The sequence below is a fragment of the Chryseobacterium sp. HNCC26DJ238 genome (assembly GCF_057180465.1).
The window spans coordinates 115343-173013 of sequence record NZ_JBXUGI010000003.1 but is presented as its reverse complement, the minus strand read 5'-3'; the positions used below and the strand labels follow the sequence as shown (position 1 = coordinate 173013).

50 protein-coding genes (2 of these 50 running past the window's edge) are annotated in these 57671 nt (G+C 36.7%); 37 read left to right on the top strand and 13 right to left on the bottom strand.

The window, feature by feature from the left end; translation table 11 throughout:
* The 20 genes from AC2A07_RS03850 to AC2A07_RS03755 all read left to right on the top strand — a co-directional run.
* A protein-coding gene (locus AC2A07_RS03850; RefSeq protein WP_484049294.1) for a glycoside hydrolase family 97 protein crosses the window boundary here: on the top strand, positions 1 to 796 show its end. It extends 1364 nt beyond the left edge of the window; the window shows 796 of its 2160 coding nt (coding positions 1365-2160); the start codon falls outside the window, past its left edge; its stop codon occupies positions 794 to 796.
* A gap of 69 nt (positions 797 to 865) precedes the next feature.
* On the top strand, positions 866 to 1858 hold the full coding sequence (locus AC2A07_RS03845; protein ID WP_484049293.1) for a bile acid:sodium symporter family protein: 993 nt from the start codon (positions 866 to 868) through the stop codon (positions 1856 to 1858).
* Positions 1859 to 1871: 13 nt separating this feature from the next.
* Positions 1872 to 2918 (top strand): succinylglutamate desuccinylase/aspartoacylase family protein, encoded by a 1047-nt coding sequence (locus AC2A07_RS03840; protein WP_484049292.1) that lies wholly within the window; start codon positions 1872 to 1874, stop codon positions 2916 to 2918.
* A 10-nt stretch (positions 2919 to 2928) separates the two neighbouring features.
* Complete coding sequence (locus tag AC2A07_RS03835) at positions 2929 to 4779, top strand: glycoside hydrolase family 13 protein (RefSeq protein WP_484049291.1); 1851 nt, start codon at positions 2929 to 2931, stop codon at positions 4777 to 4779.
* Between the two features lie 7 nt (positions 4780 to 4786).
* Positions 4787 to 5302, top strand: coding sequence for a nuclear transport factor 2 family protein (locus tag AC2A07_RS03830; RefSeq protein ID WP_484049290.1), 516 nt, complete (start codon positions 4787 to 4789; stop codon positions 5300 to 5302).
* Positions 5302 to 6711 (top strand): MFS transporter, encoded by a 1410-nt coding sequence (locus AC2A07_RS03825; protein WP_484049289.1) that lies wholly within the window; start codon positions 5302 to 5304, stop codon positions 6709 to 6711. Before AC2A07_RS03830 ends, AC2A07_RS03825 begins: the two co-directional genes overlap by 1 nt.
* 254 nt (positions 6712 to 6965) lie before the next feature.
* Positions 6966 to 7694 (top strand): pirin family protein, encoded by a 729-nt coding sequence (locus AC2A07_RS03820; RefSeq protein ID WP_484049288.1) that lies wholly within the window; start codon positions 6966 to 6968, stop codon positions 7692 to 7694.
* 197 nt (positions 7695 to 7891) lie between these two features.
* Complete coding sequence (locus AC2A07_RS03815) at positions 7892 to 8443, top strand: NADPH-dependent FMN reductase (RefSeq protein ID WP_484049287.1); 552 nt, start codon at positions 7892 to 7894, stop codon at positions 8441 to 8443.
* Between the two features lie 252 nt (positions 8444 to 8695).
* Positions 8696 to 9688 carry a phosphoribosylformylglycinamidine cyclo-ligase gene (purM, locus tag AC2A07_RS03810; protein WP_484049286.1) on the top strand — a complete coding sequence of 331 codons (993 nt, stop codon included), beginning with the start codon at positions 8696 to 8698 and terminating at the stop codon, positions 9686 to 9688.
* A gap of 268 nt (positions 9689 to 9956) precedes the next feature.
* Positions 9957 to 10529, top strand: a complete 573-nt coding sequence (purN, locus tag AC2A07_RS03805; RefSeq protein ID WP_484049285.1) for a phosphoribosylglycinamide formyltransferase — start codon at positions 9957 to 9959, stop codon at positions 10527 to 10529.
* 540 nt (positions 10530 to 11069) lie between these two features.
* On the top strand, positions 11070 to 12584 hold the full coding sequence (purH, locus tag AC2A07_RS03800) for a bifunctional phosphoribosylaminoimidazolecarboxamide formyltransferase/IMP cyclohydrolase (protein ID WP_484049284.1): 1515 nt from the start codon (positions 11070 to 11072) through the stop codon (positions 12582 to 12584).
* 85 nt (positions 12585 to 12669) lie between these two features.
* On the top strand, positions 12670 to 13908 hold the full coding sequence (purD, locus tag AC2A07_RS03795) for a phosphoribosylamine--glycine ligase (RefSeq protein WP_484049283.1): 1239 nt from the start codon (positions 12670 to 12672) through the stop codon (positions 13906 to 13908).
* Positions 13909 to 14185: 277 nt separating this feature from the next.
* On the top strand, positions 14186 to 15715 hold the full coding sequence (gene guaA / locus AC2A07_RS03790; RefSeq protein WP_484049282.1) for a glutamine-hydrolyzing GMP synthase: 1530 nt from the start codon (positions 14186 to 14188) through the stop codon (positions 15713 to 15715).
* 643 nt (positions 15716 to 16358) lie between these two features.
* Entirely contained in the window at positions 16359 to 17036 is a 678-nt protein-coding gene (locus AC2A07_RS03785) for a hypothetical protein (RefSeq protein WP_484049281.1), read from the top strand.
* The gene (locus AC2A07_RS03780) at positions 17023 to 17658 is read left to right on the top strand and encodes an ABC transporter ATP-binding protein (protein WP_484049280.1); all 636 of its coding nucleotides are present in this window, start codon (positions 17023 to 17025) and stop codon (positions 17656 to 17658) included. Before AC2A07_RS03785 ends, AC2A07_RS03780 begins: the two co-directional genes overlap by 14 nt.
* Positions 17659 to 17727: 69 nt before the next feature.
* The gene (gene pheA / locus AC2A07_RS03775; RefSeq protein ID WP_484049279.1) at positions 17728 to 18564 is read left to right on the top strand and encodes a prephenate dehydratase; all 837 of its coding nucleotides are present in this window, start codon (positions 17728 to 17730) and stop codon (positions 18562 to 18564) included.
* A 38-nt stretch (positions 18565 to 18602) separates the two neighbouring features.
* The gene (locus AC2A07_RS03770) at positions 18603 to 19646 is read left to right on the top strand and encodes a RelA/SpoT domain-containing protein (protein ID WP_484049278.1); all 1044 of its coding nucleotides are present in this window, start codon (positions 18603 to 18605) and stop codon (positions 19644 to 19646) included.
* Between the two features lie 55 nt (positions 19647 to 19701).
* On the top strand, positions 19702 to 21345 hold the full coding sequence (locus AC2A07_RS03765; protein WP_484049277.1) for an ABC1 kinase family protein: 1644 nt from the start codon (positions 19702 to 19704) through the stop codon (positions 21343 to 21345).
* Positions 21346 to 21356: 11 nt separating this feature from the next.
* Positions 21357 to 21872, top strand: a complete 516-nt coding sequence (locus tag AC2A07_RS03760; protein ID WP_484049276.1) for a hypothetical protein — start codon at positions 21357 to 21359, stop codon at positions 21870 to 21872.
* A gap of 128 nt (positions 21873 to 22000) precedes the next feature.
* Positions 22001 to 23353, top strand: coding sequence for a DEAD/DEAH box helicase (locus tag AC2A07_RS03755; RefSeq protein WP_484049275.1), 1353 nt, complete (start codon positions 22001 to 22003; stop codon positions 23351 to 23353).
* Between the two features lie 68 nt (positions 23354 to 23421).
* Here the strand turns inward: AC2A07_RS03755 and AC2A07_RS03750 are convergent, their stop codons facing one another.
* The 4 genes from AC2A07_RS03750 to AC2A07_RS03735 form a co-directional block, all read right to left on the bottom strand.
* On the bottom strand, positions 23422 to 24078 hold the full coding sequence (locus AC2A07_RS03750; RefSeq protein ID WP_484049274.1) for a GDSL-type esterase/lipase family protein: 657 nt from the start codon (positions 24076 to 24078) through the stop codon (positions 23422 to 23424).
* A gap of 67 nt (positions 24079 to 24145) precedes the next feature.
* Entirely contained in the window at positions 24146 to 24604 is a 459-nt protein-coding gene (locus tag AC2A07_RS03745; protein WP_484049273.1) for a lipocalin-like domain-containing protein, read from the bottom strand.
* Between the two features lie 173 nt (positions 24605 to 24777).
* The gene (locus AC2A07_RS03740) at positions 24778 to 25941 is read right to left on the bottom strand and encodes an iron-containing alcohol dehydrogenase (protein ID WP_484049272.1); all 1164 of its coding nucleotides are present in this window, start codon (positions 25939 to 25941) and stop codon (positions 24778 to 24780) included.
* Between the two features lie 122 nt (positions 25942 to 26063).
* Positions 26064 to 26348, bottom strand: a complete 285-nt coding sequence (locus tag AC2A07_RS03735; protein WP_484049271.1) for a hypothetical protein — start codon at positions 26346 to 26348, stop codon at positions 26064 to 26066.
* An 862-nt stretch (positions 26349 to 27210) separates the two neighbouring features.
* On the opposite strand from AC2A07_RS03735, the gene AC2A07_RS03730 reads away from it, so the two are divergent.
* Complete coding sequence (locus tag AC2A07_RS03730) at positions 27211 to 29745, top strand: phosphoenolpyruvate carboxylase (RefSeq protein WP_484049270.1); 2535 nt, start codon at positions 27211 to 27213, stop codon at positions 29743 to 29745.
* Between the two features lie 124 nt (positions 29746 to 29869).
* Here AC2A07_RS03730 and AC2A07_RS03725 read toward each other — a convergent pair whose 3' ends face one another.
* Positions 29870 to 31474 carry a S8 family serine peptidase gene (locus tag AC2A07_RS03725; RefSeq protein WP_484049269.1) on the bottom strand — a complete coding sequence of 535 codons (1605 nt, stop codon included), beginning with the start codon at positions 31472 to 31474 and terminating at the stop codon, positions 29870 to 29872.
* 156 nt (positions 31475 to 31630) lie between these two features.
* Here AC2A07_RS03725 and AC2A07_RS03720 point away from each other — a divergent pair, with 156 nt between their 5' ends.
* From AC2A07_RS03720 to AC2A07_RS03705, 4 genes are read left to right on the top strand one after another with little or no spacing between them, the layout of a single operon-like run.
* Positions 31631 to 32755, top strand: coding sequence for a DegT/DnrJ/EryC1/StrS family aminotransferase (locus tag AC2A07_RS03720; RefSeq protein WP_484049268.1), 1125 nt, complete (start codon positions 31631 to 31633; stop codon positions 32753 to 32755).
* Between the two features lie 51 nt (positions 32756 to 32806).
* Positions 32807 to 33406: a transposase gene (locus AC2A07_RS03715; protein ID WP_484049267.1), complete on the top strand. Its 600-nt coding sequence runs from the start codon at positions 32807 to 32809 to the stop codon at positions 33404 to 33406.
* A gap of 33 nt (positions 33407 to 33439) precedes the next feature.
* Positions 33440 to 34462 (top strand): UDP-glucose 4-epimerase GalE, encoded by a 1023-nt coding sequence (gene galE / locus AC2A07_RS03710; RefSeq protein ID WP_484049266.1) that lies wholly within the window; start codon positions 33440 to 33442, stop codon positions 34460 to 34462.
* A 27-nt stretch (positions 34463 to 34489) separates the two neighbouring features.
* Positions 34490 to 34924 (top strand): adenylyltransferase/cytidyltransferase family protein, encoded by a 435-nt coding sequence (locus AC2A07_RS03705; protein ID WP_264749466.1) that lies wholly within the window; start codon positions 34490 to 34492, stop codon positions 34922 to 34924.
* A 91-nt stretch (positions 34925 to 35015) separates the two neighbouring features.
* Here the strand turns inward: AC2A07_RS03705 and AC2A07_RS03700 are convergent, their stop codons facing one another.
* The 5 genes from AC2A07_RS03700 to pnuC all read right to left on the bottom strand — a co-directional run bounded on the left by AC2A07_RS03700 (position 35016) and on the right by pnuC (position 40919).
* Entirely contained in the window at positions 35016 to 37523 is a 2508-nt protein-coding gene (locus AC2A07_RS03700) for a TonB-dependent receptor domain-containing protein (RefSeq protein WP_484049398.1), read from the bottom strand.
* 166 nt (positions 37524 to 37689) lie between these two features.
* Positions 37690 to 38715 (bottom strand): endolytic transglycosylase MltG, encoded by a 1026-nt coding sequence (gene mltG, locus AC2A07_RS03695; protein WP_484049265.1) that lies wholly within the window; start codon positions 38713 to 38715, stop codon positions 37690 to 37692.
* A gap of 33 nt (positions 38716 to 38748) precedes the next feature.
* Positions 38749 to 39519, bottom strand: coding sequence for a diaminopimelate epimerase (dapF, locus tag AC2A07_RS03690; protein ID WP_484049264.1), 771 nt, complete (start codon positions 39517 to 39519; stop codon positions 38749 to 38751).
* Between the two features lie 105 nt (positions 39520 to 39624).
* The gene (locus AC2A07_RS03685) at positions 39625 to 40245 is read right to left on the bottom strand and encodes a hypothetical protein (protein WP_484049263.1); all 621 of its coding nucleotides are present in this window, start codon (positions 40243 to 40245) and stop codon (positions 39625 to 39627) included.
* A 5-nt stretch (positions 40246 to 40250) separates the two neighbouring features.
* Positions 40251 to 40919, bottom strand: coding sequence for a nicotinamide riboside transporter PnuC (gene pnuC, locus AC2A07_RS03680; protein WP_484049262.1), 669 nt, complete (start codon positions 40917 to 40919; stop codon positions 40251 to 40253).
* A gap of 165 nt (positions 40920 to 41084) precedes the next feature.
* On the opposite strand from pnuC, the gene AC2A07_RS03675 reads away from it, so the two are divergent.
* The 3 genes from AC2A07_RS03675 to hemN all read left to right on the top strand — a co-directional run bounded on the left by AC2A07_RS03675 (position 41085) and on the right by hemN (position 45594).
* Positions 41085 to 42728: an APC family permease gene (locus tag AC2A07_RS03675; RefSeq protein WP_484049261.1), complete on the top strand. Its 1644-nt coding sequence runs from the start codon at positions 41085 to 41087 to the stop codon at positions 42726 to 42728.
* A gap of 49 nt (positions 42729 to 42777) precedes the next feature.
* A complete protein-coding gene (locus AC2A07_RS03670; RefSeq protein ID WP_484049260.1) occupies positions 42778 to 43806 on the top strand; it encodes a WD40/YVTN/BNR-like repeat-containing protein in 1029 nt (342 codons plus the stop codon).
* Positions 43807 to 44235: 429 nt separating this feature from the next.
* Positions 44236 to 45594, top strand: coding sequence for an oxygen-independent coproporphyrinogen III oxidase (gene hemN, locus AC2A07_RS03665; protein WP_484049259.1), 1359 nt, complete (start codon positions 44236 to 44238; stop codon positions 45592 to 45594).
* 72 nt (positions 45595 to 45666) lie between these two features.
* Here hemN and AC2A07_RS03660 read toward each other — a convergent pair whose 3' ends face one another.
* Positions 45667 to 47034 (bottom strand): PQQ-dependent sugar dehydrogenase, encoded by a 1368-nt coding sequence (locus AC2A07_RS03660; RefSeq protein WP_484049258.1) that lies wholly within the window; start codon positions 47032 to 47034, stop codon positions 45667 to 45669.
* Between the two features lie 214 nt (positions 47035 to 47248).
* Here AC2A07_RS03660 and secD point away from each other — a divergent pair, with 214 nt between their 5' ends.
* The 6 genes from secD (at position 47249) to AC2A07_RS03630 (ending at position 53807) form a co-directional block, all read left to right on the top strand.
* Entirely contained in the window at positions 47249 to 50158 is a 2910-nt protein-coding gene (gene secD / locus AC2A07_RS03655) for a protein translocase subunit SecD (RefSeq protein WP_484049257.1), read from the top strand.
* A 170-nt stretch (positions 50159 to 50328) separates the two neighbouring features.
* A complete protein-coding gene (locus tag AC2A07_RS03650) occupies positions 50329 to 51546 on the top strand; it encodes a TCR/Tet family MFS transporter (protein WP_484049256.1) in 1218 nt (405 codons plus the stop codon).
* 61 nt (positions 51547 to 51607) lie between these two features.
* Complete coding sequence (locus AC2A07_RS03645) at positions 51608 to 51940, top strand: twin-arginine translocase TatA/TatE family subunit (protein ID WP_314496166.1); 333 nt, start codon at positions 51608 to 51610, stop codon at positions 51938 to 51940.
* A gap of 2 nt (positions 51941 to 51942) precedes the next feature.
* Positions 51943 to 52503, top strand: a complete 561-nt coding sequence (locus AC2A07_RS03640; protein WP_484049255.1) for a phosphatase PAP2 family protein — start codon at positions 51943 to 51945, stop codon at positions 52501 to 52503.
* A 2-nt stretch (positions 52504 to 52505) separates the two neighbouring features.
* Positions 52506 to 53321 (top strand): tetratricopeptide repeat protein, encoded by an 816-nt coding sequence (locus AC2A07_RS03635; protein WP_314496160.1) that lies wholly within the window; start codon positions 52506 to 52508, stop codon positions 53319 to 53321.
* A gap of 30 nt (positions 53322 to 53351) precedes the next feature.
* Positions 53352 to 53807, top strand: coding sequence for a tRNA (cytidine(34)-2'-O)-methyltransferase (locus tag AC2A07_RS03630; RefSeq protein ID WP_484049254.1), 456 nt, complete (start codon positions 53352 to 53354; stop codon positions 53805 to 53807).
* Between the two features lie 14 nt (positions 53808 to 53821).
* Here the strand turns inward: AC2A07_RS03630 and AC2A07_RS03625 are convergent, their stop codons facing one another.
* Positions 53822 to 54295 (bottom strand): 23S rRNA (pseudouridine(1915)-N(3))-methyltransferase RlmH, encoded by a 474-nt coding sequence (locus AC2A07_RS03625; RefSeq protein ID WP_484049253.1) that lies wholly within the window; start codon positions 54293 to 54295, stop codon positions 53822 to 53824.
* A gap of 91 nt (positions 54296 to 54386) precedes the next feature.
* On the opposite strand from AC2A07_RS03625, the gene AC2A07_RS03620 reads away from it, so the two are divergent.
* The 3 genes from AC2A07_RS03620 to AC2A07_RS03610 all read left to right on the top strand — a co-directional run bounded on the left by AC2A07_RS03620 (position 54387) and on the right by AC2A07_RS03610 (position 57094).
* Positions 54387 to 55421, top strand: a complete 1035-nt coding sequence (locus tag AC2A07_RS03620; protein ID WP_484049252.1) for a DUF4421 family protein — start codon at positions 54387 to 54389, stop codon at positions 55419 to 55421.
* A 289-nt stretch (positions 55422 to 55710) separates the two neighbouring features.
* Positions 55711 to 56748, top strand: coding sequence for a YihY/virulence factor BrkB family protein (locus AC2A07_RS03615; protein ID WP_484049251.1), 1038 nt, complete (start codon positions 55711 to 55713; stop codon positions 56746 to 56748).
* Entirely contained in the window at positions 56726 to 57094 is a 369-nt protein-coding gene (locus AC2A07_RS03610) for a hypothetical protein (RefSeq protein WP_484049250.1), read from the top strand. Before AC2A07_RS03615 ends, AC2A07_RS03610 begins: the two co-directional genes overlap by 23 nt.
* Here the strand turns inward: AC2A07_RS03610 and nhaA are convergent.
* Positions 57091 to 57671, bottom strand: the final stretch of a protein-coding gene (gene nhaA, locus AC2A07_RS03605) for a Na+/H+ antiporter NhaA (protein WP_484049249.1). 598 nt of this gene lie beyond the right edge of the window; 581 of the gene's 1179 nt are visible here — the last part of the coding sequence; the start codon falls outside the window, past its right edge — the gene reads right to left on this strand; the stop codon is at positions 57091 to 57093. The genes AC2A07_RS03610 and nhaA overlap by 4 nt on opposite strands.

The following is a 57671-nucleotide window of genomic DNA, read 5'->3' as shown; positions in this document are numbered from 1 at the left end:
CAAATCCGTAAAAACAGGTTATGTAGGGGATGTTATCCCGAGAGGAGAACATCACTATTCACAGTGGATGATCAACCATTACTACAGAATCGTTGAAAAAGCAAACGAATATAAAATAATGGTTAACTCTCACGAGTCTGTAAGACCGACCGGAGAAAGCCGCACCTATCCTAATTATATCTCTGCAGAAGCTGCACGTGGAACGGAATACGAGGCTTTCGGAGGAAATAATCCCGATCACCAGACGATTCTTCCGTTCACCAGATGGATGGGAGGTTCTATGGATTATACACCGGGAATTTTCCAGACAAAATTAGATTACTATTTTCCTGGTGATACGCGTTTTGTGAAAACCACCCTTGCCAAGCAGCTCGCCTTATATGTAACCATGTATATGCCGCTACAGATGGCTGCTGACTTACCTGAAAACTATAAAAAGCATATGGATGCTTTCCAGTTTATCAAGGATGTTGCTGCAGATTGGGATGATACGAAGATTTTATCTGCTGAGCCGGGTGATTATGTAATTACTGCAAGAAAAGCAAAAGGAACACAAAACTGGTTTGTTGGCGGAATTACTGATGAGAATAAACGGGAGTACACTGTAGATTTTTCTTTCCTGGATAAAGGCCAGAAGTATGAAGCAACGATCTATGAAGACGGTAAAGATGCTGATTATATAAATAATCCTCAGAGTTACAACATTTATAAAAAGCAGATTACAAGCAAATCGAAGATCAATTTCAAAATGGTCAGAAGTGGAGGTTTTGCGGTTTCCATTAAGCCGGTAAAATAAATATTTCGTAAATTTATAATCCTTAAAATTTAAATTTTAAGGATTATTCTTTTTAGTATCGAAAATCCAATGAAGTTGATCACAAAAATTTTTACCAGGCAGAATACTTTTTTGTTTTTACTTGTTGCCATGGTTGTATTAGCGAAAATTCTGCCATTTCATGAATCTTACAATCAATATTTTAATCTTCCCGGATTTATAGATTGGGGGATAGCCGGAATATTTCTTCTGTACGGATTAAAACTGAATTTAAAAGAGGTTATCAAAGATATTTCCAACTGGAAACTACATCTTTTGATACAGTCCGGAACGTTTATTATTTTTCCTTTACTCGCACTGTTGTTTTATCCTTTTTTAAAAGATACACCGTATTACAATATCTGGCTTTCGGTATTTTTTCTTGCAAGTCTTCCCTCTACAGTTTCATCTTCAGTCGTGATGGTATCGATTGCTAAAGGAAATGTTACTTCTGCTATTTTTAATGCCTCTATTTCAGGGATTATCGGCATTGTGATGACACCGCTTCTGATGAGCTTTTTTTTGAATGCCGGCGGGGAAGGTGGAAACCAAACAGAAATTATTGAACAGCTGTTACTGAAAGTGCTTCTTCCCATTATTTTAGGAGTCTTACTGAATCCGTTTTTTAAAAAATGGGTGACGAAATATTCCCATATTATTTCAGAATTTGACCGGTTGATTATATTACTGATTGTTTATGAAAGTTTTTCAACTGCATTTATTCAGAATATTTTTGTCTCTGTGCCTTCGTTTGTTTTTATTGCACTGGCGTTAAGTGTTGTGTTTTTATTTTTTGCTACCTATCATATACTGAAATTTATTGCAGAGAAAATGAATTTCAAACCTAAAGATATTATTACGGCCACATTCTGTGGTTCAAAAAAATCATTGGTTCACGGTAGCCTTTTTCTGCTGGTTCTGGGCATTGCAGATGATCAGAAAGTGTTATTTCTGCTTCCTGTCATGATTTATCACAGTTTCCAGTTGTTCTATGTCAGCTGGCTGGCCAACAGGATAGCCAGAAGAACAGCAGTCCAAAATTAAATCATCTTTCCGCATGACATCTATTTTTAAAACCGTTTTACTGCCTGTTGTTTCTGCTACCTCATTGATGAGTGCACAGTCCGTCAGTAAAATAATGAAACAGAAAGGATCATTCAGAAAAGACACTTTATTTTCTGTTACAAGTAGTTCAAAACAAACCCGTCTGCCTGTTACCATTATTAAAGGTGAGGAAAAAGGTCCTGTTTTTAGTATCGTTGCAGGGATTCACGGTTATGAATACCCACCGATTATTGCCGTTCAGGAATTATTAAATGAAATAAAACCTGAATTTCTGAAAGGCACCCTGATCATCATTCCGATTGCGAATGTAGAGGCTTTCCAGAAAAGAACTCCATTCCTGAACCCTTTGGATCAAAAAAATTTAAACAACGCTTTTCCTGGATCACCAAACGGAACTCCGACCAGTCAGATTGCCCATCTGATCACTCAGGAGGTGATATCCAATTCAGATATTTTTTTAGATATTCACGGCGGCGATGCCAATGAAGATCTGCTACCTTTCATCTGTTATTACGAAAGAACCGATACGACTGAAAAAACCGATCTGGCGAAGACTTTAGCAAATTACTCAGGGATGGAATACATCGTTTCTTATCCATATACAATAAGCCAGACTGAGCCGGCTAAATATGCTTTCAAACAGGCAACACAACAAGGAATTACCGCATTAAGCATTGAAGCAGGAAAACTCGGAACTGTGCAGGATGAAAGTGTCCGTGAGATCAAAACAGCAGTCTACCGTATGCTTGACTATTCCGGGATGTACAGTTCCAAATCTGAAAATAAGAGGAAAATTCCGGCTTTTCAGATCAACCGTCAGGAATACATCTATGTTCCTGAAAACGGAATTTTCTACAGCAGTTTAAAAAGTGGAGATCAGGTTCGGAAAAATCAGATTTTAGGATATATCACTGACGAATTTGGAAAAAAGAAACATCAGATCATTTCGCAAACTGACGGAATTATTCTTTACAAAATCGGTACACCGCCTGTCAGTAAAGACGAGACACTTTTCTGTATCGGTTATACTCAATCTTAATTTAATTATCATGAAAAAAATATATACCATAATAGCCCTGTCCGCAGCAGCATTAGCTTTTGCACAGATTCAGAAAGTAGAACCCGGGTTTTGGTGGAAAGGCATGAAAAACCCTGACCTGCAGATTCTCGTGTACGGAAAAGATATCGCCAATAATGAAATTGAACTTTCAGATGGCGTTCAGATTAAAGATATACAGAAAGTCGAAAACCCGAATTATGTTTTTCTGACCGTCAATACCAACGAAATCAATGTTTCAGAATTTAAGATCAACCTTAAAAAAGGAAAGAAGAATATCAGTTCTTATACCTACGAGCTGAAACAGAGAAATCCCAATTCTGCCAACAGGGAATCTTTTACTTCAAAAGACGTTATGTACCTGATCATGCCTGACCGCTTTGCCAATGGAGACGAAAAAAATGATTCAACTCCCGATCTGACCGAAAAGGCCAACCGGACTTTACCAAATGGCAGACATGGAGGAGATCTGAAAGGGATTATCAATAATCTTGATTATATACAAAAACTCGGTGCAACGGCAGTTTGGCTGACTCCCGTGAATCAGGATAACGAAAAGGTATATTCCTATCACGGTTATGCCCAGACTGATCTCTATAAAATCGATAGCCGGTACGGAAACAACGAAGATTACCGTGACCTTTCAAGAAAGCTGAACAGCAGAAATATGATGCTGGTCATGGATTATGTCACCAATCACTGGGGGATTTCGCACTGGATGATTAAAGACCTTCCTACAAAAGACTGGATCCACTTATTTTCAGATGAAAAAAACGGTTTTAAACGGTCCAATTATAAAACAACGACGCAATTTGATACCAATGCTTCTGAATCCGACAGAAGAGTAGCTCTGGATGGATGGTTTGATACAACCATGCCTGATATCAATCAGAAAAATCCTTTGGTTTTAAAATACTTAACACAAAATGCAATATGGTGGATTGAATATGCCGAATTAGGCGGTTTCCGGGTTGACACTTATCCGTATAACAATAAAGAAGCGATGGCAAAGTGGGCAAAGGCAATTACTGATGAATATCCAAAATTCAATATCGTCGGCGAAACCTGGCTGAATACAGTAGGTCACATTTCAGCATGGCAGAAAGATTCAAAAACAGGAGAAGCAGCTCAGTATAATTCATATCTGCCTTCGGTGATGGATTTTATGCTGTATGGCGATCTGCCAAAAGCGATTAAAGAAAATGATGGCTGGGACAGCGGAATGAACAGGATTTACAACAGTTTATCCAGTGATTTTCTTTATCCGGATATTAATAATGTCATGGTTTTCTTTGAAAATCACGACACTGAAAGATGGAATGAGATTTTTAACAACGATCCTAAAGCTTACAAATTAGGACTGACTTTAATTTCAACTGTCCGTGGAATTCCGCAAATTTACTACGGCTCTGAAGTAGGAATGAGAGGTGATAAAAATAAAGGTGGCGATGCAGATATCCGTAGAGACTTTCCCGGTGGCTGGAAATCAGATAAACAAAATGCTTTTGATTATTCTTCCCAAACCCCCGAGCAGAAAGAGTTTTACAGTTTCACACAGAAATTGCTGAACTGGAGAAAAGGGAAAGAAGTTATTCACACAGGAAAAACTAAAAATTTCGTTCCCCAGAATAATGTTTTTGTGTATTTTAGATACAACGAAAATGAAACCGTGATGGTTGTCGTTAATAATAATGAAAAGGAAGAAATGATAGATCTGAAACGTTTTTCGGAAGCGATCAAATCTTCAACTAAAGGGAAAGAAGTGATTTCAGAAAAAGAAATTTCTCTGAAAGAGAATCTGACAATTCCTGCTAAAACGTCCATGATTATTGAATTGAAATAAATTAAACATGAGAAAAATAACAAAATTTACGGCAGTCATTCTGCTGATTTTCGCTTTTACGACGATATCCGGACAGTCAAAATCTGAGAAGGCAAGAGGTGAAATAGGCGCGATGCTCGATGCATTCAATATTGCTGCTGCAAATGCAGATTACACAACTTATTTCGGTTTCTTCGCCGATGAATCGACCTTTATCGGTACTGATGCCACGGAAATCTGGGATAAAAAAGAATTCATGGTTTGGGCAAAACCATATTTCGATAAAAAGAAGACCTGGAATTTCACTTCATTAAAAAGAAATATTCATTTCAGCAAAGATGAAAAGCTTGCATGGTTTGATGAACTGCTTGATACCCAAATGAAGATATGCCGTGGTTCTGGAGTTTTGGAAAAAGTAAATGGAAAATGGAAGGTAAAGCAGTATGTGCTTTCAATGACGGTTCCTAATGAAGTGGTAGATCAGGTCGTTGTTCAGAAATCTCCGCTTGAAGATCTTTTAATCCAGCAATTAAAATCAAAATAATGAATAAAAGCGCAGCACCTTCATTTACAGGAAGGAAAAAGCCTAATCTTTCAATGCTTCAGATTATCAACATGAGCATGGGATTTTTGGGAATTCAGATGGCTTTCGGTCTTCAGAACGGTAATGCCAGCCGTATTCTTGGAAATTTCGGTGCAGATGTTCACGAACTTTCATGGTTCTGGCTGGTTGCTCCGGTAACAGGACTGATTGTCCAGCCCATCATCGGTCACATGGGCGACAATACCTGGAGTCCTTTAGGAAGAAGAAAACCTTATTTTTTAATAGGCGCTGTTCTTTGTGCTATCGGTCTGGTCTTACTTCCTAATGCAGCTTCTGCAACGCAGATGATGGCTGCAAATGTTCTGCTTCTGGCAGTGATTTTCCTCGCCATGATGGATGCTTCCATCAATGTTGCAATGGAACCTTTCCGTGCTTTGGTGGGAGATATGCTTCCGAAGCATCAGGGAACTCTGGGGTTTTCTGTACAGACTATTTTAATCGGGATTGGTGCTGTGATCGGATCATATTTACCGGATTGGCTTACTAAATTAGGGGTTTCAAATGTTGCGAAGGAAGGTTTTGTTGCAGATAACGTGATTTATGCATTTTATTGTGGCGCTGGAATTCTTTTGCTGACTATCATTTATACGATCGTTACCACAAAAGAATATTCGCCGAAAGAATTTGCTGAGTTTGAAGGAGGAAAAGAAGTTGTGGAGCAGCCTTCAAAATTGTCAGATATTTTCACTGATTTTGCTAAAATCCCGACATTGATGAAAAAACTGGGCATCGTTCAGTTCTTTTCCTGGTTTGCCCTGTTTACCATGTGGGTTTTCACAACGAGTGCTTTGGCTACCCATCATTTCGGACTTTCTCCTGAAGATACGCATTCCGCTGAATTCAATAAAGCAGGTGATCTTACAGGGAAATTGTTTGGAATGTATAATCTCTGGGCGATTCCTTTTGCATTTCTGTTAACACCGATTGCCAAATGGATCGGAAAGAAACAGACCCATGCTTTGGCACTCCTTTGTGGAGGAGTAGGTTTGATTTCAATGTATTTTATCAAAGATACCTCGTTGTTATGGATTTCCATGATCGGGCTTGGCTTTGCCTGGGCAAGTATACTCGCAATGCCTTATGCCATGCTGATTGATGCCATCCCACAGCGTAAAATGGGTGTCTTTATGGGAATTTTTAATTTCTTTATTGTGATTCCACAGATCATCAACGGTCTTTTTGGAGGTCCTATTGTAAAAGGTGCATTCGGAAATCATGCGATGGGCTATGTAGTTGTAGGAGGAATATGTATGCTTTTAGGAGCGGTGTTGACGATGATCTTCATTAAAACTGATGATGATTCAGATCCAAAGGAAATTCAGGAAGAAATTCAGCAGGTTCACTTTTAAATTTGATATGCAACAGTTGAAATACAATGTAAGAATATAATTTAATAGGGAAATTTAATATACCTGTCAACATAAGCGGACTTCAGTCCGCTTTTTCAGTCTATAAAGATAGAGAGCTTCAGTCAAAAACCTATTTCTCTTTCCGGAACTTCTTATCTTACATCAACATTCTTCCATCAAATTTTGACGAATTTTGCTTTAATAAATTTAAACATCACAATTAATCATTAATCATTAATCATTACTTATAAATTATGAAAACAGTATATCACAAAGCAGATTCAAGAGGCCATGCAGATCACGGCTGGTTAAATTCTTACCATACTTTCAGTTTTGCCAATTATCAGAACAGGGAAAGATCGAATTTTGGAGTATTGAGAGTTTTAAACGACGACACCGTTTCTCAGGGAATGGGTTTCGGAACACATCCTCACAAAAACATGGAAATTATTTCAATTCCGTTGGAGGGAAACTTAGAGCATAAAGATTCCATGGGGACTACAGCAGTAATCAGGAAAGGTGAAATTCAGGTGATGAGTGCGGGGACAGGAGTTATGCACAGTGAATATAATCAGAATAAAGATGAAGCTGTAAAATTCCTGCAGATATGGGTTTTTCCGAGAGAAGAAAATGTTGAACCGAGATATGATCAGAAAAGCATCAGAGAAGGACAGAAAACCAACGGATTCCAGCAGATCTTATCACCCGATAAAAATGATGAGGGTGTATGGATTCATCAGGATGCATGGTTTAACTTAGCTAACTTTACGCAAGGAAACGGAAAAAATTATACAGTCCATAAAAAAGGAAATGGTGTTTACGCATTTGTATTAAAAGGAAGTGCAAAGGTGGGAGACAGGATTTTAAATGAAAAAGACGGCTTAGGAATCTGGGATACCCAAAGTTTCAATATCGAAGCGGTAGAAGATACCGAAATCCTGCTTATGGAAGTTCCAATGGATTTACCGTCTTATCTAAAATAAACAGCTAATTTTGTACCGCGAAAAAAACGTTCTGTAATTCTCCTCCATTGAAGGAATGACCAGAATTCAGAATAAATTTTTGAAGGGATTGTTGAACAGCAGTCACTAAAAAAGAATAACAAGCCCTAAATTGGTTATAAGTAGGGCATCAAGTAAAATCATCTGGTAAAATAAAAAACAAGACAACAATTATAAAAATGAAAATATTAGCCATCGCCGGAAGTAATTCTGACACCTCCATCAACAGACAGTTGGTAACTTATGCCACAACATTATTTGAAAATGCAGAAGTTGAAATCGTGGACATGAACGATTTTGAAATGCCGATTTACAAGCACCAGAGAGAAGTAGAAAATGGAGTTCCGCAGAAAGCTCAGGATTTTGCAGCAAAAATCGATGCTGCGGATATACTTTTAGTTTCATTATCCGAACATAACGGAACTTATTCTACCGCTTTCAAAAACGTTTTTGACTGGACTTCAAGAATCAAAAACCGCGCAGTCTGGAATGAAGTTCCTATGTTGCTTATGGCAACTGCTCCGGGAGGAAGAGGTGGTTTAGGAGTTTTGGAAGCAGCAGAAAAACGTTTTCCTTTACATGGTGGAAATATTATTGATACGTTTACACTCCCTTTTTTTAACGATCAGTTCGATAAAGAAAATCAAAAAATTGCTCATCCGGAAAAAGAGACTGAGTTACGGGAAAAAGTGAATAAGATTTCAGCACTTGAAAGAATCCTTGAAAAATAGCATTTGAATATTAACTTAAAATTAATATCTTTGCAAAAAGAAAAAAGATGAAGATTCAGTCCACTCTCAAAGAATGTTTTTCAGGTAATGGAAAAACTGTGGACTCTGAAACTCTCAGATAAAACATCAGCCGATAATCTACAAGGATTGTCGGCTTTTTATTTTCTTTAAATCAAATTAAAAGTTAATGTCAAAGGATAAAAGAAGTCAGTCTGCAATCTGAAATCTAGCATCTGAAAATCTAAAATAACAATGAGCAATACGTACAAATCTGCAGGAGTAGACAAAGAAGAAGGATACAAAACCGTTGATAAAATCAAAAAGGCGGTAGGTGAAACCCACAATTCCAATGTACTGAACCACTTGGGAAGCTTTGGTGCTTTCTATGAAATCGGAGGCTACAAAAACCCGGTTTTAGTTTCAGGAACCGATGGGGTAGGAACGAAACTGAAAGTTGCTTTAGATTCAAAAAGATATGATTCTATCGGGGTAGACTGTTTCGCAATGTGTGCCAACGACATCCTTTGTCACGGTGCGAAGCCTCTGTTTTTCCTGGATTATTTAGCTTGCGGAAAGCTGGATTCTGAGATTGCTGCAGAAATCGTTTTGGGAATGGTGAAAGCCTGTAAAGATAACAACTGTGCACTGATCGGCGGTGAAACTGCTGAAATGCCGGGAATGTATCAGCCCGGAGACTATGATGTAGCCGGTTTCTGTGTAGGGATTGTTGAAAAAGACCAGATCATTGATGGTTCGACCATCAAAGCCGGAGACAGAATCATTGCTTTGCCAAGTTCAGGATTTCATTCAAACGGATTTTCTCTGGTAAGAAAAATATTCCCTGATTTTGAAGAAGAATTTGAAGGAAAGCCTCTGTTTGAAACACTTTTGGTTCCTACAAGATTATATTATAAAGACATCCATAAAGTTATCGAAGAAGTGAAGGTTTCAGGAATTGCCCATATTACAGGCGGTGGTCTGTATGAAAACATTCCAAGAATTATCGGTGACGGATTATGTGCTTCTATTGATGCTTCAAAAATTCAGATTCCAGGGGTAATGCTTGAACTTGAAAAAAGAGGAAATATAGCCCGTGAAGAAATGTTCGGAACATTCAATATGGGAGTAGGGATGATCATTGTTGTTGATCCCGAGCATGCAGAGAAAGTACTTCACCTTTTGGATGATGCATACGAAATCGGAGAAATTACAGAGGGAAGCGAAAAAATACTTCTTTCAATATAACAATCTTCCAGTGTACCAATGTACTAATTGTTCAATTTATCAATGTATCAATCTTTTCAGTGTAACAATTTACCAATATACTAATGTACCAATTTTTCAATTTATCAATTTACCAATGTGTCAATTTTCCATTTTGAAAGTACTGTTACATTAATCAGATTATTACATTAATTAAATTATTACATTGATTACATTGTTACATTAACCCTATTGTTACACTGATTACATTGATCCAATTGTTACATTAATTCGCTTGCTACCTTAATTTATGAAAAACCTAGTTATACTTGTTTCAGGTTCGGGAACAAATCTTCAGAGGATTATCGACACTATTGACAGCGGAGAAATCCGGAATGCAAGAGTTTCATTAGTGGTTGCTGACAGGGAATGTTACGGACTTGAAAGAGCAGGAAAACACAATATAGAGCATGTTCTTATTCCCAGAGGAAAAAACTTCAGCAGTGAGTTGGACGGGATTATTCCTGAAAATACGGATTTAATTGTTTTAGCCGGGTTTTTATCAATCCTGAAAGCTGAATTTTGTGAAAAGTGGAATGGTAAGATAATCAATATTCATCCTGCACTGCTTCCAAAATATGGAGGTAAGGGAATGTGGGGACATCATGTTCATCATGCGGTGATTGAAGCAAAAGAAAAGGAAAGTGGTGCTACGGTACATTTTGTGACTGCAGGAATTGATGAAGGTGAATCCATTCTTCAGAAATCATTCGAAGTAACAGAAAATGATACCCCTGAAACATTAGCGGACAAAGTCCATCAGACCGAATATGAAATCTTTCCGATCGCCATTAACAAAGTATTGAACAATCTACCAATTTAGTTAATATACCAATCTGGAAATGTAACAATGTTTTGAATGTAACAATATACCAATAAAATCAGTGTAACAATATAATCAATGTAATAATATAATCAATGTAGGAATGTAATAATAGACTGAGGTATGAATATTGAGAATTAGCTCCATTTATTGAATTGAAACATTATTACATTTATCGAATTGATTCAATGTTACATATTAAACATTGATATATTTTTACATTGATAGACATTGCTACATTAATCAAATTGATTCACTGTTACATTTAAAACATTGATACACTGCTAAATTGATAACATTACAACATTGTTACATTTACTGAATTGATACATTGTTATATTGAAAAACTGAAAACTGAAAAATCTAAGTAAAAATAAAGATCGGAGGTGAAAGAACCGGTCTACAGTTTGAAATAGCTGTAAAAAGTAAAATTGAAAAGTCCGGAAGGACAGGCATAGGATAAAACCTTATGCAAAATGAAAGTAAAAATGAGTGAAAATCGTAATACTGCGGTTTTCACTTCAAAAAAAGAAAAAATCTATGAGCAAGAGAGTTTTGATCAGTGTTTCTGACAAAAGCGGATTAACTGAATTCGCACAGTTTTTAGAATCTCAGAATTATGAATTGATTTCTACGGGAGGAACGTTCAAACATTTGAAAGAAGCTGGACTGAATCCGATTCAGATCGATGAGGTAACTGATTTTCCTGAAATGCTTGACGGAAGAGTGAAAACTTTACACCCGAAAGTTCATGGTGGTTTACTGGCAGTTCGATCAAATGAAGAGCACATGAAAACCGTTCAGGAGCACAATATTGGTCTGATTGATATGGTGATTGTGAATCTGTATCCTTTTTTTGAAAATGTCAACAAAGATATTTCTTTACATGAAAAGGTAGAATTCATTGACATCGGAGGTCCGTCAATGCTTCGTTCAGCGGCTAAAAACTTTGATTCTGTAACGGTAATTACCGACGTGGAAGATTATGCGAAAGTGAAAATCGAAATGGAGCAGAACGGTGATACCTTCATTGAAACCCGTAAGAAACTGGCAGGAAAAGTATTTAATCTCACTTCTGCTTATGATGCTGCAATCTCAAGAATGCTTCTTGAGGAAGATTATCCTACGTACCTGAGTGCTTCTTATAAAAAAGTTTCTGACCTGAGATACGGTGAAAACCCACATCAGACTGCAGCGTATTATGTTTCTACTTTTGAGAACGGTGCAATGAAAGATTTCGAGCAGTTGGGAGGCAAAGAGTTGTCGTTCAATAATCTTCGCGATATGGATCTCTGCTGGAAAGTAGTGACCGAATTCAAAGACGAAATGGCCTGTTGTGCCGTTAAGCATTCTACCCCTTGCGGAGTTGCAATCGGAACTTCAGCATTAGAAACTTACCGGAAAACTTTTGAATGTGATCCTGTTTCTATTTTCGGAGGCATTGTTGCCGCAAATTTCAGGATTGATGCTGCGACAGCTGAAGAATTAAACAAAACTTTCCTGGAAATCGTCATGGCTCCTGATTTTGATGAGGATGCTCTCGATATTTTAAGAAAAAAGAAAAATGTAAGAATTATAAAAATCGTTAATCCTGTTTCAGACAAGCAGACATGGGTGAAGGTGGACGGTGGAATCCTGGTTCAGGACAACGACAGTATTTTTTCAGATGATATCAAAGTGGTCACTGAAACTCAGCCTACTGACGGGCAGCAGAAAGCTTTATTATTCTCTCAGAGAGTCGTAAAATATGTAAAATCAAATGCAATTGTTGTTTCAAACGGTATTCAGGCATTCGGAATCGGAGGTGGCCAGGTCAACAGAATCTGGGCAACTCAGCAGGCCATCGAAAGAGCAAAGGAGAAATTCACCGGAGATCTTGTTTTGGCTTCAGATGCATTTTTCCCTTTCCGTGATGTCGTAGATTTCTGCGCTCAGGAAGGTATTACTGCCATTATTCAGCCTGGTGGAAGCGTAAAAGACCAGGAAAGTATTGATGCTGCCAATGAACATAAAATTCCAATGATGTTCACCGGTGTAAGACATTTCTTTCATTAAAATTGAATTAAAATAGTAATGGGCGATTGTATTTATAGCATTCAAAATTATATATTTGTAAATTAGACTAGATAATAAATAAAGTATGAGAATATTAATCATAGGTGAAGGTGGAAGAGAATCTGCACTGGCAGCAAAACTTCAGAAAGACAACCGAGTTACTAAAATGTTTTTTGCCAACGGAAATGCATCTACAGATGCAATGGGGCAGAATGTTCATATGTCAGAGATCAAAGAATTGAGAGATTTTGCGATCAAGGAAAAGGTGGATCTTACGATTGTAGGTCCGGAAGCTCCTCTGGTTGCAGGTTTGAAGGATGAATTCAAGAAACATGATCTAAAAGTTTTCGGTCCTAACCAGAAAGTGGCAAGCCTTGAGGGAAGCAAAGCTTTCTCAAAGAAATTTATGCAGACCTATGATATCAAAACAGCAAAAGCTGTAGTATTTGATTCTTACAACGAAGCTAAAGAATACGTACAGACTCAGGAATATCCGTTGGTGATCAAGGCAAGCGGTCTTGCAGGCGGAAAAGGGGTGGTGATCTGCGATACGCTTGAAGAAGCTGAAGCGACCATTCATGACTTTATGATCCGCAGAATCTATGGGGATGCAGGTATCCGTTTAGTGATCGAAGAATATCTGGTTGGTTTTGAAGCTTCAATTATTGCATTCTCCAATGGTGATAAAATATTCCCGTGTATCGCTGCAAAAGATTACAAGAAAGCAGGGAACGGTGATAAAGGTCCTAACACAGGAGGGATGGGTTCAGTAGCTCCAAGCCCGGAATTTACTGCAGAACATACCGCTGATTTCGAAAAAAATATTTTAGAACCTACCCTTACCGGTCTTAAAGCAGAAGGTTTCAGTTTTAAAGGAATCATCTTCTTCGGATTGATGGTTACCAAAAACGGAACGTATCTTTTAGAATACAATATGAGATTCGGCGATCCTGAAACTCAGGTTTTGATGGCTTTGATGGAAAATAATCTGTTAGACGTTATCAACGACTGTATGAACGGAAAAGAGCTTGACCTTAAATTCAAGGATGAGAAAGCGGTCTGCCTGGTAATGTGTTCAGGAGGTTATCCTGGAAACATTGAAACAGGATTTGAGATTACAGGAATAGAAAAAGCAAAACACAGTCAGGTGTTGTGTGCAGGAGCTGTCAAAAAAGGAGATAAAATAGTTTCTAACGGTGGAAGAGTGATGAATGTAGTGGCCACCGGAGCTACTTACGAAGAAGCCAGAAAGAAAGTATATGAAGATGCTCTTCACGTTCACTTTGATTACAGTTTTTACAGAGAAGACATCGGTAAATTTTAATATAATGCCCTGATTTTTCGGGGCTTTTTTGTTAGAAGCCGGGAACCTGCCGGAAGTTTAACCTGATCTCTTCCATCAAGGCTACTAACTATCTCATCAGATTGATTCCTAAGAAGAGGACAGGAAAAAGTAAGAGAAAGAAAACAGTCACAAATGCTTTGCAGCAGTCAGGAAGGGCAAGACAGACGGTTCCGGGTGAAACCCGGTGAATGGATCAGTTATTACTGATTATTCATTACATTTATAAAGTATCAATCATCATTTATCAATTATAAAAATGCACAACGGTATTATCATATTAGATTTCGGATCTCAGTACAACCAGCTTATCGGAAGAAGAATCCGTGAGATGGGCGTGTATTCTGAAATTTTACCTTTCAATACACCTTTAGTAACCATATTGGAGAGACAGCCTAAAGGGATTATTCTTTCCGGAGGACCAAGTTCTGTAAATGCGGAAAATGCTCATCTGGTTGAAAAAGAATTGTATGAACAGGGAATTCCTGTTTTGGGAATCTGCTACGGAATGCAGCTCACCGCTCACCTTTTAGGAGGTAAAGTTCACAAAGGACAGAAAGGAGAATACGGCAAAGCTCATCTTGATATTGTAAAAGAAAGTTCACTACTCAGAGGGGTTACCCAAAACTCAGTAGTCTGGATGAGTCACTTTGACGAAGTGGGAGAACTGCCTGAAGGTTTTGAACTCAACGCAAAATCAGGAGTTGTGGCTTCAATTTCCAATGAAGATAAAAAAATATACTGCGTACAGTTCCATCCCGAAGTTTCCCATACGGAAGAAGGCGGAAAAATGCTTGAAAACTTCGTTTTTGCCATCTGCGATGCAGAAAAGAACTGGAAATTGACCAATTACATTGATAAGACCGTTGAAGAAATCCGCGAAAGGGTAGGTGATAACAAAGTGATCCTCGGACTGTCAGGAGGGGTGGATTCTTCAGTGGCTGCGGTTCTGATTCATAAGGCAATCGGAGATCAGCTGCAATGTATCTTTGTTGATACAGGACTGTTAAGAAAAGATGAAGATGTGAAAGTAATGGAAAACTATGGAGAGCATTTCCACATGAACATCAAACTTGTTGATGCGAAAGAAAGATTTTTATCAAAACTGGCAGGAGTAGACGATCCTGAAAAGAAAAGAAAAATCATCGGAAACGAATTTATTCATGTTTTTGATGAAGAATCCCATAAAATTGAAGGGGCTAAATTCTTAGCGCAGGGAACCATTTATCCTGACGTGATCGAAAGTCAGTCTGTCAACGGACCTTCAGCAGTAATCAAATCCCACCACAATGTTGGAGGACTGCCGGAAGAAATGGAATTTGAGTTGTTGGAACCTTTAAGAGAACTTTTCAAAGACGAAGTGAGAAAAGTAGGTGAAGAATTGGGTATTCCTCATCATTTGGTACACAGACATCCTTTCCCGGGTCCAGGTTTGGGAATCAGAATTTTAGGAGCTGTAGACGCTGAAAAAGTGAAGATCCTTCAGGAAGCTGATGACATCTTCATCGAAGAATTATACAAAAATGATTTGTATGAGAAAGTCTCTCAGGCGTTTGTTGTTCTTCTTCCCGTTAAATCAGTAGGCGTGATGGGAGATGAAAGAACGTATGAATATACTGCTGTGGTTCGTTCCGCCAATACCATCGACTTTATGACCGCAACATGGAGCAGACTTCCTTACGAATTTTTAGATACGGTTTCAAGCAGGATCATCAATGAAGTAAGAGGAATCAACAGAGTAGCTTATGATATTTCAAGCAAACCACCTGCAACCATTGAATGGGAGTAATTTTTGACTTGAATTTTAATATAAATCCTGCCATTTGGCGGGATTTTTTGTTTTATGGATATCAATCTTAAAATTAAGCGCATGAAAAATATTTCAATCGTAGGTATTTTACTGGTTTATTCGGATGTGACAAAAACCAGGAAAAGATCATTATTCTGAAAGAGATAAAGTTGTAAATGATGCATGGAACTGTATATAAAATACAATAAAGAAAAAAAACAGTTGAATTCATCAATATTTGTGAAGTATTGATGTCAGATTATATACCCTAAACATATCAGCTTATCAAGGCTGTGTGTATTAAATTGAATTAAAATCCCTACGATCTGACTAAAATATTTCTTACCTTAGATTTCTATAATACATTAAATTTTTTTAAATAAACAACCCAAAACTTTAAATTTAGGCATTGAGAAAGCTTCTTATCCATTTTAAATTCAGGATTAATCAAAGTCTAAGACTGTTTAATTTAAACCCAAAAATCAGTCTTCCTGCCTTTCTGATATTTGGCTGTCTGATGGTGGTGAAATTTCCAGTAACAGCTCTGTATCCATTTTTATTTTTTGTTCTTGTATTTATCTTTCATATTAACAGAAAGGATATTCCGTTTCTGCAAAAAGTGTTCATAAAAAATTGGAGATGGATGATTGTGCTGGAATCAGTGCTCATTTATTTTATCTTTTTGATGGCGAATATCAATTACAGAATAGACAGGTATGCTTTTTTATTTTTAGCGGCTTTAGGTTTATTTGCCTATTTCTATCCCAAAAAACAAATCCGTTTCGGACTGAAATGGAATTTGATTCCAACGTTTCTGTTTGAGTGGAAAAGCTATCTGAGAAAAAATACATTGGTGTTTATATCAGGCTACATCATTCTCATCCTGTCCTCATATAATCAGGCCAGTCTTATCCTGTTCGGGATTTTTATGTTTGATTTTATAGGAGCTTTATTTGAACCCAATGAGAGCAAAGAAATGCTGGAAATTTATTTTAAAAAATATGATCTCAGATTTAAGCTTCAAAAAAATATGCTCTTTTTCAATATTCTTTTAGCACCGGTTTATCTAGTTTTTACCGTTTTAAATAGTACAGAAAGCATATACCTTTTATATTATATGATATTTATGAATCTTTATCTGCTTTTGATTCTCACCAGAAAATATAAGCTCTATCATTACAGAGAAAAAGGAAATAATTACGGTATGATCGTTTTTCTTGAATACTTTTTTTGCAGTATATTGGTCATTCCAGCTGTTTTTATCATCTTTAAGAATCTCAGACAAGCGAAACAAAATATCAGAATGTATGTTGGAAATTAAAAACCTATCAGTCAGTTTTAAGGATAAACAGGTATTAAAAGATCTGAATCTGAATGTAGTAGAAGGTTCTGTTATCGGCTTATTGGGAAAAAATGGAGCCGGGAAAACGACATTGTTTGAATCGCTGTATCAGAATCAAAAATACACTGGTGAAATTCTTTGGAATAATGAAAAACTCAAAAGAAAAAGTATTTCTTATCTCGAAACTGAAAACTACTTTTATCCGTACATTACAGGAAAAGAGTATTTAGAGTATTTCTCTGGAGACGGATCTCAATCGATTAACGGACTGATCAAACAATTTCAGTTGCCACTCAATAAATTTGTACAGGAGTACTCCAGCGGAATGAAAAAGAAAATTGCATTGATGGGAATGCTGATGCTCGATAAGCCGATAAATATTCTTGACGAACCTTTTAACGGAGTCGATTTTGAAGGCGTTCATATTTTGTACGAAATCATCCGTGAGCTGAAAAATAAAAATAAAATAGCAGTCATAAGTTCGCATATTATTGAAACTTTATTTCATACCTGCGACAAAATTGCAATTCTGGAAGAAGGCATTATTAAAGAGATATATGAGCACTCAGATTTTGATAAGCTGCGCAGTTTTAAATTTTAAGAATGGATGAGTTCATAGTTTTAAAGCTTATTCCGGACATTTTTATGATTATTTTTCTACATTTGTTCAATGAAGATAGCATTTCTTGGCCCCCATGCCAGTTTTACGCAGTTGGCAGCCTCACAGATTTTCCCGGATGAAGAATTAATTCCTCAGTCAAGTATTCTTGACTGTTTCAATGCAGTAAAGAATAATGAAGTGGATAAGGCAGTCGTTCCTTTGGAAAATTCGATTGAAGGAACGGTTTCCATGACACTGGATTACCTTTATGATTTTGATGTGTATATAGAGACTGAACTGGTAATGCCCATTGCCCATCATCTGATGATTCATCCCGGTAATGATGGTTTTGAGAAGATCATTTCTCATCCACAGGCATTGGCCCAGACTTTTCATTTCAGATATGATCATTATAAGGATATCCCGTCGCAGGATTATAATTCAACCGCTGCTTCAGCTAAACTCGTTTCTGAGAATCCAAACGAAAAATGGGCAGCCGTTGCAAACCGGTATTCTGCAAAACTTTATGGATTAAAGATTATCCACGAAAATATTCAGGATTTCGAACAGAACCATACCAAGTTTATTGTTATATCCAAAGTAAAATCAGCATTACAGCTTCCTCTGCCAAAGACATCAGAAAAAACGTCTCTTATCATCACACTTCCTGAAGACCATGCCGGAGGGCTGCACCAGGTACTTTCTGTATTTGCATGGCGAAAAATGAACCTCTCCAAAATAGAAAGCAGAACTTTAAAGACAGGTCTGGGAAATTACTTTTTCTTCATTAATGTAGCCAGCGAATGGCATCCCGTTTTATCTCAGCATGCCATTGATGAGATCATTGCTTTAGGATCCACTGTGAAATTTTTAGGACATTATGATGAATATGTCTTTGCAGAATAGATTTGTTTATTTACATTTACTTTTAATGCTTTTTAATAATGAAGTTTAGCAGAAAACAAATTTCCAAAGCTGGAGAAAAATTGATTACATCTAAATCTGATATAGAAATTGAAGAAGCATTAAATATAATAAATATTTGGAGAACTAATCATCTTCATCCATTAGTTGTGTTAAAAAATAGTCTTGTAAGATTACTATCTAAAATTAATATCGAACCAAAACTTGTTTCACAGAGACTTAAACGCTTAACATCAATAGAATATAAGCTAGATTTAAATCCAAGTATGGGATTAGGTGGGATGCAAGATATTGGTGGTTATCGTGCTGTTTTAAGAGATGTTAAAGAATTGGATAAACTTCACAATGCTCTTATATCTCAAAGAAGTATTCATAAATTGGAAAAAGTTGTTGATTATGTAGAGAAGCCTAAAAATACTGGTTACAGAAGTATTCATTATATTTATAAATATTCCTCAACTAAAGAAGAGTATGACGAATTAAAAATTGAATTACAAATTAGAACAAAATTACAACATAATTGGGCAACAGCTGTTGAAACAGCTGGAATTATAACAAAGACTTCTTTAAAGTCAAACCAAGGTCCCGATGAGTGGTTGGATTTCTTTAAAGTTGTTAGCTCTCTATTTGCTATGAAAGAAAAACTTCCAGTTATGGAAGAGCACGAAAAACTTCTTATGGAACAACTAATGGTAAGGTGTTATAATTATTGTACGGATTTAAATATTCTTAATAAGCTTAAAGCTATAAGGGTTTCAACTAATAGAATTGAAACGGATAAATTTCCTGGAGATTATTATTTGCTAAATATTGATTTGATAAATATGTCAGTTCATATTAAAATTTACAATAAACACCAATTTCAAGGTGCTACAAATGAATATTTGCGATTAGAAAAAAGTATAAAAGAAAATGAAAATGCTGTTGTTTTAGTTTCTGCATCATCATTAAAAATGTTAAAAAAGGCCTATCCAAGTTATTTTTTAGATACATCTGAATTTATTCAAGCAATTGAAAAGATGAATACTAATTGCTTAGAGAGAGGGTATATAAAAGTGAAGTAGCAATCTTTAAATTTATTGTAACCTTTTTGAATATATTAGATAATATCTTAAAATTATGTTTGACAAACAACAGCGAAAGCTGAAAAGATCTGCTCGTTTAATCTCCGTTTTAAGTAAATACGGATTCAAAGATATGATTGCCAGAATGGGTAAGAAACCTGAAGAAGGTTCTGCTCAGCCTGATGAAATCATTTCTAAAGGAACGGTTCATGAAAGGATCAGACTGGTTCTTGAGGAACTGGGGCCGACTTTTGTGAAGCTCGGACAGACGTTCAGTAACCGTGAAGATTTACTTCCACCCGAATTGATTCAGGAACTCCAGAAACTCCAGGATCGGGTAGAAACCGTCGAAATGAATGTTGAGGAAATTTTGGAAAATGAATTTAATATTTCCGTTAAAGACCATTTTTCAGAAATTATTGCAAAACCTCTGGCAACCGCATCTATAGCACAGGTATACAGAGGAACTCTGATCTCAGGCGAAGAAGTTATTCTGAAAATCAAAAAACCAGATGTTCAAAGTGTTATTGAAGATGATCTGCTGCTGATCAAAGATTTGGTAAAACTGATCTCAACATATTCCGAAATCGGTTCAAAGCTGAATCTGAAACAGGCCATTGCTACCTTTGAAAAATCTTTGTTGGAAGAGGTTTCCCTTGTGAATGAGAGAAATAATATTAAGCAGTTTGCTCTGAATTTTAAAAATAATAAAGAAACATACGTCCCCGTATTATATGACGAGTTTTCCAACAACAATGTGTTGTGTATGGAATTTATCGACGGAATAAAAGTTACTGATAAAGCCGGATTATTAGAGCATAACATCAGTCCGGTAGTGGTTTCTGAAGTTGGACTGAAACTGTTCGTTTCTCAGATTTTAGATTACGGTTTTTTCCATGCAGATCCGCACGCCGGAAATATTCTTGTCAGAAAAGATGGAAAAGTGGTTTTCATTGATTTCGGTGCTGTTGGCAAAATTCAGCCCAATGATAAGGAGATCCTGGAAAGTTTAATCGTTGCTTTTGTTGCCAGGAATTCTAATAAAATCGTAAGATCTTTAAAAAAGATGGCCGTCAGTTATGAGATTCCGGATGAACGAAGATTTGAAAACGATGTAGAAGAAGTTCTGAATTTTGTTCACAGTACTTCCCTTAAAGATATCGATCCGAATACCATCATCAACAAAATGAAAGATGTATTGAAAGACAATCAGCTGTACATGCCCGATTATTTTTATCTTCTTTTCAAAGGAATCGGACTGATAGAAGGAGTAGGAAGAACCATCAATCCTGACCTGGATATCGTGAAAAGCCTTCATCCTTACACGAAAAAAATCCTTACCCGAAAAATAAGTCCGAAAAAACTCTTCAAATCCGGAATGGATAAACTAATGAACTTCACAGATAACGTGGATGAAATTCCGAAAGAAATGCGTTCAGTATTACAGAAACTGGATGATAATAAATTTACGATATCCAGTGAGATCAAAAATATTGAAAAAACGAATCAGCTGATTAAATCAAGTATTGTCAATTTAATTTTAGCGATGATTTTAGGTGCAAATATTATTGCAACTGCGATTGTTTTTGTTTCAGAGTCAGGACCGAGAATCGGAGAAATGTCTTTGGTGGCGGTTTTAGGATTTTGTTTTTCAGTTTTGCTTGTTGTGATTCTTTTACTGAGGATTACCAGAAAATAAAAATATACAGGATGATGATTAAATTAGTATCCGCGATCACTTCAGTGTTTTTTTCTCTACTGATAAGCGTTCAGGAAAAGAGGGATGAAGGTCTTTTAGGAGATTTTGACGGTAACGGAACTAAAGAATATGCCTATATCAAGCTTCAGGATTGCAACGATGAATGTGATGGAAAATGTGAATCTGTTATTTATTTCAGTGACAAAAAATTAAAGTCATTTACTATTTCTCCCGCAAAAAGCGGTACACTCTATAACCTTAAAGATTTAAATAGTGATGGAAAAGACGATATCGGATTCTATCCAAATTGGTGTACGAGCTGTTGGCATCCCTTTTATGTTTATACGTTTAATAAAGAAGGTTGGAAACCTCTTCTCGAGCCTATCTCCACTCATTGTTCCCAATGGGAGAGCGATGCGTTTCCAATTGTAAAGGATCCCAGGAAAAAAGGTTTCGTCATTGTTACGAAAAGTGAATTTGTGAATGATGATATTCAGTTGGTCACTAAAAGTTTCAGGATTAAATAGTTCATCAAAACGAATTCTGTTTGTCGTTAGATTTATAGATTCACTGAAAAGAATAAATAGATTTTTGATAAAAATAAGGTTGTTTTGGAACCAAATTTACAATCGAATTAATTGCCTATCTTTGCAAAATGGAAAAACTCACTTTTGCAGATTTTGACCTTCCGGTTAAAGTTCTTGATGTTTTAGCAGATTTAAATTTATTTGAGCCAACTCCAATTCAGGAGAAAAGTATCGGGCCTATTCTTTCCGGAAGGGATGTGATGGGTATTGCGCAGACGGGAACCGGAAAAACGTTAGCGTATCTTTTGCCGGTACTGAAGACCTGGAAATACAATAAAACAGGTAATCCGACCGTTGTTGTTCTCGTTCCGACGAGAGAATTAGTGGTTCAGGTATCCGAAATCGTTGAAAAACTGACAGAAAATATCACTGCAAGGGTCATCGGAATTTACGGTGGTAAAAATATCAATACGCAAAAGCTCTTGTTCAATGACGGTTGTGATATTTTAGTGGGAACTCCGGGCAGGATCATGGATCTTGCTATTGATAATGCAATTTCCCTGAGAGAAGTCCAAAAGCTGATTATTGATGAGTTCGATGAAATGCTTAACCTTGGTTTCAGACCGCAGCTGACCCATATCTTCGAAATGATGAGAGAAAAGAGGCAGAATATCCTGTTTTCTGCTACGATGACAGAAGCCGTTGACGAAATGCTTGCCCAGTATTTTGCGGGTCCTATTGAAATTTCACTGGCAAAATCGGGGACTCCTCTTGAGAAGATTGAGCAAACCGCCTATAAAGTGGAAAACTTTAATACAAAAATCAATTTGTTAGAATATTTGTTGAAGAACAATGAAGATATGTCTAAAGTTTTGATTTTTACCAACAATAAAAAGAATGCCGATTTACTGCTGACGAAAATAGAAGAACTTTTTCCTGAAGAATTTGATGTCATTCACTCGAATAAATCTCAAAACTACAGGTTGAAGGCAATGAAAAGCTTTGAAAATGAAGAGATCAGAGGTTTGATCACCACTGATGTAATGGCTCGTGGTCTCGATATTTCAAACATTACCCATGTCATCAATTTTGAAACTCCGGAAGTACAGGAACAGTATATTCACAGGATTGGTCGTACTGGTAGGGCAGATAAAGACGGTAAAGCAATTACTTTTGTGATAAAAAAGGAAGAAACTCTGGTACTTGACATCGAATTACTGATGGATAAAGAACTGAGATATATTGATTTCCCGTCAGAAGTGAAGATCAACCCTAAAAAGATTGCATCAGAGGAGGATGTTATATTGATGAAAAATCCTGCACAGGGGAAACTGTTTGACGGAGGGGGAGCCTTTCACGAGAAAAAAGATAAAAACAAGAAGGAAAACTGGGGAGGACCTACCAAAAGAAAAGCGCCTAAAAAATTCGGTGCCAACAGATCACAGCAGAAAGCAATCTCAAAATCCAAGAGAAAGAAATAAAGAAAAGCGATTCCGGTTCCGGAATCGCTTTTAGTTTGTCAGGTAATCTTTCGTGATTCCCTCATAGACTACTTCATATAAGGTTTCATAACCTTTGTCCAAAGTTGATAACCCTGAGGAGTCATGTGAAGCATATCCTCTACAAATAGGTCTTTTCTGACGTTGCCATTGCCGTCATTCATCACTTTTGTGATATCTATAAATGCTGCGTTCTTTTCTTTGTTCATAAATTCCGCAATTCTCTTATTGGCTTCTTTCATTTGAGGCCACAGATGTTCCCGGCTTGGAGAATATTTGATTGAGATATAATCCACCTCGATCTTAGGAAACTTTTTCCGTACTTTTCTGTAAAATGTTTTGAATCTTTCCACCACGACGCCGGCTTTCAGCTGAGCATCATCGGCAAAATCATTTTCACCACAGTATATTATAATCTGCTTTGGCCGATAAGGATTTAATAAATCTTCTGAATAATCATTTAAATCTGTTAATCGGGAGCCGCCAAAACCTCTGTTGATGATCGTTTTTCCCGGAAAATACGAGGATACGTCCTGCCATTTGGTAAATGATGAACTTCCGATCAGAAGAATCGCATTTTTAGGTGGTGCAGATTCCTGATCTGCTTTTTTGAAATTCTGGATGTCCTGCCAGTACATTGGTTTTTTTTCCTGGGAAAAAAGCAGGATAAAGGTCAGCACTAAAAATGCTGCAAAAATCTTCTTCATTGTTATATAAATTTAGTTGGAATAAATATAACAAAAAACTCCCGAAAATTTCGGGAGTCTGTTTTATTTATCTGACATAGCTGATGTATGTGTAATCGATGACGGTATCTCCGTTCTGATCTATATTATCTGACAGTGTCATCAGCTTCATTTCTGTACTGCTCAGGATAATGACCTTCAATTTTGTTTCGTTATCATTATTCAGTTTAATTACTAATTCTTTGTTTTCAGCATTATAGGTATAAGAGCCTTCAGTTTTAGTACTTGTGCAGGTAGTTCCTACCCCGGTCATTGCGGTATAAGCTGCGTAATAATCAATTCTGAACTCTGTAGTACTCTTTGCACTGCATCCAGTAGGTATATCGGTCGAAAGTACAGTTTTATTGTCTTTTCCGGAAATAACTTCCGACTTTGTCGTCTTCCATTCACCTTTCAGCATATCCAATTCATAGTTTTGGACATCATCATCCTCACAAGAACTAAGCGCTAAGGCTGAAAAGGCAAACAAAAGTAAGTATTTTTTCATTTTCACAAATTTAATAATGTGCTAAAATATAAATAAATTTGAAATATTTATAATGAAATGTAGCTTTTTTAAACTTATGTTTACAAAAAAAACAATTTTTCTTTATTTAAAGACAAATCGGTGGAGATAACCTCAGAAAGAATAATATTTTGTTTTTAAAATAATCCTGTTGTTTAGTAGCTCATTTCTACAATCTTATAAGCATCCTGGGGAGTTAGATTTTTATTTTCCCCCAGTCCAAGCCAGTTTCTTTCAGTAAAAGCTTTCTCAACACGTTCTGCGGTATTTTGGTAATTCTCTGTATAATCAGACAATTTGGTTTGAATATCAAGGCTGTGAAAAAATTCTTCCATTTTTTTGATGGCTGCCTCTGCTTTTTCTTCTACAGTACCCTCTGTAATTTTCCATACTCTTTCTGCATACTGAGCCAGTTTTTCTTTTTTCGTTTCGAAATTATACCGGTAATGAGAAGGGGCGATGACAGCGAGTGTTCTTGCATGGTCAATTCCGTAGTAAGCAGTAAGCTCATGTCCCATTGCGTGAACCGCCCAGTCGGTGATCACTCCTTTCTGAATGAGTCCGTTAAGAGCCATGGTGCAACACCACATAAAGTTTCCTGCAGCATTATAATCAAAATCATCAGCCATGACCGTTGGTGCAGTTTCCTGTAAGCTGATTAAGATGCTTTCTGCTATCCTTTCCTGAAGATCCGCAGAAGAGGGTGATGTCATATATTGTTCTAAAACATGGGTGTATGCATCCGCAATTCCGTTGGCAATTTGTTTTTTTGGAATTGATCTGATCACCTCAGGATCCAGGACCGAAAACCGGGGAAATAATCCGGGACCTCCTGATGAGAGTTTTTCATTGGTTTCCCTTCTTGAGATTACATATCCTGAATTCATTTCAGAACCCGTAGCGGGTAAGGTCAGTATTGTGCCAAATGGCATACCTTCACCTTCCAGTGTTCTTACAGGTTTTTTCAGAATTTCCCAGGGATTACCTTCATAATGAGCTGCAGCTGAAAGGAATTTCACCCCATCAATTACAGAACCACCACCTACCGCAAGCAAATAGTTGATATTGTTTTCCTTGATCAGTTCTAAAGCCTTAACCAGAACTTCATATTCTGGATTCGCAGGAACACCGCCAAACTCCACAAGGTCATGATGTTTAAGGGCCTCCTTTACCTGATCGTAAACACCGTTTTTTTTAATACTTCCACCTCCATAGACCATTAAGATCTTAGCATCTAGAGGCAGTTCATTTGAAATTTTGGAGATTTCACCTTTACCGAAAAGTATTTTTGTTGGATTTTTTAACTCGAAATTAAGCATTGTTCTGTATTTATACAGACCAAAGTTACGCATTGAAAAACTAAATTTCTGTTAACGAAAGTGTAAAATTTTACCTTCTGATAGTATTGTTTATGAATTTATTTATCCCTATTTATCGGATATTATTTCGTGCTGTTCTGCATTTTTTTCTGAAGAAAAATATGAGCAGTTCTTACTTTTATTTCATCCTTTACCTTTTTCAGCTGAAGAATCACATAGATGAAAACAGGAATAAAAAGAAGTGGTAATGCAGTGAAAATGCTAATATCGTTCTCTAATGTCATATATATGGCAATTCCTGTAATGACAAAAAAAGAAATAGTAAAGAATAGAACAATAAACTTATGTTTTTTTTCAGTCTTCCTTAACTCTTCAAGACTTTGATCTGAAAGTATTTTCTTCTGCATGTAATATCTTTTGATTTGGAAAACAAATTTAAGAAAAAATGTATTATAAGTCAAATAAAATTCCCGGTTTGATGAATGTAGATTGTTTAATTATCTGGTAATCAATGATTTTTGTATGTATATTGTGGTATTCAAAATTAAAAAAAATAAAATAATTCAAAAGTAAATGATATGTTATTTGTGTTAATTAATCATTATTCATGAAATTATAGTAGTCTGATTAGTAATTTTAAAGCTAAAATTCTTCATGAGTCATTAACGTGACTCACAAAAGAATTGAGCAACACTTTTTCTTTCATCTATATTTGAAAACGGTCACATTCTTTTGGGAGAAGTGTTGGAAATACAGAAAATGAAAAAATATACTGTCATTTTACAAAATAAATTGCCACATGATCAAGTTTATTCCCGTTAAATTAAAACCCTTTAATTTTTTAAACGCAGTATTCTGGACTCAATTTCTTTTCGGACATTTTTTAATCTGGAGTATGATGAAAAAGTAGTATAGCTGAAAAATACAGGAAAAAACGTGTAAAAACCAAACCCGTTTTCTGATGTCATAAAAATTGAAATTCCAATGATGCAAAGTAAGATAACTGAATTATACAGGAAACTTTTCTTTGCCTTGTCTTCGTTTTGATAAAGTTCGTCTATACTCTGTTGAGATAATGGTTTTTCAGTCATAATGTATGATTGTAAACAAATTAGAATATAAAGGTAGGATTATATTTTTTAATTATTCTCTTATTATATGTGCGACTTCTCATAAATAATAGTTAAAAATTTATTAAAATTTTAAATTTAATATCATTTTAAAGATGATCACTCTCAATTAAATTTTAAAATCGATTACATTTGTGATATGAGACACGACCAGCGAGCAGAAAAATTCAGGCAGATTGTGGAAAATAAATTCCAGATCTATAATTCATTATTTATGAGCCTGCCCTATGATAAAATGACGAATATCGGGATGCTTCTTCCCTTTCTTTACGAAGAAAGCAAGGATGGATACAAGGCAGGAAAGACCCCTGAGCAGATTGTAGAAGAATTCTTTGCCAACCATACCAGTTTAGAAACTGAAGAGCAGAAATTAGAACTGCTTTTCAAAATTATTCAGTATATCGAGAGACAGGTAGTTTTGTTTGACAGTATCGAGGATGCTGCCTTTCCGAATTTACATTCTGAAAGCGACAGCGGAACCGTCAATAATCTTTTTGAACGTTCGTTACAGGATCATAAACTGGAAAAAGTGCGGGAGAAATTAAAAGATTTTACGGTAAAAATAGTGTTCACCGCTCACCCTACTCAGTTTTATCCAAGTTCGGTACAGCGAATTCTCCATGATTTACGGAAATCAATCACTGATGATTCAATTACCAATATTGATATGCTTCTGCAGCAGCTTGGAAAAACACCTTTCGTTAATAAAGAAAAACCAACACCCATCGATGAAGCATTAAGTATTATTTACTATCTCAGATACGTATACTACGACACCATTGGCGAACTGTTTACAAAAATCAAAAAAACCTTTGGAAATGATCATTTTCACCTGCATGAAGATTTGATCCAGCTTGGCTTCTGGCCGGGCGGTGACAGGGACGGAAATCCTTTCGTAACAGCAGATGTAACCAAAAGAGTGTCGGAAGAACTACGCTCAGCAATTTTGAAATCATACTATGGAAATCTGAAAGACGTCAGAAGAAGGCTCAGCTTCAGAGGAGTTTCAGATGTTTTGGGACAGTTGAGTACCGAACTGTACACTGCAATTTTCAGGAATGAAAGAATTACCGCAGAAGATATTCTGAAAAGACTGAATGAGGCAGAAAAAATATTGGTTGAAGAACACAATTCTCTGTTCCTGGATCTGCTTGAAAATTTCAAAGACCGTGTTATGATCTTTGGAACCCATTTTGCGACACTTGATATCAGACAGGACAGCAGAATTCATCAACAGGTCATTGATGAGGTGTACAGAGCTAAATTTGGAGAATCTGAAGTGACTCATGTTGAGAAATTCAATCAGTTGATTCAGCTTTCAGAAAAAATAAATTCAGATGATTTCGAAGACATCATAAAAGATACTTTAATCAATGTAGCTCAGATAAGAGACATACAGTTTGCCAATGGAACCCGTGGAATGAATAGGTATATTATATCTAATTCTGATGCGGTAAAAGATGTGATGAATGTGTATGCGTTTTTTAAAATTTCCGGATACAGAGACGAGGACATCAATATGGATATCGTTCCGCTCTTTGAAACCATGGAAGGTCTGGATAATGCTGAGAAGGTCATGACTGAATTGTACAGCAATCCTGTTTATAAGCAGCATCTTGAAAGAAGAGGGAAGCAGCAGACTATTATGCTCGGATTTTCAGACGGAACCAAAGACGGCGGTTATCTGAAAGCCAACTGGGAAATTTATAAAGCAAAAGAAGTGCTTACCCAACTCTCAGAAGAAAACGGAATTAAAGTGGTCTTTTTTGACGGAAGAGGAGGTCCGCCGGCAAGAGGAGGGGGTAAGACCCATGATTTCTATGCATCTCAGGGGAAAACAATTGCCAATAACAAAATTGAACTGACCATTCAGGGACAGACCATCACCAGTATTTTTGGAAATAAGGAACAGGCAAAATATAATTTTGAGCAGCTTCTGACTGCAGGAGTAGAAAATGATGTGTTCAAAAATTCAAAAAAAGACCTGACAGAAAAAGAGAGAGCCCTTATTCTTGAGCTGGCCAATATCAGCTACAAAAAATACTCAGACTTAAAGGCTCATCCGATGTTTGTTCCCTATCTTCAGGAGATGAGCACGCTTGAGTACTATGGAAAAACCAATATCGGAAGCCGTCCCTCAAAACGTGGAGGTGATAATGAACTGAGATTTGAAGATTTAAGAGCAATCCCTTTCGTAGGCTCATGGTCTCAGCTGAAGCAGAATGTTCCCGGATTTTTCGGTTTCGGTTTCGCCATGCAGCAGTTGAAGGATGAGGGAAGATTTGATGAAGTAAGAGAATTGTACAGAGGCTCCGATTTCTTTAAAACTTTAGTTCTGAACTCGATGATGAGTATGAACAAATCGTACTTCCCATTGACCTACTATATTAAAGACAATCCAAAATTTGGTGAATTCTGGAATGTGCTTTTTAGCGAATATAATCTTTCAAAAGATATCATGCTGGAACTGACCGGTTTTAAACTCCTGCAGGAAGAAGATCCGCTGTCACGAAAGTCTGTGAAGATCCGTGAAAAAATTGTACTGCCGCTGTTGAGTATTCAGCAATATGCTTTAATGAAAATCCAAAAGGGAGAAGGCAACAGAGAAGCTTACGAAAAACTGGTAACGAGGTCACTGTTTGGAAATATTAATGCAAGCAGAAATTCTGCGTAATAAAATCGTATTCTCGGTTTTCAGTATGGCAAATTTGTGATTTTCAAGAATGCCTGAACCGGATTTTAAAACATTTTAATAAATAGAAAAACAGCTGCTTAATTTTTAAGCAGCTGTTTTTTTATTATTCTTTCAGAAATTTTTCATAATAAATCTGATCCTTTACCTGAATTTTCAGATAATAAGTTCCTTTTGCGAAATCCTGTACATTGACCGACTTCTGATGGTTAGATCTTAAAACCGATCTTCCGAGATTATCATAAATTTCAAGCAATACAACATCACCTTCAGTTGCGATATTCAGAATTGATTTTACAGGGTTTGGGAAAATGGCTATTTTTTCTTTTTTAACCAGATCAGAAGTGTTTAAAACCAGGTTGTATAAACTTCCGAAATTTAAAATGCCGTAACCCATCTGGTCTGTATGATTTGGGAATAGAGAAGCGGTCTGCTTTAACTGGGTTTTCATCAGGTTTCTGTTCATTCCCGGAAAAGCCTGAATAAGACACGCAACTCCTCCGGCAGCAATTGGAGTAGCAATAGAAGTTCCGGTGACGGATGTCGTGGTATTGTTATTTACACTTGCTGCTGCTGTCCCTCTTGCACTTGCGTCAGGCTTTATCACGCCTGCAGAGTTCGGTCCGTAGGATGAAAATCCGGAAGATGATCCTGCAGAATCTACAGATCCTATACTGAAAACCTGAGCATTATCTGCCGGTGTGGTAATATAATGCCAGGGCTGCTGTCCTGAATTCCCGGCAGCAATCAAAACAAAAATTCCTTTATTGGCAGCAATCTGGCTTCCCCTTGCAATAAATGAAGTCGTTCCGTTCATCTGGGCATAAGTATAGCTGTATTTTGGATCATCAAAAGTTGAATATCCTAAAGATGTTGTAATCACATCAACCCCTTTGCGGTCAGCTTCTTCGGCTGCTTCTATCCAATACATTTCCTCTTCAGGGATTTCTACTGCAGCATTTTCACTTCGGTACAGATAAAAATCTGCATCGGGTGCAGAACCCACGAAAGTATTCTGAATATATCCTCCGATAGCTCCGAGAACAACTGTTCCGTGATTGTTTAATGACGGATTGTAGATGTTTGTTGTTTTTGTGACAAAATCGTAGCCTCCTTTGATCCTGTTGTTGGTCCACAGTCTTGAAAATGCAGAGCCTGTATTAACGGTTGGAAAACCTGTGTCAATCACGGCAATGGTTACTCCAGTTCCGGTGAAGCCGGCAAGATGAAGCGGTCTGAGATTGATCTGGTCAATCTGTTCAGAGCCTGATCCGTAATCAAATGTTGTCAAAATCTTTTGAGGCTGGTCAAAATTTTCCCATTTATTGATGTTTTTGGTCTTTAAAACCAAAGAAGAGTTTTTGGCAAAACTTTCTACCGCAGATACAAAAGGTTGATTTTTAATAAGATTGACCTGAGCCTGGTTAGCGGTAAGGGCGACACCATTAAGCCATTTGGAAGAATCAGTAATTGTAAATCCTAAATTTTGGAGATTTTGAATATAAGATTGTTCGATCGGAGCATCCTGATCGTTCAGTGCAATTCCCAAAGCTGTTCTTCTGTCGAGTGCTTTTTGAGATAACTCTGATAGCGGATTGGCATAGAAAGCGCCTTTGTTAGGCTTGCTGTTAAAATAGACAAATACCAGTTCGCTTTGTGCCTTACCTACTCCGTAAACCGTTAAAAAACAAAATAATAAAACTTTTTTCATTGATTTCTTTTGTATAAAGATAAAACAAATTCAATAAAATTTTTGAAAGGATTTTAAAATCCTTATTTTTACGAAAATATTTGTTTATGAAATTACTGCATAAGAGAATAATTAAGATGTGGTGATTGCATGTAACTTAGAAAATAAAATTTACGTATGAAAAAAATACAGATGGTTGACTTGCAAAGTCAATATTACAAAATAAAAAATGATGTAGACAATGCGGTTTTAAATGTGATGGATTCTGCAGCATTTATCAACGGTCCTGAAGTAAAATCTTTCCAGAACGAGATAGAAACCTATCTTGATGTAAAACATGTTATCCCATGTGCAAACGGAACGGATGCTTTACAGATCGCTTTGATGGCTTTGGATCTTCAGGAAGGTGATGAGGTGATCACAGCTGATTTTACTTTTGCTGCGACTGTTGAAGTTATTCATTTGCTTAAATTAAAATCTGTGTTGGTAGATGTTGATTATGACACGTTCACGATTTCAACGGAACAGATCAGAAAAGCGATTACCCCAAAAACCAAAGCGATTATTCCTGTTCATATCTTCGGACAATGTGCGAATATGGAGGAAATCTTAAAAATTGCTGAAGAACATAATTTATTTGTCATCGAAGACAACGCACAGGCAATCGGTTCACAGTTTACTTTTTCAGACGGAAGTGTAAGACATGCAGGAACAATGTCAACCGTAGGAACGACCTCTTTCTTCCCATCAAAAAATTTAGGATGTTACGGAGACGGCGGAGCAATTTTTACCAATAATGGTGAGTTGGCTCACCGTTTAAGAGGGATTGTTAACCACGGCATGTACGAAAGATATTACCATGATGAAGTAGGGGTCAACTCACGATTAGACAGCCTTCAGGCTGCAATTCTGCGAAAAAAATTACCTAATCTGGATTCTTACAACGATGCCAGAAGAAAAGCTGCTGATTATTATGATGAAGCTTTTGCCGGAAATGAAAATATTTTAACACCGAAAAGAGCTGAATATTCAACTCATGTTTTTCATCAGTATACTCTGAGAATTCTCAATGGAAAACGTAACGAATTACAGAAATTCCTCACTGAAAAAGAAATTCCGGCCATGATCTATTATCCGGTAGCCCTTAGAAAGCAGAAAGCCTATTATCAGGAAAGCAACGACGCAGATTTTGTGAATACAGATCAGCTTTTGGAGCAGGTAATTTCCCTCCCGATGCATACAGAACTTGACGAAGAGCAGCTGAAGTATATTACGGATGCTGTGTTGGAGTTTATGGGGTAAAGCCGCTACTTTGTCAAAGTTGAAAATCTTTGCCAAAGTTTAAAACGATGAATGATGAGAATAAGAGAAAATCATTTAGAGCCAGACAGATTTTATCATATTTTTAATCGAGGAGTTAATTCTGGATTGGCTTTTTTGAACAATGAAAATTATAATTTTTTCCTTCGAAAAGTCAAAATCTATATAATTCCTCATTTCGAAATCTATGCCTACTGTCTGATGCCGAATCATTTTCATTTTTTACTGAAAGTTAAATCCGAAGTAGGTCATGATGCCAACTTTAAAAAAAGAGGTCTGCATTCTGAACCGTGTTTTTACAGCAAAGCACTAGGTAAATTAATGAGCAGCTATACACAATCATTTAATAAAGTGTACCAAAGATCCGGACCCGTTTTCGAATCGCCTTTTAAAAGAATTTTAGTTGACTCCGAGGAATACTTAAGAAATTTAATTATTTACATTCATCAGAATCCTCATGATTTTCAGGATTACAGATATTCTTCCTATCTGGCAGTAATCTCTAATTCTGAAACTTATATTCAGCGAGATAAAGTTTTGGAGTTATTTGATGACCGCAGAAATTTTATTGAATGTCATCAGAATAAAGATTTAAATTTGAATACAAACTTTGTCAAAGGTTTACAACTTTGACAAAGTAATAACTAACTACACACGACTCAAACAATGGCAATACTTGTAACAGGCGGACTTGGATATATCGGTTCCCACACAGTGGTAGAACTGATCAATAATCACTATGAAGTGGTTATTGTAGATGATTTATCCAATTCTGAAAAATTTATATTAAACAATATTGAGGAAATTACGGGGAGACGCCCCATTTTTTATCCTTTCGATCTAAAAAGAAAGGAGCTTCTCAATCAGGTTTTTGATGCACATAATATTGAAGGATGCATCAACTTTGCTGCTTTTAAGGCTGTCGGTGAAAGCCAGGAAAAACCGGTTGATTATTATGAAAATAATTTGTTTTCGTTAATTAATATTCTCCAGGAATTTAAATCAAGAAATATTTCTAATTTTATTTTCAGTTCATCCTGTACAGTTTATGGACAGGCGGATGAAATGCCGATCGATGAGAATACTCCGTTAAAAATGCCTGAAAGTGTTTATGGAAAGACCAAACAGATGGGCGAAGAGATTCTGAAAGATTTTGCTCACGCTTATAAAAGTAAGATCTGTCTATTAAGATATTTTAATCCGATCGGAGCGCATCCATCATCTTTGTTGGGCGAATTGCCTATAGGGGTTCCCAATAATCTTGTACCTTACGTCATGCAGACAGCAGCAGGAATTCGAGAGAAACTGAGTATTTGGGGGAATGATTACCCGACCGAAGATGGAACTGCAGTACGGGATTATATTTATGTTGTCGATTTGGCAAAAGCGCATGTCGCTGCCTTACAGAGCCTGATGAATAATAAATCAGAAGAGACCGTCATTGATACCTATAATTTAGGAACCGGAAAAGGCTCATCCGTTTTGGAAGTGGTACAGGCTTTTGAAACAGCCAATGATGTTAAAGTACCATATCAAATTTGCGACAGGAGGGAGGGTGATATTACGGTAGCTTATGCGAATGCTGACAAAGCTGAAAAAGAGCTTAGCTGGAAATCTGAAACTTCATTAGAAGAAGCATTGAAAACGGTATGGAATTGGCAGAAGTATTTGGAATCCAGAAAAAATTAGTTTAATTATTTACACCTATAATTATATATGAAAACCGACAGAATAGGAATTACATTTTCCTCATTTGACTTATTACATGCAGGTCACATCAAAATGCTTGAAGAAGCTAAAACAGTTTGTGATTACCTGATCGTTGGATTGCAGATCGATCCTTCACATGACAGACCTACTAAAAATAAACCGACCCAGACGATTGTTGAGAGATATATACAGTTAAGAGCAGTCAATGCAGTCGATGAGATCATCCCGTATTATACAGAAGAAGACCTTGAAGATATTTTAAAATCTTTTGTTATAGATGTAAGAATCATTGGAGACGATTACATGGACAGAGATTTTACCGGTAAAAAATACTGTGAAGAAAAAGGGATTGAGATCTTTTACAATAAAAGAGATCATCGTTTTTCGTCAAGTGATTTACGGAAAAGAATCTACGAAGCAGAAATGGCAAAACTTAAATAAAAAAGTCCCGAAAATTTAATTTTCGGGACTTTTTTATTTATGGGATTTGTCTAACTTCCATATTCATCATTCATCATTCATCATTCATCATCTACATCGGAGCCTGTTGGTCGTCTCCTGTCGCGTTAGAATTTACATCTTTCTTTCTTTTCGGCTGTTCTATTTTTTCACCCTGTTTGAATCTGTAGGTCAGGGATACCGCAAACTGTCTTGGCTGCCACTGCATATAAGAATCTCTGCTGAAATCTGCGGTATTGGTAGTACTTCTCATCGCACGGGTGTTGAAGATATCCTGAATATTGAAACTTACCGTTCCGTTCCCATCCCAGATTGTTTTTGAGGCACCGAAATTTAATGCATACATATCGTTTCTGGTCTGGTTTACCGCTTTCTGGGCACCTCTGTAGAATCCCTGTAACTGAAAACTAAAGGTTTTATCAACCTTGAACGTAGAGGTTAGCCTAGCTCTTGTTGAGAAACCATTTCCTTCAAAAGACAAAGGTTTACCTAATAATTCAGGAGCGTTGGAAATTCCGGTTGTTTTATATCCGAATAAATCAACATTTCCTAAAAATTTCAACCATTTGGTAGCGTCCCAATTAAAATTAAGATCTAAACCGTAACGGTCATCGGTTCCCAAATTGACAGGCTTGGTATGAAAAGCTCCGAAAATATCCGAGTACACCAGCATTTTTACATCATCAGTTGAATGTCTATAATAAAGAGTCGGGTTTACCGTAAATTTTCCTTTTGAAATACTGTATCCGAACTCGTAAGAGTCAACATATGAAGGATTTAGATCTATGTTTCCGTCAAAAATATTCTGGTTGTCCGTATAGCTCGGGTTCGGAATCAAAAAGAAAGATCTCGGTCTGTCAATTCTTCTGGAGTAATTCACTAAGAACTGATTGTCTTTTGCGATTTCATAACTTAAAAATACAGATGGGAATAAATTATTATAAGTTTTCTTGCTGTTAATATTGTCAGTATAGTAGTCTAAATTTGAATACTTAATATCAACCTGAGAATATTCATTTCTAAGTCCTACCTGATAACCTAAATTACCAATCTTACTTTTAAACTGTACATATCCGGCATTGAAAATTTCCCTGTAGTATGCATTGTAAGTAAAATTATTCAGGAAATGAAATTCCGGATTACTGATCGTTCTTTCTAAAACATCGTTATCATAAACGTTCTGATTGATATCTAAACGATAACCGGCTTCAATTCGTGAATTTTCACCAAGAGGAAGTTCGTAATCAGCCTTACCAACTAAAGTTTTGTTTTTGGTGGTCTGCTCAATCACATTCTGTAAGTTAAAAGCATTATTTTCCGTTTGATTGACATCAGTATTGTTATAGGATCTGTTGCTCTGCAAGCTCACCGACACAGATAAATTTTGTCCTTTGTCATCAAATTTATGATCAATACCGAAATCCCCCTGAAAGGCAAGATTGTCATTTGATCCGGTATTCATCCTTCTTACAAATGAATTGGGATCTCTTAAAAAACGGTAATCATAGGTGATATCGCCGATATTCTCACTTTCAAAAGTTCTTACCGTTGCTGAAGCATTAATTGAGGTTTTATCAGAAACGTCATACACAATTCCTGTAGAAGCATTGTAATTACTGTTATTGCTGTTGGTGATTGATTCCTGATCGGTTGAAGTTCTGTCAGCATCCAGAACAGCATTAAAGAACCTTGCATTGTTTCTGTTGGTATTCTTTGATTCTCTGTAGCCGCCGCCACCGTTTAGGAACCATGTAAGGTTGCCTTTTCTCCAGCTTAGGTTGGTATTTAAGTTTGTCTGGGGAAGATATCCCAAAGTTCCGATAACACTTCCGTTAAAACCGGTTTTCTTTGATTTCTTTAAGATAATATTTAAGATACCTGCCGTTCCGCTAGCCTCAAATTTTGAAGACGGATTGGTAATCACTTCTATTCTTTCAATCTGATCAGCAGGAATACTCTGCAAAGCGTTGGCACCATCATCAATTCCAAGAAGGGCAGAAGGCTTTCCGTTGATCAGAAATCTTACATTGGAACTTCCTCTCATGGATACCGTACCGTCAGTGTCTACTGAAACGGAAGGGACATTGGAAAGTACATCCTGAAGATTTCCTCCTTTACTGACAATATCCTGAGAAGGATCATAGGTTCTTTTATCCAGTTCTACTTTATAAGGCTTGGTAGCAACTGTAATAGTTACTCCCTGAATATCCTGAGTTTTTAGATTGGTAGGAGAAGTTTCAGCCTCTATAGACAAAGCCCCTATATTTCCTGCTGCAGCAATCTGCTTATTAACCACACTCTTTTTGAAATCGATTGCTTCGACAGAAATATCATAGTTTCCGGGAGTAAGTTCCAGTTGATACTGTCCTTTTTCATCAGTAAGTGTCGCGTCACTGAAGAGTTTATTTTCTTTGTGGCTAAAGGTTACGGAGGCGTAGGGTACAGGCTGATTGCTTTTGTCTACGATCGTTCCTGTTATTCCTACTTTTTCCTGTCCGAAGGCAAAAGCTGCTGCAGATAATACAAAGGTTAAACCCAGGGTTTTCTTTGTAATCATGCTGATTATTTCCGTCTGATTCATAAGATATTCTTTAGATGAAATCATAAAATAAACATTTATTATTACGAAATTAAAAAATGCTTATTCAACATGTTTTCACAATTTGTTTATTATTTTTAATAGATAGGTCGTTTATTATGATGATATGTTAATTGATAAATTGTTAAATTTTAGTTAAAAATATTTATTATTTGATATTTTTAGAATTTAGCCAGTCCTGATATGCCTTGGCATTAATAATATGCTGCTCTGCGCTGGCTGTAAATTTATGATAACCCATTCTTGCAGGATCTGCACACATAAATATATATGGGTTATTTTCCGCATTCAGCACCGCATCCACAGAATTTTTATCAACCACGCAGATCGGCCCCGGAGGAATTCCTGCGTTTGCGTAAGTATTATAGGGGGATGGGGTTGTCAGATGTTTGTAAAAGACTCTTTTAATAGGCTCTTTAAAATTCGTTTTTTTGTTCATCGCATAAATCACTGTAGGATCAGACTGAAGCTTCATTCCTTTTTTATAACGGTTTAGGTACAGTCCTGCGATTGTTTTCATTTCATCCGGTTTACCTCCGGACTCCTTATAAACAATGGATGCCAGTGAATAAACCTGATCCCTTGACAATCCTGATTTTTTTTCTTGCTTTATTCTGTCCGCAGTCCAGAACTGGATATACTGATCTTCAAATTTTTTGAAAAATTCTTTCGGAGTTACCGTCCAGAAAAAATTATAGGTATCAATAAAAAAATATTTTTTTAAATCTTCGGCATTGTTATATCCTTTCTCTGTTGCAATGGTATTCAGATCATTAACAAATCTAAGCGAATCAAGTTCTGTTTTCTTTGAAACTCTTCCCACCATCTGGTAAATATCTCCGAAATCTCCGATTCTGAATGAGTTTTCAGTCTGGTTTCCGGCTTTGATCATATTGACAAGCTCTGAATTACTGGCTCCTTTTCTGAAATGGTAACGGCCCGGTTTAAAATGCTGATCCATTGTTTTATCTTTAGCAACATCAGTGAAAGACTCCCTGTTATGGACAAATGGGGCAACTGAATCTAAAATCTGTTTAAATTCTGCACCGTGCGGAATTAAAACATAACCCTCTTTCTGTACATTGTTACCGTAATATTTCTTATAAAATTTAAAACCAAAAAATCCTGCCGCAGCAAGAATAATGAGTATGATAATGAGAATAGCTTTTTTCATTACAGATGAATTGATTAAAAGTTTTTGCTGTTATTAAACTGGATCTACCTTACCATAGAAAACCTGTTTTGCAGGACCTTCAAGCCAGATTTCACGGAATGCATTTCCGCTTTTTTCTGCATACACCTTAAGATCGCCGCCCAATGTTTTAACTTTTATGGAAGTTAGATTGTTATTTTGCAGAAAAGTTAAAGCAGAAGCCGTAACTCCTGTTCCGCAACTGAAAGTTTCATCCTCAACACCTCTTTCATAGGTTCTTACGAAAATTTCATCTTCAGATATATTTTCAACAAAATTTACATTAATACCTTTTTCCCGATAGTTTTCAGAATTCCTGATGTTTTTTCCTGCTTCGAAAACATTGAAGGTAGCAATATCATCTACATATTTTACGTAATGGGGAGAGCCGGTATCCAGAACTGCATCATTACCGTCAGTTGAAATTGTTTCTACATCGCTCATTTTTAACTTTACAATATCTCCGCTGATCTCAGCTTCATGGATTCCGTCAATAGCAGTAAATACTGTTTTATCATCTTTAAAAACCGACAGAAAATGAGCAAAAGCTACCGAACAGCGGGCTCCGTTTCCACAAAAGCTTTTAGAGCCGTCAGAATTGTAATAATCAACTTCAAAATCCACCCCTTCTGCTGTATTTATTTTAATCAGCCCATCTGCCCCTATTCCAAAACGACGGTCACAAAGTTTCTGAATATTTTCAACAGAAAGATGATTCCATTCTCCAGACCGGTTATCAATCATCACAAAGTCGTTTCCTGTTCCCTGATATTTGTAAAATTCCATACTTTTTTTACCTATTTTTTTATAAAAAACTAACGTGCAAAACTACTATAATAAAAACTAAAAACGAACAGCGATTGCTGTCCGTTCAGTTATTTAGAATAATTATTATCTGAATCCTCCTGATCTCGGAGAATTGTTCTGCGGTGTTGAAGGTGTTGTACTTTGAGTACTTGGCGTACTGTTTCTGAAACCGCTGTTACTGTTAGATCTCGGTGTACTAGGCTGTTGAGATCTCTGTCCGTTACTGTTCACATTTCCTGAATTTCTGAAACCGCTGTTACCTCTCGGAGAGCTGCTGTTATTGTTGTTTCTCGGATTGGTATAAGTACCGTTACTGTTTTGTGAACCTCTGAAACCGTTATTACCTCTAACGCTGTTGCCATTTCTCGGATTGGTATAGTTACCTCCATTGTTAGTCGGTGTATCTCTGAATCCGTTATTTGGTCTCTGCGTTGAGGTTCTTTTTTCTACATATACTCTTGTTCTGTTATTTCCATAATAATAAGGGGTACCATTATCATAATAATATCTCATATCATTTCTGTAGTAATAACCGTCATTACCATAATATCCTCCTGTATTATAATATCCCTGAGGAGCATAGTAATATCCGTCGTTATAGTAAGGATCTCCGTACGTTTCAGCATATCCGTTATTATAGGACATACAAGAAGTTAAACTGAGAGCAACCAATACTGTAAATGTTATTTTTATTAAATTTTTCATCTCTCTTACATATTGTTTTGTTGATAATTCTTCTTCCACTGAATGTAGCCAATGGCAGCCATAATACTAAAAACCAAATACTGTACCGAAGTAATTCCATAGCCTTTATAAATGTACATCGGAATGGAAATCAAATCTCCAATGATCCAGAAGATCCAATTCTCAATACGTCTTTTCGCCATCAGCCACATTCCGACTAAAAATACGGAAGTGGTCAAAATATCCATCCAGTTAGCCCAATCCAGATGATGGAAACCGTACTGTATATTTTCTGAAGTCAATTGATTATCCAGATAAGGTTTGTAATAATAAATGATCAGTACTAAAATGACACTGAACAGAAACAGCATTAAAGCAATCAGCCACTCTTTCTTTGTAGCCCGGGAAACTTCTACGTGAATACTGTCATCAGAATGTTTTCGCCATAAAACCCAGCCGTATATACTCATTATTGAGTAATATACGTTAATCATGCAATCACCCAACAGACCTGCAATAAAAAGAAGATATACATAAATAACAGTTGAAATAATCCCGGTAGGATAAACCCAGATATTTTTTTTAATGGAAAAGAATACGCTCAGAATTCCGAAAAAAGTTCCCGATGCTTCCAGAAAAATCTGTAAAACCGTATAGGTTTCGTACGGTTTTATAAAAAGATCATATAGATTCATGACTTCAAAAATAAGTAAAAAAACAGTCAGATTAATATGTTTAAAACAAGTGTTAATCAGTTTTTTATATTTTTAAATGTAAATTAAATCACGATTTTTTATTAATAAATGTTAATATCATTAAAATTTTTATATTTTCGTAAATCTTTAATAAATAAAAAAAATATGTCTAAAATTTGGGTTAAGAAACCAATGAGTGCGTATGAAGCTGATATCCAAAAGAGCCAGCTGAAGCGTGTTCTGGGGAAATGGAGCCTTACTGCTATCGGAATCGGAGCTATTATAGGAGGAGGGATTTTTGTACTTACAGGAACAGGTGCATATTATAATGCAGGTCCTGCACTTGCACTTTCTTTTGTCATTGCAGGTATTGCGTGCGTGTTTGCAGCTTTGTGTTATGCTGAGTTTGCTTCCATACTTCCAGTAGAAGGTTCAGCATATGCGTATGCTTACGGAACGGTAGGAGAAATTTTTGCATGGATCATCGGATGGGGTTTGATTCTGGAATATGCTATGGGATCGATGACGGTCGCCGTATCCTGGTCAGGTTATTTTGCAAAACTCCTCAAAATGTTTGGTTTACATTTGCCTTATTGGATGACTACAGATCCTGGAACCGCCCATAAAGCTTTCGGAGAGGCAACAAAACAGATCGCTGATGGGAAACTGTCTGTCGATAAATTACAGACATTTCAGGAAACTGTTGCCAATTTTAATGCAGCTCCGGAGCTTTTTGATATGAAGTTATTTTTAAACCTTCCGGCTTTAGTCATTGTATTGTTTGTTATTTCAATTTTAGTAAGAGGAACAAAAGGTGCAGCGAAAGCAAATAATTTCATTGTCATTTTAAAAGTGTCTGCAATTATTTTTGTGATTATTGCAGGATTGTTTTTTATAGATACTGCCAACTGGACTCCTTTTATACCGGAAGCCACAACGATTACAGAAAACGGAGTCTCCCATAAAGCATATGGTGTTGCCGGAATTGTCGCCGGAGCATCTGCAATTTTCTTTGCTTATGTAGGTTTCGATGCTGTTTCTACGCAGGCAGGAGAAGCGATTAATCCTAAAAAAGATGTGCCTTTTGCCATTATTACATCGTTGGTAACCTGTACTGTATTGTATATTCTGGTATCATTGGTGTTAACGGGAATGATGCATTATACTGATTTTAATCCTCTTGGTAAATATCCGGATGCGATCAAAGCTCCCGTTGCGTATGCATTTGATATCGCAGGGCAGGCTTGGGCTGGTTATATCATTACGATTGCTGCTACGGTAGGTTTAATTTCCGTTCTTATGGTTATGATAATGGGACAGTCAAGGATTTTCCTGGGAATGTCTAAAGACGGATTGATTCCAGCTACTTTTTCAAAAGTAAATACAGTGACAGGAGTGCCGACAAAGAATTTGATGATTCTGGGCGGTGTGATTGCAGTCATTGCTTCGCTTACCCCAATCAATGATCTGGCACATATGACAAGTTTCGGAACTTTATTTGCCTTTACGATGGTTTGTGTAGCAGTATGGGTGTTGAGAATTAAAGAACCGAAATTGGAGAGAAGTTTCAGGGTTCCTGCTTTACCGGTCATTGCTTGTCTGGGAATTGCTATCAATATTTACCTGATTTTCAACCTCAGCAAAGAAGCGCAGATGTATTCTTTCGGATGGCTGATTATCGGATTTATTATCTATTTCCTTTACAGTAAAAAACATTCAAAACTGCAGAATGGCGGTTATGGTGAAACGTTCAGTGCCGAACAGAAACCTCTAGAAGACGTTGATATTAATATTGATAATAAAGACTAAATTTAAATTCCGCTTTTTGCGGAATTTTTTTTGATTACATTTGATTGTTATGAAAAATAAAGTATCTGTCCTGTTATTATTCTTCTGCACTTTTTTGTCTGCGCAAGATGTAAGTTTTAAAACCTTATTAAATGATAAAATAAGTATCAGAGCTCTCGAAATATGGGACAGCAAAGTCTGGTACAGTGGAACCGATTCAAAATTCGGATATGTGGATCTTAAAAATCCTGAAGATCAGAAGCAGATAATACTTTCAGAGAAGAAACTCCAGTTCAGAACTTTAGGACAGGATAAAAAATCATTTTACGCCATTAATATTGAAAGTCCGGCCTATTTTTTTAAAATTGATAAAAGAAACCTTACGCATGAGGTTGTATTTACTGATACCGTTAAGACTGCGTTTTATGATGCACTTCATTTCGTTAATAACGATCTTGGAGTAGCTTTCAGTGATCCTGATGAAAGTCTCAGTTTAAAACTTGCATGGCTATTACCCAATGATGCAGGAATAGTACAGTATAAACTGAATTCTTCAGATCTCGGATCTCTTAAACTCAATGAGGGCGAAGCAGCATTTGCTGCAAGTAATACCAATATTGCGTCTTATAAAAAAAAGATATGGATTGCCACAGGTGGTAAAACATCCAGGATTATAAGGATAGAAAATTCAGACACGAAGATTTTTGAATTACCTTTTGTTCAGGGAACAAGTTCTCAGGGAATTTATTCTATTGATTTTTACGAGGACAAATTTGGGATTGCGGCAGGAGGGGATTATACAAAACAGGATGCCAATATCAACAATATTGCAACAACCAAAGATGGTGGAGACACCTGGCAGATTCAGGCTTCAGGACAAAATGCCGGATACATGACCTGTGTCAGAATAAAACCCGGATCAAAAGGAAAGGAGATCATTGCTGTGGGTGATCAACACATCAGCTATTCTTCAGATTTCGGAAAAACCTGGAAGAAATTATCGGGTGAAAAAGGATTTTACGTCTGTGAATGGATTGATGGAAATACCATGGTTCTGGCAGGTAAGGACAGAATTTCTCTTATGAAATTGAATTTTTAACTTCACTGATGAATATTTTAGAAAATAGTAATATCAGTTTTGTTAAAACCAAGAAAAACGTAAAAATTCTGAAGTATGCAGCTACGGATAATTGGGATATGGTTCATATGACAGGTATTTTTACCATACAAGCTATGGAGAAAATATAAAAAATATTGATTTTGCCGTAAAAGACTATTATGGTACAATAAATTATGATGACGTTACCACTATGTATAACAATATAGCATTCATAACTCTTTAGAGCATTATAGCAGCGCAGGAAATATTGATCTTGGGAAAAAATTTGCGGAAGAAGTATTTAGACTGATTACAAAATAAAGATGATAGATAAAGCCTAATATAATTCATGATTTAAAATTCGTAAGTTATAGCTAATTTTGCAGGGTGGAATTCACTTTAGGATTTCCCTGAAAATTTAAAATTTTAATGAGTTCTTTAATCGATAAATATAATATTCCCGGACCGCGTTACACTTCTTATCCCACAGTACCTTATTGGGATGAAAGTACTTTTTCCGCTGAAAAATGGAAAGAGACGGTTATCAGATCTTTTCGTGAAACAAATTCAGAAGAAGGAATTTCTATTTATATTCATTTGCCTTTCTGTGAGGCATTGTGTACATTTTGTGCCTGTCATAAGCGCATTACCAAACAACACAGTGTAGAAGTTCCCTATCTGGAAAGTGTTTTGAAAGAATGGAAATTATATCTTCAGTTATTTGATGAGAAACCCAAATTGAAGGAAATCCATCTGGGAGGTGGAACGCCTACTTTTTTTTCTCCGCAGAATTTAAAAACTTTATTAGAAGGCATTTTTTCAACCGTAGAAATTGCCGAACATCAGGAGTTTTCTTTTGAAGGACACCCGAACAATACAACGAGAGAACATCTGCAGACCCTGTATGATTTAGGATTCAGGAGAGCCAGTTTTGGAGTTCAGGACTATGATCTTAAGGTACAGAAAGCAATTAACAGAATCCAGCCGTTCGAGAAAGTAAAAGAGGTTACTGAAATGGCTCGTGAAATCGGCTACACCGGAATCAGTCATGATCTTGTTTTCGGACTTCCCCACCAACATTGGGATGCTATGGAATATACCATCCGTAAAACTTTAGAATTGAAACCGGATCGTCTGGCATTTTATTCTTATGCGCATGTCCCATGGGTCAAAGGAGTAGGGCAGCGTGGTTTTGATGAAAATGATCTTCCGAGCGGTGAAGAAAAGCGACGTTTATATGAAGACGGGAAACAGCTGCTGGAAGATCTGGGATACATTGAAGTGGGAATGGATCATTTTTCACTGGAGCATGATGATTTATACCAGTCTTTGATTCATAAAAAACTGCATCGTAATTTTATGGGATACACTTCCAGCAAAACCCAATTGATGGTTGGTCTGGGGATGTCTTCAATTTCAGATTCATGGTATGCATTTGCCCAAAATGTAAAAACGGTGGAAGAATATCAGAAAACAGTGGAAGAAGGGATCATTCCTGTGGTGAAGGGACACATTCTGAGTGAAGAAGACCTGACGATACGGAGGCATATCTTAAACTTAATGTGTCAGCTTGAAACGAGTTTTGATATACAGAATGCTTTCCCAGAGCTGGAAAACGCTTTACAGATGCTTAAAGAAATGGAAAAAGATGAATTGGTTGAAATTCATGATCATCAGATAAAAATTACTGAAAAGGGCAGGGCTTTCACCAGGAATGTTGCCATGGTTTTTGATCTGAGAATGATGAGGAATAAACCGGAAACCAGAATTTTTTCAATGACTATATAATATAAACAAGCGATTCAGAGGAGAATCGCTTGTTTTCTTAAAAATAATGGTTATTAGGTTTCGCCCAGTGTTTTACTTGATAATTAATTTTTGAGTATGCTCCTTCAGGTCTCCTGATTTTATGTTGATATAATAGACACCAGGTGTAATTCCTGTCACATCAAAGCTGTTTTCACTGTCAAGTTTGATGCTGTCGATTACTTTCTTTCCTTCAGTACTGATCAGTTCAACTTTAGCATATCCTGTCTGCAGCCCCTCTACAAAAACTCTTTCATGCGCAGGATTTGGATGAATTCTAAGATCGTTAAAAATATTTTCCTGAATTCCTAAAGTTGATGTAGTGATCTTATAAATAGTTCCATTGTTGACTGCAGCAACATATAATTCTTTCTGATTATCTTCTCCAAACGTCGAAAAATTATTCCCGGTAAATGCAGGTGTCCAGGTAATGGTATTGTTGCTGTCTAAAGTTCCGATCTGTGCAGAGCAGTAATCTGCAAAAAAATATTTACCCTGAAGACCTGGTGAAGCTGTTCCGCGGTAAACGTAGCCTCCTGTGACAGAACATTTACCACCGGAATGATCATACACCGAAATTGGGAAAGTCATACTGGCTGGCAAAGGACATCCACTATTGTTATAAGGATCATTGCCCTCATAACAGCGCCATCCGTAATTAATTCCCGGAGTTGCTGCTGGCATTCTGTTGATTTCCTCAATGAGACCCTGACCCACATCAGCAATCATAACGTTTCCTGCAGTCCGGTCAAATGAAAATTTCCATGCATTTCGTAAACCGTAGGACCATATTTCGTCAGCACCATCCACGCCTGCTCCTGCAAAAGGATTGCCTGCCGGAATATTATACGGACCTGTAGCATTAATATCAATTCTCAACATTTTACCTAATAAAGAATTTTTATTCTGAGCGTTGTTATTAGGGTCACCACCATTTCCTCCATCTCCGGTGACCACCCATAAATTACCGTCCGTAGCAAAATGCATACTTCCGCCGTTATGGTTATCAAAAGGCTTTGGAATATTTAAAATAATTTTCTCAGTGGTATCATTCGCTACATTTGGATTGGTGGTACTTACAGAATATCTGGCAACAATAATATTACCTGCGGTATTGTTATAATAAACAAAAAAGTATCCATTGGTTGCATATTGGGGATGAAATGCTAAACCCAGAAGCCCCCTCTCTCCTCCAAAATTCACTTTTGAACTGATATTTAAAAAATCGGCTGCATTGACCGTGCCATTAGGCTGCACAATTTTGATGATTCCGTTTTGCTGTACAACAAATAAACGGGAATCATTAGCATTAGTGATTTCCACAGGATTGGAAAAACCTGTTGCAAATTGAGTCAGTGCAAAATTCTGCGCATTGAATGATATTGCAGACAATAAAGCTGCGGAAAGTAGTATTTTTTTCATAATATTTTGATATATAGTGTATTATGCTAAATGAAAATTTCGTACCAAAAGAGAATTGAAAAAGGCTTTAAAAAATATAAGAGGGATTGCAGCATCTCAATAGCACAGATAATCCCGATATATCTGAAAATAAACCATTTCTGCTCTTAAAAATTCATAAAATATCAATAAAATCATTATATTTGCCGACTTAATTTAACGTAGTTATAACAAAATGCAAGGAAAAGGACTTATTACAATTGTTGCTATTGTACTAGGGTTAATTTGCTTAAATGAGCTATTACCAACATGGTACGCCGGCAAAATTGAAAGGCAGGCAACTGCTATTGCAGGAGACAATCCGGAAAAGTATCAGAAAGAAATCGCAAGACTTTCTAAGGATACACTGAATCTAGGTTTTACAGAACTTTATTACACGAAAGCGAAAGACAAAGAGATGAAGCTCGGTCTTGACCTTAAAGGTGGAATTAACGTTCTTTTGGAGATTAACCAAAGAGATTTGGTGAATGATTTAACCAATTATTCAACCAACCCTGTTTTGATTGAAGCTCTAAACAAAACTGATGAGGTTCAGAAAAATTCTACAAAATCTTATATCGACAATTTCTTTGTTGAATTTGATGCTGTTAACAAAGCGAGAGGTGCTAACCTGAAACTTGCAGATCCGGAAATTTTCGGAAATACCAATCTTTCTGAGATTAAATTCAACACGACAGATGAGCAGGTACAGAGCATTGTCAAAAGAAGAATTGACCTTTCTGTAGGGACTGCTTTTGAAGTGATCAGAACGAGAATTGATAAGATGGGAGCTGTGCAGCCGAATGTTCAGAGAGTTCCGGGTACCGCAAGAATTTCTGTGGAGATGCCTGGAATGAAAGACATTGACAAGGTGAAAAAAATGCTTCAGACTTCTGCAAAACTGCAGTTCTGGGAAGTACAGCAAATTCCCGAAGTGGCTTCATATTTCCAGACTCTTACAACTGCTGTTTCTACGAAAGGAGATTCGATTGGAGTTGCAAAGAATATTAATTTCATGAATCTTCTTCAGCTTGATAAATTAAGAACCAATGGAGTTGCAAGCGTGAAATTATCTGATACGGCGAAAGTTAATAAGATATTAAACAGCAAAATTGCAAAATCATTACGTCCTGCAAATATCAAATATACCCAGTTTATGTGGGGATATAAGCCTGAATCTACAGATGCAAACAGTCTGGTATTATATGCTGTAAAAGGAAATATCAATCAGAAAGCTCCGGTAGACGGTGCTGTTGAAACTGCAAGCATCGGATATGATGAACTGAGCAGAGTAGTGGTAGATATGCAGATGGATTCTAAAGGTGCTAAAGACTGGAAGACCCTGACAGAGAAGAATGTTGGAAGACCGGTTGCCGTAACTTTAGATAACAGAGTCTATACAGCACCAAATGTTGTCAATGCCATTCCAAACGGAAGAACTCAGATCTCAGGTAACTTCTCTCAGGAAGAAGCTAAAGAATTGGTTGACGTTTTGGGAGCGGGGAAATTGCCGGCAGGAGCAAAAGTTGTTCAGGCGACTCAGGTTGGTCCTTCTTTAGGACAGGAGTCTATTGACGCAGGGATGCTTTCATTTGGTATTGCTTTCCTGATCATCATCGCCTATATCATTTTCTATTACGGTGGAGCAGGAGTTTACGCTGTAATTGCAATGATTATTAACTTATTCTACATTTTCGGAATTATGGATTCCGCAGATGCTACACTTACGCTTCCAGGTATTGCAGGTATCGTTCTTACGATGGCTATGGCAGTAGATACGAACGTAATTATTTACGAGAGAACAAAAGAGGAATTATTCGCAGGGAAAAGTATTCTTGAAGCATATAAAGATGGTTTCAAACATGCATTAAGTGCGATCGTCGATGGTCACTTGACAACATTACTGACTGCAGGGGTATTATTCTTATTCGGAACGGGTCCTATCAAAGGATTTGCTTTAACCTTGGGAATTGGTATCTTAATGACATTCTTTACTTCCGTATTGCTTTCAAGAGTAATGATTTTCAGTAGATTAAATAAAGGTAAGCATTTATCGGTATGGACGGCTCCAACTAAAAACCTGTTTAGAAATACATGGATCGATTTTATCGGGAAAAGAAAATATGCATACATCGTTTCTGCTGTTTTAACAGTTGTCTGTGTTGCGTCTATTGCTATCCACGGATTCAAATACGGAATTGATTTTACAGGAGGTAGAAACTACGTGGTAAGATTTGATAAAGATGTTAATGCTGAAGATATTGAGCAGAACCTGATTAAAGTATTTGCTACTACAGACGGTAAAAATTCTTCAGTTGAGGCTAAAACTTTCGGAAATGACAATCAGCTGAAAATCTCTACAGATTATTTAATTGATGATGAGTCTCTGAAAGCTGACCAGACTGTTGAGCAGAAACTGTATGAAGGTTTAAAAACAAGCTTACCGTCTAATATCAGCTTAAAAGATTTTAAAGCTGCTGACAAAGACCATGCAGGTATTGTTTCTTCTGAGAAAGTAGGGCCTACTGTTGCTGATGATATTAAAACACACGGTATTCTTGCTGTTGTAGCAGCTCTGGCAGGTATTTTTATCTATATTTTGGTAAGATTCAGAAAATGGCAGTTTTCATTAGGTGCCGTAGTGGCATTGTTCCATGATGCAGTCATTATTTTAGGGGCTTATTCACTGCTTCATAAATATATGCCATTCAACATGGAGATCAATCAGGATTTTGTTGCAGCGATTTTAACGGTTTTGGGTTACTCCATTAATGATACCGTTATTATCTTCGACAGGATCAGGGAGTATCTGAGAGAGAAGAAAGCGCTTACTTTGGCAGGATTATTTGATGATTCCATCTCAAGTACGTTAGGAAGAACCTTCAACACTTCATTCACGACAATTCTAGTTATCCTGGCGATATTCATCTTTGGTGGTGATAACCTTCGAGGATTTATGTTTGCAATGTTGATCGGTATCGGTTTCGGTACGTATTCATCCATATTTATTGCTTCGGCAATAGCCTACGATTTCCTTAAATCAGGAAAAGAAGAAGGCGTTCACGGTAAGACCACTTCTGAAAAAGAGCTTCTTGCTTCTAAATAAAATAAACTACATTAAATATAAAAGAGCCTTTCATCCGAAAGGCTCTTTTTCGTTTCAAAAATTCTTCATGGATCTGCAATGCTTTATTGATTGGCTTCTGAATATTAAATTTTTAACATTGAATTTTCAAATCTTTTGTTTTCCCAATATTTGCTTACTTTTGCACCATTATGGAAAAGTCGAAAAAGAAAGCGGCAATGAGCTTTATTTTCATCACCCTGCTGATTGATATTACAGGGTGGGGAATTATCATTCCTGTAGTTCCTGCATTGATCAAAGAACTGATTCATGCAGACATCAGTGAGGCTGCCAAATATGGTGGCTGGCTTGGTTTTGCTTATGCATTTACCCAGTTTCTGTTTTCGCCAATTGTAGGAAATCTGAGTGACAAATTCGGGAGAAGACCGATTATCCTGATCTCACTTTTTGGTTTCGCAATTGACTATATTTTATTAGCTTTATCACCAACGATCATCTGGCTTTTTGCAGGAAGGATCATTGCAGGAATTACCGGCGCCAGTGTGACAACTGCAAGCGCATATATCGCTGATATTTCCACAGATGAAGACCGGGCTAAAAATTTCGGATTGATCGGTGCAGCCTTTGGTCTTGGGTTTATCATCGGCCCTGTGATCGGCGGTTTGCTTGGACATTATGGGGCACGCGTTCCTTTTTATGCTGCAGCGGTATTATGCCTGCTCAATTTCTTATACGGTTATTTCATTCTTCCTGAAAGCTTAGATCAGGATAAAAGAAGAGAATTCAGCTGGAAAAGAGCAAATCCGATTGGTTCATTTAAGTTTTTGGGCAAACATCCTGAAATTTCAGGGTTGATTGTAGCATTGATTTTAATTTATATTGCCGGTCACGCTGTTCAGAGCAACTGGAGTTTCTTCACCATGTATGAGTTTGACTGGACAGAAAGAATGGTGGGGATTTCACTTGGTGTTGTCGGACTTTTAGTCGGATTGGTGCAGGGCGTTCTGATCCGTTGGACAACTCCGAAATTAGGCGAACAGAAAAGTATTTACTATGGTCTTGCTTTATATGCAGTAGGATTGTTGCTGTTCTCATTTGCCACTGAGGGATGGATGATGTTTGTATTTCTGGTACCTTACTGTCTGGGCGGAATCTGCGGACCTGCTTTACAGTCTGTTATTACCAAAAGTGTTCCTGCAAATGAGCAGGGCGAACTGCAGGGAGCTCTGACGAGTTTAATGAGTGCTACTTCGATTATCGGCCCGCCGGTCATGACCAATTTATTTTATTTCTTTACGCATGATGAGGCACCTTTTAAATTTTCAGGTGCACCATTCTTTTTGGCTTTTATATTGATGGCTGTCAGTGTAGCAGTCACTTATTATGCTTTTCAGAAAAAGAAATCTTAAAATTTGTTTAAAATTAGGATCCATAACATTATTTGTATATAATCTTTTGTAATTTAGCACTATGGAATTAAGCATTGGAGAAATGGCTTTGATCGCCATTGCGATTGTAGTTTTATTCGGACCGGATAAGCTGCCTCAGATTGCCCGGGATCTTGGATCCGGGGTAAGAAAAATGCGGGGAGCAGTAGAAGATATCAAAACCGAAATTATGAAAGAAACAGATAATCCTGTTTCTGAGATAAAACGTGAGATAGAAAAGGTAAAAGATGCTGCCAAAGATTTTGATCCTGCAAAAAATATTCAGAATGATATTACAGGACAACCCTCAGTTGATGAAAAACCTAAATTAAAACCTTCTGATGACGATTCATACGAAGGTCCGGTAAGCAGGTAATCATGGAAGAGATCATTCTGGAAGACAAGAAGGCATTTCTCTATCTTAATAATTTGGGAGATACGCCATTTGACCAGTTTTGGCTGATGATCTCCGGAACATGGATCTGGATACCGCTTTATATTATTTTCTGTTATTTCCTGTATAAAAACTTTAAGCTTAAATCTTTACTGTACATTCTTTTATTTGTTGCCATTGGTGTTACGATCTCTGATCAGGTATCCGGAATTTTCAAATATGGGGTGGCCAGATTAAGACCATGTCACGATCCGAGCCTGCAGTCTTACATGCGAATTGTAAAATGTGGCGGAAAGTTCGGTTTTTACTCAGCACATGCTTCAAATACTTTTTTTTTAGCAAGTTATCTGAGTTTTCTTTTAAAAGATAAGCTGAAGTGGTTTCCTTATGTTATATTTGTGTGGGCTGCAGTGGTAGCATACAGCCGCATTTATTTAGGAGTGCATTTCCCGATAGATATTTTGGTGGGGGCGTTTGTTGGAATTTTATTGGGAGCCGTATTTTCTGTGCTTGCAAAAAAAGTCATCAACAGACAAACTATATAAACATGAAAAAACATCTACTCGTTATTACTTTAGCGTTTTCATCGCTTCAGTTCATATCCGCTCAGGATAAAAAAACTGCTGAACAGTGCATGCAGAAAGCTGATTACAAATGTGCCGAAGAGCAATATACAAAATTGGCAGAAAAAGAACAGATCCAGAAATTTCAATCTGAATATTACAATCATTTAGGGACAGCACAGAGACGTTTAGGAAAAATTCCGGCATCATTCAAATCTTACGAATCTGCTTTAAAGTCAAACCCGATGTCTACTGCTGTGTATGCTAATTTAGGTTCATTACATAATCAGAAAGGGAGCAGGACTAAAGCTTTGGATTATCTTAATAAAGGCCTGCAGATTGATCCTGAGAATGCTGAAATGTATCTTACCCGCGCAAAAGTATATGAAAATCTAAACAAAAAGGATCTGGCAGAAAAAGATCTTAAGCAGATCATGACTTTTGCACCCGACAATATTTTTGCAAGAACAGGTCTGGCCAATCTCAAGAAGAGAAACGGTGATCTTGAGGGAGCGTTAAATGATTATAACAAACTGCTTGCAGAAAAACCGGAATCTCTACTGTATAATGGCAGGGCTGATGTCTATTTAAAGCTTAAAAAAAGCAAAGAAGCATTGGCAGATGTCAATAAAGCCATCTCAATCGATCCTAAGTTCTCGCAGTCTTATGTCACTAAAGCTATGATTTTATTTGATACCGCAAAAGATAAAGAGGCTTGCGCAAGTCTTGATAAAGCGGTTGCTACAGGCTATGAAAAAGCAGCATTAACAGAACAGTATGCCAAATGCATCAAAAAATAACGCTTATTCTCTAAAAAATTATAAATTTTCATGTTAAACATCGTTCTTGTAGAACCGGAAATACCAAATAACACAGGCAATATCGGAAGATTGTGCGTAGGAACAGAAAGCCGGCTGCATCTCATTCATCCTCTGGGTTTTTTGATTGATGATAAAAACCTCAGACGTTCAGGTCTGGATTACTGGGTGCATCTGGATGTTTCAGAATATGCCAGTGTTGAAGAATGGATGAAGGTAATTCCGGATACCTCAAGAGTTTTTCTCATGAGTTCTCATGCTGAAAAATCATATCTGGATATTGATTTTAAAGATGGCGATTGGTTGGTTTTTGGAAAAGAGAGTGTAGGTCTCAGCAAAGATGTTTTAACTCTTTTTGAAAATCATCTAACTATTCCTATGTCTAAACTGATCAGGAGTTTTAATATTGCCAACTCAGTTGCTTTCGTAGTTGGGGAAGCAAAAAGACAGATTAACCTAAAAATTTAGTTTTTACAGGAAGATCAGTCATTGTGATACGGTTTTCCCTGTAGAATCTGATCTGCACGATATAACTGTTCAACGATAAATAACCGGATCATCTGGTGCGTAAATGTCATTTTAGAAAGTGACATTTTTTCGTTAGCCCTATCATAAATTTCATCTGAAAAACCATAGGCACCACCAATGAGGATATGAATTTTTTTTACAGAAGAGTTCATCCAGTTATCGATTTTCAGAGAAAATTCACGGCTGGTAAACTGTTTTCCTTTTTCATCTAAAATAGCGACCCAATCGTTTTTGTCGATGTAATTTTGAAATAATCTGGCCTCTTCTTTTTTCAGGAGGTCAGAGGAAAGATTCTTTGCGTTCTTTACATCCGGAATTTCTATGATTTCAAAATTCCAGTGTTTAGGAAGCCTGGTAAGATAGTAGCTGATCAGAGAATTGATTTCCTTATCATCTGTTTTCCCGATACAAAGTAGATTGATGCGCATTTTAAGTTATAAAAGAAAGACCAAAGATACTTATAATTAAAATTAAGAATTGTTATAAAATCTGTATTTTTACAGTACCAGTACGGGCAAGATGAAACAGTCCTTTATCTCATTGTTGTTTTTAAGTTTTTCGGGAATAGGTTTCTGCCAGGAAGCCAGTCCTTCTGATAAGAAAAAGTATCCCGAAGACCACAATAAAATTTCACTCGTTGGTGGCGTGAGCTATATTAATAATTCTTTTGGGCTGTATTATGAAGGTCAGACTTTTTTCCTCAAACCCAATGATTCTTTCTATACAGAATTTTTCCTGAGATACAGGTGGTTGGATGGGAGCATTTCTTTTGCACCAAAATTTGTAAGGATCAATGATGACGATGATTTGAAAGGCAAAACGAGATATCTTAATCTGGGGTTTGCATTTTTTCTGAGTCCTAAGCTCAGACAGTATGTAAGCTATAATCAGGTAAAGGGGCTTTATTTAGAAGATACCAAACGTTTTTTTGAAGCAGTTTTAAATAATAATGAACTTACCGGAACCTTAAGCAGTGATTTCATGCAGTTTCCGGATGCTAAATACCGGTCATTTAAAGGGGAAACCAGTTATCTCTGGTTTGGAAAAAAAGAAAATTACAGAACGTATACCAATATGACCTATAAACCGGCAAAAAATGATTTCGTTTTTCTTACAGGTCTGGTGTATCAGTATAATATTATGAGTGATACTGACCAGGTGAAATATAAGGGCATTGAAATTTCAGATGCATCTGAAGACGGTTCGTTGACAAAGGATGTCAGGATTACTTTAAAAACAGGCGGCGGAGTACAGCGCATTATTGGTAAAAACTGGTATGCTATTGTAGAGATGTACCCACAGATCCATTACGGTCATCTGATTGATGAGAATCGTAAGGAGTTTAATTATGGATTAAATTCTTACTCCAGAATTGGTTTTGATAATGGAAAATGGTTTTTTGGCGGTGGAGCACAGTTCAACTGGATCAACAGCAACAACGAGGATTTTTACTCAACAAGCAACTGGTTATTTCGTTTCGGACTGGGTTTTAGAATAAATTCCCCAAAATTTGTCAATCAACAGTTTGACAGGATTGACCAGATTTTAAAATAAGAGACAGCGACCTGTCGTGAAGACACAAATAAATTCTCAGGAAAAGAATGAATGTTGTATTTTAAAAAAGGTCTCTGAACTACACATAGTTTCGAGATAAGCAAGAACCAGGTCACAGATACAGATCTTAGTTGTTTTTGATCACGGGAGTATACATTTGGCAGTAATACTTGAGTCTTCAGTTAATAACGTATTGTTATTATTTTCACGAATAGCAAAAACCATTATTCATAACCCTCTTAGCTGTTTTTCCTATCTTTGCTGTAATTAATGTTTTTTTTAATAAAAGATGGCAGTAAAAGTTCCGGGTTTTCTTTTGAAAGTTCAAGATTTTTTAGATAATATACATATTCCTTTACTGGGAATCTCACTTTGGCAGTTGTTTCAAATCTATTTTGCAGGGGTCTTTAAGGGTAAGATCGGAAAAAAAGCAGCGGCAATCTCATGGAGTTTTACACTGAGCCTTTTTCCTTTTATCCTTTTTTTGCTTTCGGTTATTCCCTACATGCCACACTATGATAAGCTTCAGTTTTACATTTTTGAAGTATTGATGCATAATATTTTCCCATCCAATATCGAAGGTGACGTCAGGGGATACATTGAAAATAACATTATTCCCAATATGAAAGGGATCAGTAATCTGACCATTCTCATTGCACTTGTCTTTGCAACGAATGGAACATTTTCCATTATCAATGGATTTAATGAAAATTCAAAAGAAAAACTTCCCGATGTAAAAGAATTTATTCTTTCTTTTTTTATCACCATCGGTTTTGTTACTATCGTGTTTTTGGCGCTTTTCGGAGTTTATTATGCAGAGGTAGTTCTCAAGCTTTTTACACCGACTTATAACATTTCATGGCTTGTTAATAACCTTTCCAAGATCATTGGTTTTGTATCGTTTCCTCTGTTTTTTTTCCTGCTTCTAGCCATGTTTTACTGGTTGGGAACGGTTAAAATAATACGGTTCAGACAGGCGGTTCCCGGTGCGATTCTCACAACAGTTCTTTTTATTCTCACGACGTATCTTTTTACCTTATATGTGAAGAATGTGGCGCGGTACAACGTATTATACGGATCGATCGGAAGTATGATTTTACTCATGATCTGGGTCAATGTGAATGTCTACCTCCTGCTTTTTGGAAACGAACTTAATATGGCTCTGCGAAAACTAAGGGTAGAAAAAATTCTGGCAGACGAGATTAAAAAAGAGGCAGCACATTACAAGTCGAAAAATAAAGAGCCCAATTTGTCAGGTGATGAAGAACATACCCGAAGTAATATAACAGAAAAAAAGAAAAACAATGATGAAGATTCTGATCATTAATGTTGCCATATTTTGTACTGTTTTCAGTTTTCAGTCCTGTGATCAGATTTACGAAAACGAAAAGGAAAAAAACTCATTCAGTCCATTCAGAGGAACGTACACAGACAGTTACACAGGTGATTCAGAAGGGACTTTACTAATCAATGTCGGAGATAAAGGTGGAGTAGAAGTGATCAGAAGTATTCCAGGTTCCAACGAAACCTATTACACAGGACTGATTAATTCATCTTTCAATACAACAAATAAAGCTCCTTTCGGTTTTATGCTGACAGGGAATCTTAATTCAAAAAAGGGTACCTGGGAAATGGGAAATTCTAAAGGTATGTGGAGCGTTGTTAAAAATTAATTTTTCTGAATTTCCTCAGCTTTAGAAAAACTTATATTTAAAATAACATAACCTGAAATTCCTGCAATAAATGATGCAATGAGAATGGCAAATTTTGCCTCATCCTGAATCTGAATTTGCTCCTTAAATGAAAGGAGGGCAATAAAAATAGACATCGTAAAGCCTATTCCTGCTAACAGTCCTACGCCTGTCATTTGTTTCCATGAAGCATTTTGAGGAAGCGAACTGATTTTAGTCTGAACAGCGATCCATGAAAAAAGATTGATTCCAATCAACTTTCCCAAAACCAATCCGCATAAAATTCCTAATCCCAACCCACTGAATAAACCATCGACCATTCCATTGGTAAAAGTGATATTGGTATTGGTCAATGCAAAAATTGGCATAATTAAGAAGCCTACCGGAAAATGAAGCTGGTGCTCCAGTTTTTCTAAAGGAGAAATTTCAGTTTCAGAGATATTGGTAGGTATGGAAAAGGCGAGAACTACGCCGGCAATAGTCGCATGAATACCGGAATGATGCAAAAAATACCAAAGGAAGAATCCTGGAATAATATAAAAAAAGATCTTCTTAACTT

Bases quoted from the DNA above. Each gene is read 5' to 3' on its own strand.
- AC2A07_RS03845 (WP_484049293.1), top strand. From the start codon at position 866: ATGAAGTTGATCACAAAAATTTTTACCAGGCAGAATACTTTTTTGTTT.
- AC2A07_RS03750 (WP_484049274.1), bottom strand. From the start codon at position 24,078: ATGAAGAAGATTTTTGCAGCATTTTTAGTGCTGACCTTTATCCTGCTT.
- AC2A07_RS03620 (WP_484049252.1), top strand. From the start codon at position 54,387: ATGAAACAGTCCTTTATCTCATTGTTGTTTTTAAGTTTTTCGGGAATA.
- AC2A07_RS03745 (WP_484049273.1), bottom strand. From the start codon at position 24,604: ATGAAAAAATACTTACTTTTGTTTGCCTTTTCAGCCTTAGCGCTTAGT.
- AC2A07_RS03830 (WP_484049290.1), top strand. From the start codon at position 4,787: ATGAGAAAAATAACAAAATTTACGGCAGTCATTCTGCTGATTTTCGCT.
- purM (WP_484049286.1), top strand. From the start codon at position 8,696: ATGAGCAATACGTACAAATCTGCAGGAGTAGACAAAGAAGAAGGATAC.
- mltG (WP_484049265.1), bottom strand. From the start codon at position 38,715: ATGAAAAAAGCTATTCTCATTATCATACTCATTATTCTTGCTGCGGCA.
- pnuC (WP_484049262.1), bottom strand. From the start codon at position 40,919: ATGAATCTATATGATCTTTTTATAAAACCGTACGAAACCTATACGGTT.
- AC2A07_RS03780 (WP_484049280.1), top strand. From the start codon at position 17,023: ATGTTGGAAATTAAAAACCTATCAGTCAGTTTTAAGGATAAACAGGTA.
- AC2A07_RS03630 (WP_484049254.1), top strand. From the start codon at position 53,352: ATGTTAAACATCGTTCTTGTAGAACCGGAAATACCAAATAACACAGGC.
- AC2A07_RS03725 (WP_484049269.1), bottom strand. From the start codon at position 31,474: ATGAAAAAAGTTTTATTATTTTGTTTTTTAACGGTTTACGGAGTAGGT.
- AC2A07_RS03755 (WP_484049275.1), top strand. From the start codon at position 22,001: ATGGAAAAACTCACTTTTGCAGATTTTGACCTTCCGGTTAAAGTTCTT.
- pheA (WP_484049279.1), top strand. From the start codon at position 17,728: ATGAAGATAGCATTTCTTGGCCCCCATGCCAGTTTTACGCAGTTGGCA.
- AC2A07_RS03670 (WP_484049260.1), top strand. From the start codon at position 42,778: ATGAAAAATAAAGTATCTGTCCTGTTATTATTCTTCTGCACTTTTTTG.
- purH (WP_484049284.1), top strand. From the start codon at position 11,070: ATGAGCAAGAGAGTTTTGATCAGTGTTTCTGACAAAAGCGGATTAACT.
- AC2A07_RS03705 (WP_264749466.1), top strand. From the start codon at position 34,490: ATGAAAACCGACAGAATAGGAATTACATTTTCCTCATTTGACTTATTA.
- AC2A07_RS03645 (WP_314496166.1), top strand. From the start codon at position 51,608: ATGGAATTAAGCATTGGAGAAATGGCTTTGATCGCCATTGCGATTGTA.
- secD (WP_484049257.1), top strand. From the start codon at position 47,249: ATGCAAGGAAAAGGACTTATTACAATTGTTGCTATTGTACTAGGGTTA.
- AC2A07_RS03760 (WP_484049276.1), top strand. From the start codon at position 21,357: ATGATGATTAAATTAGTATCCGCGATCACTTCAGTGTTTTTTTCTCTA.
- AC2A07_RS03785 (WP_484049281.1), top strand. From the start codon at position 16,359: ATGATTGTGCTGGAATCAGTGCTCATTTATTTTATCTTTTTGATGGCG.
- AC2A07_RS03675 (WP_484049261.1), top strand. From the start codon at position 41,085: ATGTCTAAAATTTGGGTTAAGAAACCAATGAGTGCGTATGAAGCTGAT.
- AC2A07_RS03660 (WP_484049258.1), bottom strand. From the start codon at position 47,034: ATGAAAAAAATACTACTTTCCGCAGCTTTATTGTCTGCAATATCATTC.
- AC2A07_RS03825 (WP_484049289.1), top strand. From the start codon at position 5,302: ATGAATAAAAGCGCAGCACCTTCATTTACAGGAAGGAAAAAGCCTAAT.
- AC2A07_RS03700 (WP_484049398.1), bottom strand. From the start codon at position 37,523: ATGAATCAGACGGAAATAATCAGCATGATTACAAAGAAAACCCTGGGT.
- hemN (WP_484049259.1), top strand. From the start codon at position 44,236: ATGAGTTCTTTAATCGATAAATATAATATTCCCGGACCGCGTTACACT.
- galE (WP_484049266.1), top strand. From the start codon at position 33,440: ATGGCAATACTTGTAACAGGCGGACTTGGATATATCGGTTCCCACACA.
- AC2A07_RS03615 (WP_484049251.1), top strand. From the start codon at position 55,711: ATGGCAGTAAAAGTTCCGGGTTTTCTTTTGAAAGTTCAAGATTTTTTA.
- purN (WP_484049285.1), top strand. From the start codon at position 9,957: ATGAAAAACCTAGTTATACTTGTTTCAGGTTCGGGAACAAATCTTCAG.
- AC2A07_RS03720 (WP_484049268.1), top strand. From the start codon at position 31,631: ATGAAAAAAATACAGATGGTTGACTTGCAAAGTCAATATTACAAAATA.
- AC2A07_RS03610 (WP_484049250.1), top strand. From the start codon at position 56,726: ATGATGAAGATTCTGATCATTAATGTTGCCATATTTTGTACTGTTTTC.
- AC2A07_RS03740 (WP_484049272.1), bottom strand. From the start codon at position 25,941: ATGCTTAATTTCGAGTTAAAAAATCCAACAAAAATACTTTTCGGTAAA.
- AC2A07_RS03765 (WP_484049277.1), top strand. From the start codon at position 19,702: ATGTTTGACAAACAACAGCGAAAGCTGAAAAGATCTGCTCGTTTAATC.
- AC2A07_RS03770 (WP_484049278.1), top strand. From the start codon at position 18,603: ATGAAGTTTAGCAGAAAACAAATTTCCAAAGCTGGAGAAAAATTGATT.
- AC2A07_RS03840 (WP_484049292.1), top strand. From the start codon at position 1,872: ATGACATCTATTTTTAAAACCGTTTTACTGCCTGTTGTTTCTGCTACC.
- AC2A07_RS03735 (WP_484049271.1), bottom strand. From the start codon at position 26,348: ATGCAGAAGAAAATACTTTCAGATCAAAGTCTTGAAGAGTTAAGGAAG.
- AC2A07_RS03730 (WP_484049270.1), top strand. From the start codon at position 27,211: ATGAGACACGACCAGCGAGCAGAAAAATTCAGGCAGATTGTGGAAAAT.
- AC2A07_RS03635 (WP_314496160.1), top strand. From the start codon at position 52,506: ATGAAAAAACATCTACTCGTTATTACTTTAGCGTTTTCATCGCTTCAG.
- AC2A07_RS03685 (WP_484049263.1), bottom strand. From the start codon at position 40,245: ATGAAAAATTTAATAAAAATAACATTTACAGTATTGGTTGCTCTCAGT.
- AC2A07_RS03650 (WP_484049256.1), top strand. From the start codon at position 50,329: ATGGAAAAGTCGAAAAAGAAAGCGGCAATGAGCTTTATTTTCATCACC.
- AC2A07_RS03715 (WP_484049267.1), top strand. From the start codon at position 32,807: ATGATGAGAATAAGAGAAAATCATTTAGAGCCAGACAGATTTTATCAT.
- AC2A07_RS03820 (WP_484049288.1), top strand. From the start codon at position 6,966: ATGAAAACAGTATATCACAAAGCAGATTCAAGAGGCCATGCAGATCAC.
- AC2A07_RS03640 (WP_484049255.1), top strand. From the start codon at position 51,943: ATGGAAGAGATCATTCTGGAAGACAAGAAGGCATTTCTCTATCTTAAT.
- AC2A07_RS03835 (WP_484049291.1), top strand. From the start codon at position 2,929: ATGAAAAAAATATATACCATAATAGCCCTGTCCGCAGCAGCATTAGCT.
- purD (WP_484049283.1), top strand. From the start codon at position 12,670: ATGAGAATATTAATCATAGGTGAAGGTGGAAGAGAATCTGCACTGGCA.
- guaA (WP_484049282.1), top strand. From the start codon at position 14,186: ATGCACAACGGTATTATCATATTAGATTTCGGATCTCAGTACAACCAG.
- AC2A07_RS03625 (WP_484049253.1), bottom strand. From the start codon at position 54,295: ATGCGCATCAATCTACTTTGTATCGGGAAAACAGATGATAAGGAAATC.
- AC2A07_RS03815 (WP_484049287.1), top strand. From the start codon at position 7,892: ATGAAAATATTAGCCATCGCCGGAAGTAATTCTGACACCTCCATCAAC.
- dapF (WP_484049264.1), bottom strand. From the start codon at position 39,519: ATGGAATTTTACAAATATCAGGGAACAGGAAACGACTTTGTGATGATT.